General features: G+C 39.9%; 40 protein-coding genes and 1 pseudogene. 22 read left to right on the top strand and 19 right to left on the bottom strand.

The features are described 5' to 3' along the window. Nucleotides 1-128: 128 nt before the first annotated feature. From M595_RS08475 to M595_RS08485, 3 genes are all read right to left on the bottom strand, one after another. Nucleotides 129-1085 carry an ROK family protein gene (locus M595_RS08475; protein WP_023065819.1) on the bottom strand — a complete coding sequence of 319 codons (957 nt, stop codon included), beginning with the start codon at nucleotides 1083-1085 and terminating at the stop codon, nucleotides 129-131. Nucleotides 1086-1989: 904 nt separating this feature from the next. After that, nucleotides 1990-3462, bottom strand: coding sequence for a glycogen synthase GlgA (glgA, locus tag M595_RS08480; RefSeq protein WP_023065820.1), 1473 nt, complete (start codon nucleotides 3460-3462; stop codon nucleotides 1990-1992). Between the two features lie 252 nt (nucleotides 3463-3714). Beyond that, on the bottom strand, nucleotides 3715-3900 hold the full coding sequence (locus M595_RS08485) for a hypothetical protein (RefSeq protein WP_023065826.1): 186 nt from the start codon (nucleotides 3898-3900) through the stop codon (nucleotides 3715-3717). Nucleotides 3901-4183: 283 nt separating this feature from the next. Here M595_RS08485 and M595_RS08490 point away from each other — a divergent pair, with 283 nt between their 5' ends. Beyond that, complete coding sequence (locus tag M595_RS08490; protein ID WP_023065806.1) at nucleotides 4184-5317, top strand: XRE family transcriptional regulator; 1134 nt, start codon at nucleotides 4184-4186, stop codon at nucleotides 5315-5317. A 266-nt stretch (nucleotides 5318-5583) separates the two neighbouring features. Here the strand turns inward: M595_RS08490 and M595_RS08495 are convergent, their stop codons facing one another. After that, entirely contained in the window at nucleotides 5584-7071 is a 1488-nt protein-coding gene (locus tag M595_RS08495) for a thioredoxin-like domain-containing protein (protein ID WP_023065792.1), read from the bottom strand. Between the two features lie 249 nt (nucleotides 7072-7320). Here M595_RS08495 and M595_RS29155 point away from each other — a divergent pair. Continuing rightward, nucleotides 7321-8027, top strand: a pseudogene (locus tag M595_RS29155) (Uma2 family endonuclease). A gap of 42 nt (nucleotides 8028-8069) precedes the next feature. Here the strand turns inward: M595_RS29155 and M595_RS08505 are convergent. The 6 genes from M595_RS08505 to M595_RS08530 form a co-directional block, all read right to left on the bottom strand. After that, on the bottom strand, nucleotides 8070-8873 hold the full coding sequence (locus M595_RS08505; RefSeq protein ID WP_023065778.1) for a TspO-related membrane protein: 804 nt from the start codon (nucleotides 8871-8873) through the stop codon (nucleotides 8070-8072). A gap of 189 nt (nucleotides 8874-9062) precedes the next feature. After that, the gene (locus M595_RS08510; RefSeq protein WP_023065801.1) at nucleotides 9063-10481 is read right to left on the bottom strand and encodes a DEAD/DEAH box helicase; all 1419 of its coding nucleotides are present in this window, start codon (nucleotides 10479-10481) and stop codon (nucleotides 9063-9065) included. A 402-nt stretch (nucleotides 10482-10883) separates the two neighbouring features. Further along, a complete protein-coding gene (locus M595_RS08515; RefSeq protein WP_152983547.1) occupies nucleotides 10884-11609 on the bottom strand; it encodes a CYTH domain-containing protein in 726 nt (241 codons plus the stop codon). 259 nt (nucleotides 11610-11868) lie between these two features. Next, nucleotides 11869-13182, bottom strand: a complete 1314-nt coding sequence (gene rimO / locus M595_RS08520) for a 30S ribosomal protein S12 methylthiotransferase RimO (protein ID WP_023065788.1) — start codon at nucleotides 13180-13182, stop codon at nucleotides 11869-11871. A 53-nt stretch (nucleotides 13183-13235) separates the two neighbouring features. Continuing rightward, nucleotides 13236-13628 (bottom strand): ribosomal maturation YjgA family protein, encoded by a 393-nt coding sequence (locus M595_RS08525; RefSeq protein ID WP_023065765.1) that lies wholly within the window; start codon nucleotides 13626-13628, stop codon nucleotides 13236-13238. A 179-nt stretch (nucleotides 13629-13807) separates the two neighbouring features. Next, nucleotides 13808-15910: a mechanosensitive ion channel domain-containing protein gene (locus tag M595_RS08530; protein WP_023065805.1), complete on the bottom strand. Its 2103-nt coding sequence runs from the start codon at nucleotides 15908-15910 to the stop codon at nucleotides 13808-13810. 562 nt (nucleotides 15911-16472) lie between these two features. Here M595_RS08530 and M595_RS08535 point away from each other — a divergent pair. The 3 genes from M595_RS08535 (at nucleotide 16473) to M595_RS08545 (ending at nucleotide 21531) form a co-directional block, all read left to right on the top strand. Next, nucleotides 16473-17477 (top strand): BMP family protein, encoded by a 1005-nt coding sequence (locus tag M595_RS08535; RefSeq protein WP_023065751.1) that lies wholly within the window; start codon nucleotides 16473-16475, stop codon nucleotides 17475-17477. A gap of 98 nt (nucleotides 17478-17575) precedes the next feature. After that, nucleotides 17576-20191, top strand: coding sequence for a hybrid sensor histidine kinase/response regulator (locus M595_RS08540; protein WP_052001726.1), 2616 nt, complete (start codon nucleotides 17576-17578; stop codon nucleotides 20189-20191). After that, a complete protein-coding gene (locus M595_RS08545) occupies nucleotides 20188-21531 on the top strand; it encodes a hybrid sensor histidine kinase/response regulator (RefSeq protein ID WP_023065781.1) in 1344 nt (447 codons plus the stop codon). Before M595_RS08540 ends, M595_RS08545 begins: the two co-directional genes overlap by 4 nt. A 90-nt stretch (nucleotides 21532-21621) precedes the next feature. Here M595_RS08545 and M595_RS08550 read toward each other — a convergent pair whose 3' ends face one another. Next, complete coding sequence (locus M595_RS08550; RefSeq protein WP_023065764.1) at nucleotides 21622-22323, bottom strand: uracil-DNA glycosylase; 702 nt, start codon at nucleotides 22321-22323, stop codon at nucleotides 21622-21624. Between the two features lie 108 nt (nucleotides 22324-22431). Between M595_RS08550 and M595_RS08555 the strand changes: the two genes are divergently transcribed. After that, on the top strand, nucleotides 22432-23094 hold the full coding sequence (locus M595_RS08555) for a phosphoribosyltransferase (protein ID WP_023065823.1): 663 nt from the start codon (nucleotides 22432-22434) through the stop codon (nucleotides 23092-23094). A 167-nt stretch (nucleotides 23095-23261) separates the two neighbouring features. Beyond that, nucleotides 23262-23570: a hypothetical protein gene (locus tag M595_RS08560; protein WP_023065824.1), complete on the top strand. Its 309-nt coding sequence runs from the start codon at nucleotides 23262-23264 to the stop codon at nucleotides 23568-23570. Here the strand turns inward: M595_RS08560 and M595_RS08565 are convergent. Continuing rightward, a complete protein-coding gene (locus M595_RS08565; RefSeq protein ID WP_023065750.1) occupies nucleotides 23558-23941 on the bottom strand; it encodes a VOC family protein in 384 nt (127 codons plus the stop codon). The two genes, M595_RS08560 and M595_RS08565, sit on opposite strands and share 13 nt — an antisense overlap. A 39-nt stretch (nucleotides 23942-23980) precedes the next feature. Between M595_RS08565 and tftA the strand changes: the two genes are divergently transcribed. The 3 genes from tftA (at nucleotide 23981) to M595_RS08580 (ending at nucleotide 30891) form a co-directional block, all read left to right on the top strand. Continuing rightward, nucleotides 23981-25342 carry a hormogonium tapered terminus morphoprotein TftA gene (gene tftA, locus M595_RS08570; RefSeq protein ID WP_023065807.1) on the top strand — a complete coding sequence of 454 codons (1362 nt, stop codon included), beginning with the start codon at nucleotides 23981-23983 and terminating at the stop codon, nucleotides 25340-25342. Between the two features lie 382 nt (nucleotides 25343-25724). Next, on the top strand, nucleotides 25725-27377 hold the full coding sequence (locus M595_RS08575) for an AAA-like domain-containing protein (RefSeq protein WP_161809811.1): 1653 nt from the start codon (nucleotides 25725-25727) through the stop codon (nucleotides 27375-27377). Then, nucleotides 27370-30891 (top strand): AAA-like domain-containing protein, encoded by a 3522-nt coding sequence (locus tag M595_RS08580; RefSeq protein WP_023065811.1) that lies wholly within the window; start codon nucleotides 27370-27372, stop codon nucleotides 30889-30891. Before M595_RS08575 ends, M595_RS08580 begins: the two co-directional genes overlap by 8 nt. Nucleotides 30892-30947: 56 nt before the next feature. Here M595_RS08580 and M595_RS08585 read toward each other — a convergent pair whose 3' ends face one another. Continuing rightward, on the bottom strand, nucleotides 30948-31724 hold the full coding sequence (locus tag M595_RS08585) for a hypothetical protein (RefSeq protein WP_023065752.1): 777 nt from the start codon (nucleotides 31722-31724) through the stop codon (nucleotides 30948-30950). A 263-nt stretch (nucleotides 31725-31987) separates the two neighbouring features. On the opposite strand from M595_RS08585, the gene cobA reads away from it, so the two are divergent. From cobA to M595_RS08610, 5 genes are all read left to right on the top strand, one after another. Then, nucleotides 31988-33547, top strand: coding sequence for a uroporphyrinogen-III C-methyltransferase (gene cobA / locus M595_RS08590; protein WP_023065787.1), 1560 nt, complete (start codon nucleotides 31988-31990; stop codon nucleotides 33545-33547). Between the two features lie 37 nt (nucleotides 33548-33584). Then, the gene (locus tag M595_RS08595; RefSeq protein ID WP_023065815.1) at nucleotides 33585-34808 is read left to right on the top strand and encodes a tetratricopeptide repeat-containing S1 family peptidase; all 1224 of its coding nucleotides are present in this window, start codon (nucleotides 33585-33587) and stop codon (nucleotides 34806-34808) included. A gap of 285 nt (nucleotides 34809-35093) precedes the next feature. Continuing rightward, nucleotides 35094-36533, top strand: coding sequence for a hybrid sensor histidine kinase/response regulator (locus tag M595_RS08600; protein ID WP_023065761.1), 1440 nt, complete (start codon nucleotides 35094-35096; stop codon nucleotides 36531-36533). Between the two features lie 146 nt (nucleotides 36534-36679). Further along, nucleotides 36680-37117 (top strand): response regulator, encoded by a 438-nt coding sequence (locus tag M595_RS08605; RefSeq protein WP_023065808.1) that lies wholly within the window; start codon nucleotides 36680-36682, stop codon nucleotides 37115-37117. Then, nucleotides 37089-38129 carry a diguanylate cyclase domain-containing protein gene (locus tag M595_RS08610; RefSeq protein ID WP_040483802.1) on the top strand — a complete coding sequence of 347 codons (1041 nt, stop codon included), beginning with the start codon at nucleotides 37089-37091 and terminating at the stop codon, nucleotides 38127-38129. The genes M595_RS08605 and M595_RS08610 overlap by 29 nt, the downstream gene beginning before the upstream one ends. Nucleotides 38130-38147: 18 nt before the next feature. Here M595_RS08610 and M595_RS08615 read toward each other — a convergent pair whose 3' ends face one another. Together M595_RS08615 and M595_RS08620 are read right to left on the bottom strand one after the other, a co-directional pair. Then, nucleotides 38148-39254, bottom strand: a complete 1107-nt coding sequence (locus M595_RS08615) for a saccharopine dehydrogenase family protein (RefSeq protein ID WP_023065800.1) — start codon at nucleotides 39252-39254, stop codon at nucleotides 38148-38150. A gap of 46 nt (nucleotides 39255-39300) precedes the next feature. Further along, a complete protein-coding gene (locus M595_RS08620; RefSeq protein ID WP_023065810.1) occupies nucleotides 39301-40098 on the bottom strand; it encodes a cyclic nucleotide-binding domain protein in 798 nt (265 codons plus the stop codon). A 257-nt stretch (nucleotides 40099-40355) separates the two neighbouring features. Here M595_RS08620 and cobJ point away from each other — a divergent pair, with 257 nt between their 5' ends. From cobJ to M595_RS08635, 3 genes are all read left to right on the top strand, one after another. Continuing rightward, nucleotides 40356-42221: a precorrin-3B C(17)-methyltransferase gene (gene cobJ, locus M595_RS08625; protein WP_052001727.1), complete on the top strand. Its 1866-nt coding sequence runs from the start codon at nucleotides 40356-40358 to the stop codon at nucleotides 42219-42221. A 99-nt stretch (nucleotides 42222-42320) separates the two neighbouring features. Next, nucleotides 42321-45326 carry a GAF domain-containing protein gene (locus M595_RS08630; protein WP_023065793.1) on the top strand — a complete coding sequence of 1002 codons (3006 nt, stop codon included), beginning with the start codon at nucleotides 42321-42323 and terminating at the stop codon, nucleotides 45324-45326. Between the two features lie 149 nt (nucleotides 45327-45475). Then, nucleotides 45476-47224: an EAL domain-containing response regulator gene (locus M595_RS08635; protein WP_023065798.1), complete on the top strand. Its 1749-nt coding sequence runs from the start codon at nucleotides 45476-45478 to the stop codon at nucleotides 47222-47224. Nucleotides 47225-47314: 90 nt separating this feature from the next. Here the strand turns inward: M595_RS08635 and M595_RS08640 are convergent, their stop codons facing one another. Continuing rightward, complete coding sequence (locus M595_RS08640) at nucleotides 47315-47671, bottom strand: phage holin family protein (RefSeq protein ID WP_023065757.1); 357 nt, start codon at nucleotides 47669-47671, stop codon at nucleotides 47315-47317. Nucleotides 47672-47790: 119 nt separating this feature from the next. On the opposite strand from M595_RS08640, the gene M595_RS08645 reads away from it, so the two are divergent. Beyond that, nucleotides 47791-48279, top strand: coding sequence for a pentapeptide repeat-containing protein (locus tag M595_RS08645; RefSeq protein ID WP_023065790.1), 489 nt, complete (start codon nucleotides 47791-47793; stop codon nucleotides 48277-48279). A 130-nt stretch (nucleotides 48280-48409) separates the two neighbouring features. Here the strand turns inward: M595_RS08645 and M595_RS08650 are convergent, their stop codons facing one another. Together M595_RS08650 and M595_RS08655 are read right to left on the bottom strand one after the other, a co-directional pair. Next, entirely contained in the window at nucleotides 48410-49342 is a 933-nt protein-coding gene (locus tag M595_RS08650; protein WP_040483803.1) for a lysylphosphatidylglycerol synthase domain-containing protein, read from the bottom strand. A gap of 162 nt (nucleotides 49343-49504) precedes the next feature. Beyond that, nucleotides 49505-50257 (bottom strand): C40 family peptidase, encoded by a 753-nt coding sequence (locus tag M595_RS08655; protein WP_023065749.1) that lies wholly within the window; start codon nucleotides 50255-50257, stop codon nucleotides 49505-49507. Between the two features lie 159 nt (nucleotides 50258-50416). On the opposite strand from M595_RS08655, the gene M595_RS08660 reads away from it, so the two are divergent. The 3 genes from M595_RS08660 (at nucleotide 50417) to recJ (ending at nucleotide 56002) form a co-directional block, all read left to right on the top strand. Further along, nucleotides 50417-51367, top strand: coding sequence for a serine hydrolase (locus tag M595_RS08660; protein ID WP_023065748.1), 951 nt, complete (start codon nucleotides 50417-50419; stop codon nucleotides 51365-51367). A 312-nt stretch (nucleotides 51368-51679) separates the two neighbouring features. Beyond that, nucleotides 51680-53692 carry an FAD-dependent oxidoreductase gene (locus M595_RS08665; RefSeq protein ID WP_040483817.1) on the top strand — a complete coding sequence of 671 codons (2013 nt, stop codon included), beginning with the start codon at nucleotides 51680-51682 and terminating at the stop codon, nucleotides 53690-53692. 183 nt (nucleotides 53693-53875) lie between these two features. Beyond that, nucleotides 53876-56002, top strand: a complete 2127-nt coding sequence (gene recJ / locus M595_RS08670; protein ID WP_023065759.1) for a single-stranded-DNA-specific exonuclease RecJ — start codon at nucleotides 53876-53878, stop codon at nucleotides 56000-56002. 27 nt (nucleotides 56003-56029) lie between these two features. Here recJ and M595_RS08675 read toward each other — a convergent pair whose 3' ends face one another. Then, nucleotides 56030-57646, bottom strand: a complete 1617-nt coding sequence (locus M595_RS08675) for a hemolysin family protein (protein ID WP_071809894.1) — start codon at nucleotides 57644-57646, stop codon at nucleotides 56030-56032. Nucleotides 57647-57671 lie beyond the last annotated feature (25 nt).

Here is a 57671-nt window from a genome sequence, read left to right on the forward strand (position 1 = left end):
TCAAGTGGCTACAACCGTACAAATGCCGAATTCCTATTATTTTTCTAGATAAAATTATAATTTCTGGAATAATTTCATTAAATTTACAATTGCTTTAAATTATCACAATTAATCAAGTTTTGTATCGGTTAATTTTCTAAGGCTGTTTCTGCTAATGCAACGGCACCCCAAAGCGGGGCTTCATCTCCGAGTTGGGCGGGAACGATTTCAAAATCAACTTCAGGTAAGGCGGTTTGACGAGAAATTTGCCGAACTTGATGCCAAAATAAATCCCCCGCTTTTGTCACACCACCGCCCAAAATAAACCGTTGAGGATTGATTAAATTTGCCGTATTACCAATTCCCACCCCAATCGCCCATCCTGCTAATTTGATGGCGTTTTGACAGAGTTCATCACCCTCATTTGCCGCTTGACTAACGATTTGGGCCGTAATATTATCAAGTTGATGATTAACTAAATTGCGAATAATTTCCCCTTGTTGGGATTGTTCAGTTAAGCTTTGACGAACCTGTTGGGCAATATATGGCCCGGATGCCAATCTTTCCACACAACCCCGTTTTCCACACAGACACAATGGCCCATCGGGTTGGACGACGGTATGACCAATTTCTCCAGCCATTCCCTGTGTCCCTTGCCAAAGACGGTTATTGAGTATCCAACCGCCCCCAACCCCTGTACTAACAGTAATGTAAAATAAGCTTTCACATCCTTGTCCGGCACCAAATTTATATTCACCCAAAGCGGCAACATTAGCATCATTATCAACTCGAACGGGAACGTTAAACTCTGCTTCTAAAATTTCTCGCAGAGGCACATTTTCCCATCCTGAAACATGATGAGATAAACGAACGATTCCGGTTTTTGCATCAACTGGCCCGCCAAAACTGATGCCGATGGCTAGGGGTTTTTCGTTGCCTAATAACTCCCGAATGAGTGATCGCATAATTTCGAGATCGGTCGTTGCGTTGGGAGAGTTGCCGGAAAGTTGGCGTCGGGTATTTTGCCATTGGTGTTGACCGGAAATCAGAGTTGCTGCGGCTAATTTTGTCCCGCCAAAGTCGAGGGCGAGGATTTTTTTATTCATCTGTTTTCTGATACTATTTCTGCTTGATAATACAACGGATTCCTTGTATCCCAGGCTGCGAGACAATTACCTAAATATGGAGGGGGATGAATTTAAAGCAATTTTACAAAGAATCGGTATAACTTGAAAGTCACTTTTTACAGTTTAACTTTCCCCAATATTAGTTCAGATATTGAATCTTAGTTGTATTACCGATAGGATTTAAAATGTCTCTAAATCACAGTTTTGCTTTTTTGTCAAGCGCACTAACAAAACAGACGTAAAAATTGGTGCATCGTCAGTCGAGATCTGAGTGTTAATTTGAATTCAGCGATCAGGGTAAGGAACGAATACATTAGGGTTTGAAGCGTTATCAGTTGAGTAAATACCCTATTGGTCACACCAATCCTCAATTATTTTCAATATCTAGAATACCATAAGGGCTGAAAGAACGCAAGCTCGTTGCTTATTGAGAAGAATTCTTGAGTTAAGATTTGTAAAATCAAGGGATTGATAGAAAGTTTAGAACTGAAGTAAACTTGTAGATTATTCAAACTTATATATTTTTGCTGTTGAGGGAATAAACTCTGCTTTTTGAAAAAACCAATTTTTTAGCTGGGTTATCTTCGAGTTTTCATTAGGTTACGAAAGTTTTTCGCGATCAAATCAACAAGTAGAAGGCTCTATTGCCTAATACAAACTAGGTCAGATTAGAGAACGAGACTTACTAGATGAGTGATCGAATAGAGCGATCTAACGATGTTAAATTATTGTTTTTAAGTTTTGAGCAGACTTAAATTATGAGGAATTGATCGTCTGCTCTATTACTTAAATTCTTTTAAATTGTGCTGTTTACCCGATCTTAAATAAGAGATTGCTAGACTAAATATAGAGTCTTCTAAGCACTTTGATCTGGTTTTTGTTATTAATGGCGAATATGTTCATAGATACTCACATAATCTTTGCCGGGATGATTCCAAGAATAATCATACTCCATACCTTGTAAGGTGAGTTTGCGGAACTCTTTCGGGTAGTAATGCCATAGACCAATTGCCCGATCCATTGCTGATTCTAAAGCTTGATTATCAGTTTGATAGAAGACATAACCGTTGCGTTTTTCTGGGGGTTGATGGTTGTCATAATCTCGGTCAAATACCGTACTAACTAACCCACCAACGCCTCGAACAATGGGTACAGTTCCGTATCTCAACCCAATCATTTGAGTTAACCCACAAGGTTCATAATTACTGGGAACAACAATCATATCTGCCCCGGCATAGATCAGGTGGGAAAGTTCTTCATTAAAACCGATTTCTAAATGACAATCGGGGTTATGATCTAAGTAGTGCTTTTCATGCCAGAACCAATCATTAATTCCTCGTTCTGTTGCCGAACCCAAGAGAACAAATTGTGCCTGTCGGTGTAGGGCATAATAAAGGGCATGATGAACTAGATGAACACCTTTCTGCTGATCTAAGCGACCAATATAGGCGATAATCGGTTGATTGACATGACGCAGCCAGAGTTTTTCTCGTAATGCCTTTTTATTCTTGATTTTGTTGTCGATATCTTCCGGACTATAACTAAACGGAATATAGTGATCAATTTCAGGATTCCAGACATTATAATCAATGCCGTTGAGAAGACCACTAAACTTGTGTTGATGTTCATGTAAGGTATGACCCAAGCCATAACCACAGTCGCCTTGATGGGCTTCCCAAGCATGATGGGGTGAAACAGTGGTGACAAAATTGGAGTAAACAATTCCCCCTTTCATAAAATTCAGCGCGAAGGGATTAAAATTGTCTCGGAGACGACTGTAATCAAAATAATAGGATTCGTTATTCAGTCCAGTCGCCTGAAGAACATTTGCTCCGGCGATACCTTGATGCTTAAAGTTGTGGATGGTATAGCAAACTCGTTGATACTCCATGCCGTGATGTTTGTAGATCTCAAACAGCATCACGGGAATTAAACCTGTTTGCCAATCGTGGCAATGGATCACATCTGGACGTTTATTGGTGCGTAACAAAAATTCTAATGCAGCCTTACTAAAAAAAGCAAAACGCATATTGTCATCATCGCAACCATAATAACAGCCTCGGTTGAAGAAGTTATCACCTGAACGGGGTTCGATAAAGAAACATTGGCGTCCATGTACCCAACCACAATAGACATCACAAGGAATTGCGGCACCATACCACGGCACTTGTAAATCCCGGTAGGCTTCATGCAGTCCCCAGATGTGGTCGTACCGCATACAGTCATATTTCGGTAGAATAATTTCTACACCATGGCCCCGTATTTCTAACTCGCGACTCAGTCCGTAAACCACATCGCCCAAGCCTCCGGCTTTAATCACGGGAGCGCATTCAGAGGCAATTTGTACGATGTACATTCCTACTCCTCACTTACTGGCTTGATCGATTAACTGAATTGACAATTTTCCCAAAAGTATACATTATTATCTGACAAACAACGAATACAAGCATTTTTTAGCAATACTCACTCTAGAACCTTTGGGTTGATCCCCAACTCAAGTAATATTCAGATTCTTTGCTACTGATCACGATAGCGGATTTCCCGCATTAATCCCTCAGTCCGTTGAAAGAGATATAAACCAATCTTGAAGTTAACCTGTAATCTCATCTCATCTCTGCGGATCTCTGAGAATCTCAGGTAAACTTAGAGGAAGTGTTTTATGACTTCTATGAGTCGCAAACTGAATATTCAAAAAATACCACTCAAAATAACGACGAAAGATATAGAAATATCGTCCGAGCCATAACCGAATTTGACTCCGTTTGCGGAGAAAATAAGACTGATAATTTGGCATAGTTTCCTCTTGCTTTACTTCACATTTAATGTGATCATAGAAGTGAGATCAAAAATCTAGACGAAGCTCTAATGTGTAGGTTAAATACAAATCGATTCAGAGTGTTTTCGGATCAGACACAGATTGAAATTTATATTTTTTAACAAAAGACTGTTTTTTTTGAACAGTTTTTTAAATGTAAAGAAATTATATTTTGTATTGAGCAAACGAGTTTGCAAACCCGTAGACTAATAAGAGTGAAGAATCTAAATTTCAACCCGCCTCGGAATAAAAGGAAGCCGCGATGAAGCAGGACAACGAACTCCAAAATCGCCTCAAACAAATTCGCACCCGCTTGGGTTTGAGTCAGCAAGACTTAGCCAAAGTGGTGGGGGTTTCTCGCCAAACGATTAGCGGTGTTGAGTCTGGACAATATGCCCCTTCTGCTACGATTGCACTGCGGCTGGCCAAGGCTTTGGGGTGTCAGATGGAAGATTTGTTTTGGTTGGAAGAAGATTGTCTGCGAGTCGAAGCAACCTCCGCCCAGACTATTCCCGTCGAGCAGGATGTTCGGTTCACCTTAGCCCGAGTGGGGGGAAAGTTGATGGCCTATCCGTTGTTGGGTGAAGACGCCTTTCGCACCGAGATGATTCCCGCTGATGGTGAGGGTTGGGGACAAACTAAAAATAATGCGGTGCAGGTGAAATTGTGGGCGCAAACGGAAACGATTAATCAAACGGTGGCGGTGGCGGGTTGTACTCCAGTGTTGTCTTTGTGGGCGCGAGTGGCAGAATATTGGTATCCTAGCTTGCGGGTGTATTGGAGTTTTGCAAATAGTATGGATGCCCTAGAACGCTTGTGTCGAGGTGAAGTTCACATCGCCGGAATGCACTTATATAGTCCAGAAACTGATTCTTATAATGTTAGTTTTGTTCAAGAAGCGGTGATGAATAAAAGGGCGGTATTGATTAATTTGGGAGTTTGGGAAGAAGGGTTACTCGTTCAACTGAATAATCCTAAAAAATTGAGAACCGTTGCAGATTTAGCTAACTCTAATATTACCATCATTAATCGAGAAATGGGGTCAGGAAGTCGTCAATTATTAGAATATTTATTACAAAAAGCTGAAATTCCATTTAATGCGGTGCAAGGATTTAATTCTGTGGTAAATAGTCATGTTGCTGTGGCGAGAGCGGTTGCGAGTGGAAATGTTGATGCCGGAGTTAGTACCCAAGCCGTTGCTCAAGCGTTTGGACTCACTTTTATTCCTCTGCATAAATCTCGATATGATTTAGTGGTTCTTAAAGATTATTTAGCTGAAACTCCAGTTCAACAACTTCTAAATACGCTCGGACATCCTCGTTTACATTCTCAGTTAACTGCACTTGGGGGTTACGATACCTCGCAAACGGGAGAAGTTGTCGCCACCATTGAGTAATCATCAATTTCAACAAATCTAAAGTAAATTCTGCTATAAGATTTTCTCAATTTAGACGAGAAACGGTATGTCGATTTATCCGGTTGATGAAAGCCTGAAATAATCTTCATCATTTTATAAAATTCATTTATTTTCTAGATTTTACCATGATTATTTACACCTGTAAAGTTCGGGTTTAATATTTCATTCTTTGCTCTTTTTAAACCAAACAGTAGAGATCACTCTTTTTAAAATCCTCTCTCTTTTGAGAGAATTAAGCTATTAAATTAACCCGGTTTTGGAATACAAACATCCGGCGCACATAACCCCGGAAATGTTAAGGTTTTAACCGTTAGCGTTTCTAAATTCACTTGTCGAATTTGATGATGATTTGTATCGGCAACATACAACAAAGAACCCGCAGCACTTAACCCCGAAGGTTCGGAAAAACTCCCGTCATTTCCCAATACTGTTTCACAGTATCCTGTATTCACATAAACCCGCTTAATTTTGTGATTGTAAGTATCCGCAACCCAGAGATAATTTTGAGCAAATTCCACCCCCAAACAATGCTGTAACCGCACCTCAAACCCCTCTCCGTCTTCATCTCCAAACCCAAATAAATCCCCACTCCCGCAAATAGTTCTTACTGTTGTATTTTCCCCCAAACCCACGCCTCGAATTGAACTAATTTCGCTATCGGCGATCAACAATTCTACTCCATTAGTTGTAATACCACTCGGTTGAGAAAATGCCGCTTCTAATAACTCTCCATCCACACAAGATTCTGCACCTAAACCCGCATAGGTTTCAACTTGATGGGTTTCTAAATTCATCACCCAAATTTGATGACAACCCGCCATCGCAATATAGAGTTTATCCCCAACCTTTTCTAAATCCCAAGGCGAGTTTAATTGAGTTTCTAACGCCATTCCACCATGAGGATAAATCAAAGGACTTTGTTCTCCATTTCCCGCAATAGTTTCAACGGTTTTTTGCTGTAAATCTATCTTTCTTATAGCATGATTTTCAGTATCCGCCACATAGAGAACTTGTTGGTTTTTATCCAACGTCATTCCCTGCGGTGCAAACAATTGCGCCTGTTCAAATGAACCATCTGTTAATCCCGCTTTTCCGGTTCCAATTATTTCTAATACTTCTCCTTCTGTGGTACTAATAATAATTCTATGATGTCCAGAATCCGCAATAAATAAGCGATTTTCTGTAGCATCAGCCAAGACTTTACCCGGAAAAGCTAAAGGCGTGATTAAAGGTTGTTTTTCCTTTTCTAAAGTGAGAGTAACTTCCTCAAAATTAATCGTTCCTTGGGTTTTATGTTCCTCAATTAATTGATTCAAAATATTATCAATTATTTCTCGATTTCCTTCCCCTGCTACACTCCTAACATAATAACCTTTGGGGTCAATTAAGACTAAAGTCGGCCATGCGTTAACTGTATATTGTTGCCAAACTTGAAAACCATTATCGACTACAACCGGATGTTCAATGTCATATCGTAGAATAGCTTGACGGATATTTTCGACTTCTTTTTCATGATCAAATTTAGCCGAATGTACACCAATTACAGTTATACTATCCCGATATTTTTGTTCAAAATATTTCAAATCTGGTAAAATATGCAAACAATTAATACAGCAATACGTCCAAAAATCCAGCAACACTACTCGTCCTCGCAAAGACTTCAGTGATAACGGATGTTCTGTATTTAACCACGGAAAATTTTGCGGAAGTTCGGGTGCATGAATATTTGGCATAAGAATTTAAAAATAACAGTATTGAGGGAAAAGTCCCTCGCATAGAATTAAAGTCCTTTCCATACTAGACTCATACCTAATCTTTATAATAATCGATTTTACCGACTTCAGTGATTAGACAACAAATTTATTGAGAGTGTATTTGACAAAAAGTCTGCCCTACGACTGGGTTAACTAATGTTATCATAATGATAGTCTAAAAGTACAATTGTAAATAATTTTCTTAAGTCATAGATCGAGGTCAAACTAATGGTACAACAAATACCGGAAACTCAAACCGATATCATTTACCCGGATAGTGATGGTCAACCGATGGCAGATAATAGTCTACAATTTCAATGGATTGTTACGATTAAATCAAATCTATAAATCCTGTTTTCTCAAGATGAAAATGTCTTTTTAGCGGGTGATTTATTATGGTATCCTGTTGAAATAAATCCTAAAATTCGTCAAGCACCCGATGTTTTAGTTGCATTTGGAAGACCAAAAGGATATCGAGGTTCCTATCAACAATGGAAAGAAAATAATATTGCACCTCAAGTTTTGTTTAAAATTCTCTCTCCGGGAAATCGCCCTCAAGAGATGATCAGAAAACTGCTTTTTTATCAACAATATGGTGTAGAAGAATATTATATTTATGATCCTCAAGGGGTTGAATTGATTGGTTATTGGCGGATAGATGAACATTTAGAAGAAATTGAACAGATTAACGCTTGGGTAAGTCCCCGCTTACAAATTCGCTTTGAACTGACAGAAAACAACTTAGAAATTTATCGTTTCTCACTTCAGTCGAACTTGAACAGCGTGCTGAACAAAAATACCAACGCGCCGAACAAGAGCGTCAACGAGCAGAAGAAGCCTTGACTCAATTACAACAAGAACAACAACGCTATCAAACTTTAATTCAACAGTTGCAAGAACAAGGAATTAATCCAGAACAGTTAGAAAATAGTTAGAAAATGAAGTTTATCGTGAGGAAAGAAAATGATTTTAAACTCTCAATTATCTTCAGAACTGTTATAATCTGACACCTGAGAATGATGCGACACCGTTGAACCTAAACCGACTAAGGAAATGGTTAAACAAACGCCCAACGCCGTTAAAACAATTAAAGATTCGTTAAATTGTCGAACTGCAATTGCTAGAATTGCCCATAAAAAAACTAAAGGAAAAGCCGTTTCTTGATAGTTAATTCTCATTAAAACTGCAATAATTCCTGCTATAATTAATAAAATAGCAGTCCAAATTTGCGGCAAAATTCCCCAACCGTTCCAGTCTACACTTTCTAAGAAAATCGCCACATTGACAATAGTCGCTACACTAATCCAAGCTAAATAAATACTGAGGGGAGCATTAACAAACCATCTTTCCCTTTTAGGAACTCGTTCTTTTCCAATATTGAGTGACAAATAACCTGCAATTAAAGCTAATAAAATTCCGACCATTGCAATTAAAGAGGGAAGAAAAAACCGGGATAAAAAGACCCATACCCATATAATTTGAGCGACACAAGCCATGATTAAAAAATCTCTCATCTCTTGCAGGCGAGGATTATCTCGTTGGGAGGGAAGACATTGATAAATTCCTAAGCTAAATAATCCTAAATAAATCAATCCCCAAATCGCAAAAGCATAGTTAGCAGGAATAATTTTCACCTCACCAAAGAGTGAATTAGAGATTTCTCCAATCGTTAATCCATTGAGTGGAAAAAAATTAGATAAGACATTGACGGCAAACGCTACAATAATGGCAATTAAAGTTAGCCATTGTTTAAATTGATTGGGCTTAGAGTTAGAAGTCATCTGAATTCACAAACTTTGAATGTTTGACCACCTAAAAATGCCAAAATTTAGAAGAATTGTTCACAGCAAGAAGCTTGATTTTCCCCTAAAAATAATTTAGAGACACGAATCTCGCGCCTCCAAATTAGGTTCATCTTCTATTTATCTTACCAGTTCTTGAAACCGAGTCACTCACTTCTAGAGGGAAGCCTAGTTCCCACTTCTGACTGAGGACTTATTCTGCGGTTCGGAATCCCGAGAACGACGCTTTTTGGTTAACTTAGGCTTAGGAATAGGTTTAACTTCTTCCTCTTGGGGATAATCGGTTTCTTCCCAATTGGGACGATTCTGATCGTAAGCCATTTGTAGCGCCGCTGCCGCAATCGCATGAGGTTCGTACTCCTCACCCAACTGGGCAACTATCGGCAAGAAAGAGGCCATTCGTTCTCCCGTTAAGGCTTCTAACACCTTATCTTTCAAACGTTCGATATAACGGGCTTCAATTTGCGATCGCTTCGGAATCGTCAGTGTTGTAAAATTATGACGGAGATGACGCTCAATAATCCGTAGTTTACGGCGATCCATCGGTTGGAGTAAGGTAATCGCCTTTCCTTCCCGTCCTGCACGACCTGTACGACCAATCCGGTGAACATAGCTTTCGGCATTGTCCGGCAAATCGTAGTTAATCACATGGGTCAAGTGGTCTACATCTAAACCCCGTGCAGCAATATCAGTCGCCACAATCCATCGGACTTGACGCTTGCGGAACCGAACCAGAAGCCGTTCCCGTTGAGATTGATTCAAGTTACCGTGATATTCATCAACACTATGACCCGCCCCTTGTAGGTAGCTCGTCAACTCGGCTGCCGCTTGCTTGGTGCGGACAAAAACAATTGCAGATTCTGGGTCTTCCAGTTCGAGAATCGGTTGTAAAGCCCGAGCTTTTGTCCAACCCCGAGGCACTGTGTAAACCTCTTGAGCAATCCGTTTTGGTGTCGTTTTCGGCTGTTCAACCTTGACCGTAACGGGAGAATTGAGGTACTTCCGCACCAATTTCCAAATTGAAGGCTCTATTGTTGCCGAAAAGAATGCTGTTTGTCGGTCTTTAGAAGCCGCGTCTAGGATTTTTTCAACATCTTGAATGAATCCCATACTCAGCATCTCGTCTGCTTCGTCGAGAACCAACCACTTAATGCCATGAAGTTTAAGCTTACCCCGACTGAGCAAATCTAATACTCGTCCGGGTGTACCCACCACAATCTGGACACCTCGCTCTAACCGTTGGACTTGTCGTTCTATCGACTGACCTCCATACACGGTTAAGACATACAATGAGCGCTCGTTGCTCATTTTACGGATGGCATCTTTCACCTGCATCGCCAGCTCTCGGGTTGGAGTTAAAATCAGAGCCTGAACATCTTTGGCTTGATGATCGATTTGTTCGAGGATTGGCAATGAGAATGCAGCGGTTTTCCCGGTTCCAGTCTGAGCTTGTCCCACGATGTCTCGACCTGATAGGATTTGTGGGATAGATTGAACCTGGACGGGAGTCGGTTCTGTGAAACCGATTGATTCGAGATGTTGAGCGCGGGCTTCTGAAATACCTAGTTCTACAAAGGATTGACTCATTAATGCTCCTAAATCACAAGTTTTCGCTTGGTTCCTTCCATTGCCCTCCTCAGATTCAGGTCTTAGCTCTACTCCAGCACCGAAACCGCGAGCGTCGCTCTAGCGATACACCGTTACCAAGGGCATTGCGGAACCATATTTGATTGTTTGCAGGTCTTTCTTGACTTTCTACTCACTCAAAATTTCCCGATCAGGGCATCTAGCTTTTGAGAGCCAACTCAACCTTATTTAATAATAGGATAACGCTTAACAATCAGAAACAAAACCACAAACTGCTTAAAATTATATCCGAATTCCCGTACCAATGCTATCAAACCCTGTTGTAGATTCACTTTGGGGGATGCGAGAACTTTTTTCAGCCTGAGCGGTGCTGACTGGCTTTTCGGTAATCCTACACTATCACTACACGATTGCCTGATTCTGAGCGGTCAGACAAATTGCCGTTTTTGAGTATTGGGAGAGGTCGTAAACAATTCCTTCACGCTCCAGCCATTGATGTAATTGCCTTTGAGCGACTTCTGCCTTGCCTGGTTTCACCTTGATGGATAACTCGAGCAAAGCCTTCCGACCCGGAAGAAACCATTGTTCTAAGGTCAGACGGTAGGGAAAGGTTTTGTCATACCACTTCCAGATTCTCGCCTCCACCCTACTATACAAAGTCAGTCGATCTAATAGTTCAACCGAACCCATATATTGCCTAAACAGTTGCTTCTGAACAGGGTTGAGAGCTTGTTGGATCTTTTTTTTTCCCTTGACCACTTGCTTCAACCGACTGTTTGAGGGGCGCGTTTCAACTTTGGCAATCTGAGTTTGGTGCGCTCCGGTGCGATTGATTTTTAAGCGAAAGCGACTCTGGCTGTAAAATTCTGGATGAATCCAACGAGAGTCGAAGTTTCGCAGCTTCAGCGTTAGGGAATCCTTAGCATCCCGATGAAGACGAATTCGCAGGATTACTCCTGACTTAAACAAGTGTAACGCTTTTGTATCAAAAAAACAACTGGCCCGTTTGAGGTTGGGTTTTTCCTGAAGGTGAAACCTGTTCGCCAGCACCGGGAACTGACTCGGATCAAAAAAAACTTTGATTTCAACCTCATCAATAAACTTCTCTGCTGGGGTCTGAGAATTCACCTGAGTTTCTATTCCTTCAACCTCATCTTTGACCAGGAAAGCATGAGTTGATGTGCGAAGGTAACATTGGCTTAAAAACAATTGTTCTTAATCAACACCGAGACCTTGTTGCCAACGCAGAGGCGATCGCTAAATGAATTTACGCACACCCCAATCAAATTCCGGCTGAAAATTGCTCGGTTTTTTGACGCTTTTATCTCTATCGTAACATAGAAAATTGACAGCCGGAAGTCCTGGTTTTTAAGTTTTTTTACGGAAATTAGACGGTATAACCATACAAATCATAAACATCTGCATCCGTAATTTTGACCGGAACAATTGACCCTAAACGCGCCATTCCATCGACATAAACCACCCCATCCACATCCGGCGCAAACCGCCCAGAACGTCCAATCAATTTCCCTGTACTCGGTTGTTCTTGTTCGACTAAAACCTCTACAACTTCTCCCACACTCTTTTGATTTTGTTTTAAGGAAATCGGTTGTTGTACCTGCATTAACGCATCCCGTCGCGCATCCATTACCGCCTGCGGAACTTGAGAAGGTAAATTATAAGCAGGAGTTCCTTCTTCGGCTGAAAAGGTAAATACCCCCACATGATCAAAATGATGACGTTTGACAAATTGCAGCAAATGTTCAAAATGTTGATTGGTTTCCCCCGGAAAACCAACAATAAATGTGGTTCTTAAAACCGCCTCGGGAAGCGCCAGTTTAATCTTCTCAATAATCTCATCATTCACCCGACCTTGCCAGGGTCGATTCATCGCCCGTAAAATTTCCGGATGAGAATGTTGTAACGGTAAATCCAAATAGGGTAAAATATTCGGAGTGTCTTGAATCGCTTCTATCACTTTTGGCGTTAATCCTGTCGGGTAAGCGTAGTGCATTCTTACCCAGGGAATATCGACTTTTCCGAGCGCTCTTAACAATTCCGCTAATTTCGGTTCACCGTAAAGATCAGTCCCGTAATTTGTGGTAATCTGAGAGATTAGAACAATTTCCTTGACTCCTTGATCCGCGAGTTGTTGGGCTTCGGTGACAATCGACTCAATACTTCGCGATCGCTGATTTCCCCGCAAATGAGGGATAATACAAAACGCACACCGATAGTTGCACCCTTCAGCAACCCGCAAATAAGCAACACCTTCGGTTGTGGTGCGATAACGAGGCACCGTCTCATCAGCAATATAAGTCGGTTCAGCCGAAATTTCTCGAACTCGTTCCCCCTCTTGGGTGCGTTGAAGAACATCGACAATTTTATGATAATCTCCCGTTCCCACCAGCGCCACCGCTTCGGGAAGTTCATCCAAGAGGGCGTCTTGGAAATGTTGCGCCATGCAACCGGTAATTACAACCTTCTTCTTGGCTTCAGCAAGGTCTACAATAGTCTGAACAGACTCTTCCCGTGCTGCTTCAATAAAACTACAGGTATTAACAATCACATAATCGGCTAATTCTTCATTAGAATCAACCTGGTAGCCCGCCTGTACCAGCAAGCCAAGCATATGTTCAGTATCAATGCGATTTTTTTCGCACCCCAGATGGGAAATTGCGATCGTCGGCTGAGTTGCCATTAACAGTTTTTATAATAAAGTTTAACTACCAATCTAATATATTAACACATAATTTAGCTTTTTACACATTTAGCCTTTAACGTTCGCAGAATCAACCAACCGATCGCACATCCGAGAACATAATAGAGAAAATCTCCCCAAACAAAACTATTCCCCAGGAGTAACCGTCCGATTAAAGTTGCTCGAATCGCTTGTAAAAAAGGCGGTTTCCACAACTGCATAAACTCCAATGCAGAAGTGACAATAAATACCCAAAACGCTACCCGTCTCAGCGAGAGTCGCGGCAAAATTAACACGACCAAAAACATCCAAAACATTTCATAGAAAATACTGCTAAAAGAGTTATTTACCCAAAATTCTAACGCCCCTTGATAGAATTTACTCGCCAATCCAATCGGAATTAAAGAAATTAAAATCCCAAACACAATCCAACGATAAGTTTTCATAATTTAGACCCAGAAAAATCCGTAGGGTGCATCAAAAAATCAAGTTTTTTTCACTCAGCCAAGCGGGATATAATTTGATAAACCATACAACTAAAATAAAAAAGTAGGATGAGCATTACCCATCCTACTCGATTTTTGAGACTTATCAAACAGTTAAAACAAAGGGTTTAAGTTGTTGACTATGAGGTGTGAACCGTTGACGGATAATCCTGAAGTGATTTCTGGGATAAACCCACACTGGGTTGAGGAAATTCGCCGTTAGATGTCGATTGTACCCGAATTTCCTGTACTGGAACTGCGAGCGCAATTTTTTCTTGTTCAAAGCGTTCTTGAATACTGTGCATTAAATCCGACCAAACTGTCCAAAAGTCGGGAGTTTTGGTTTTGAAGGAAAAACAAAGGTACACATAATATTCGGCATATTCCCAGGGAAAAGTTCCCGCCTTGATGATCAAAGGATGGGATTCGCCAATTTCCTGAAGAATTCGTTCGACCTCAGTTATTTTTTGAGTAAAAGGAACGGGGACTTTGATCATACCTCCCCGAATGTCTTGAGAAGTTAAATTGATAATGGTGTTTCCCCAAACGGTATTATTAGGGATGTTAATCTCTTCTTTGCCCCAGCCTTGAATTTTGGTATTCGCCAGGGTAATAGAGTCTACATATCCCCAGATGTCTCCAATCTTCACTTCATCGCCGGTGTCAAAGGGTTTGTAAACCATTAGCATTAATCCGCTGGCGAGGTTGGCGAGATTACTCTGCAAAGCAAATGCTATGACAAAACTCGCTCCCCCAACCAAGGCTAAAATCGGTCCGAGACTCACTTCTAAAGCCGTCAAACCAATCATACAACCTACGACTACTCCACCTCGTTTAACTAACATCACCACAAATTGCCGGAAAATATCGGAGGTGTTGCTAAATTTTGATAGGATTTTATTGAGAATTAGACCGATAATTTGAGAAACAATAATTGAAGCAATCACTATACTGATAAACTTGCTCATATTTATTCCCCAACGCAGACCCCCTTCTTCTGACTTCAACCAACCCATCAACCGAACTCCTAGACCTTCGGTATCTTGGAGGTCAATTTCAATGGTACTGACGGCTTGAATATAGTTTTGATAGGAATCAACTGCTCCGCCTTTTTTCTCAAGTTCATCTAAGACAATTTCAAACCGATCAATAATTGCTGTTTGCTCGGCTTGCAGTTCGACAATGTTACTGACTAATTGATTTTTTAATTCCGACTCAGCTTCCGCATTTTCTTGTAACTGTTCTGTTGTTTTTTCAAGCTGATCTTGTTTTTCTTCGAGGTTTTCTATGCTTGGAGTTTCCTCAACCACACTTGCAACTTTTACTTCCAGATTTCCTTCAATCGTGGTATTACTGAGAGAATCTGCGGTTTGATCGAAGCTCTCGGAAGATTGCTCTGTAGGAGTAGGGGAATTGGTATCAACCCCAAGAATTGCTTCTGTTGCTTGTTTAAGAGAGTTTCGGGCGGCTTCTAGTTGTTGGGTTGCATCCTCATATTCCCAAGTCTCTGGCGGCGTATTAGCTTGAATTTCTTGAGCATATTCATAGGTTTCAATAGCAATTTCTAGATCCTCAATTTGTAGGGTAATTTCTTCGTATTCATAAGACCAGCTATCAACCTGTTCTCGGTCTTTTTTTGCCTGTTCGATAGCCTGTTTTGCTCGTTCGAGTTGGCTCGTCTCTTTAGCTTCTTCTATTACACTTTGTAGGGTTTCGTCTTCTTGGAGTTCAGCTTTTGTGGTTGCTGCTTCTTCAATAGCTTCTTGGGCTTTTTTAAGATTCTCTTGAGCTTCTTCTATCTTTCTGGTGGCTTCTTCATACTCTGGTGAACCCGCAGTAGCAACGGCTTTACTTTCTTCAGCCACTTTTAGGGCTTGAGTAGCTTCTTCTAAGGCTTTTACGGCTTCTTCTTGTTTGGCAATGGATCGGTTCTCGCGTTTAACGACAATTTCAGCATCGCTAATTTCTTGTACTTTTTGTCTTAATAATACCATCCATGCTGCGGCTTCATTTTCTAGTTCAGGTTGGGTTAATGGTTTGACTAAAAGTTTCAGTTCATCGATTGGAATTTCAGGATCTTGCGTAGTCACAACTTTCGATATTGTAGATATCGACTCAGCTTCGGCTTCTTCTGTTTGTGATTCTCCGATGATAAGTTCTTGAGCTTGGCTTGGAACACCCCAGGAGACAACAGTACAAGCAATCCCCGTGACGATCAATCTGCGAATCTGACGGCTCAACATTTTTTTGCCTCTCATTTCGGTTCTTTGTTTTTAATCTTAGCTTTAATTAATCAGGAAACACATCAGGGAAAATACGGAACTTTAAAAATTAATTTTCGGTACAGGCTAGGCTATTTCCCTTTTTACTTACGTGTTTTCACGGACAAGTAGATATTTTTTATAAAGTTCTATGTAGAGTAAGTGATTGCTCGTTAAATTATCAACAGATATAACAATTTTACAATAATTAAAAAAAGTAGGATAAGCATTACCTATCCTACTCTCTGTTCAAGAATTCTCAAAATTGAAGCCCAGCTTCTCCTCGAAACTGGGTCTTATACTCATGATACCAAAAGGATTCAACTTTTTGGCGATTGAGCGTGGAGAGGAGAGATAAAAATAAAGACTCTGTACAACAGACTAATTTTATTTTAAAATATTGAGTAGAGACTGACAAGAGTGAAAGTAAGAACTGGGGTGTCAGCTATATTGAGTTCGACTCTAACAATCAGTCTGAGGTTATTTATTCACCGAACCATTACTTTCCTTGTTAATGCAATCAATCTCAATCCCTCTCTTGAAAATGTTAAAACCTTTTAAAATATTAGGCTATTTGTTTTTAGCTTTAATGACATTTAGTTTAGTAAGCTGTTTAAATACAGAAATTAATACTTCTCCCCAAAGTGAAGTAAATAATCCTTCTGTCTTCAAAGTTGCTATCTTATTATCAGGTTCTAAAGCCGATGGAAATTGGAATCAAGGCTGTTATGAAGGACTGCTAAAAATCGAACAAAAATATAACGCTAAAGTCGCTTATTCTGAATATGTAACAGCGGCTCAAGGTGAAGAATTTCTTAGACAATATGCTGAAGAAAATTATGATTTTATCATTGCCGCAGGCGGTGGATATCTCGATGCCATTGAAAAAGTTTCTCTCGAATTCCCTCGATCTAAATTTGCCGTGATTGCGACGTATCCCGGTAATAATAAAAACTTAGGTGCGTTATCATTTCGGGCAGGAGAAGTGGGTTATTTATCGGGTGTGATTGCAGCGATGACAACTCAAACTAATAAAGTGGCTTATATCGCAGGTGCAGATTACCAAATTCCTGTAGAAGCTGCTAAACTTTATCAACGAGGTGCTAAAGAAATTAATCCCAATATTGAAGTTTTTATCGAATATCTACAAACCTGGACAGATGGTGAAAAAGCGATCAATGTTACTCAAGATTTAGTGAAAAAAGGTGTTGATATTTTTACTATTAATGCTGATGAAGCCGGAGTAGCTGCGATAGAAGTTCTCAAACAAAACCCTGAAGTTTATATGATTGGCTGGATTAAAGATTTGTATGAACTTGCTCCGGAGCGCATGATTACCAGTGTTCTGCATGATTTTCCAGCTTTATTACTCAATGCCAGTGCTTTAGTTCAAGAAGGACGTTGGCAAGGAACCCTTTATAAATTTGGACTAAAAGAGGGAATTTATGAATTTGCACCTTTTCGAGGGTTGCTCACAGAACAACAACAACAACAATTTAGCCAGATTCGAGAACAAGTCATCAATGGGGAGATTGATATCACACCTTAAAAACTTAGGATAAGCTAGAAATAATAATCACAAGTTTTTTACTTTTGTTGATTTTTAAATCTTCTAGTTCGCTCCCGAACGACTGACTGTAACGAGTTATGAACAAATTTGACTTCTTAAAAAGCCAGAAAATCAACCGTTCCCAAAAATCTTCTATTGCCAAGCAATTGTGCTTTAGCATTATTTTTCTAGTGATTTTTAGCCTACTAACAACTGGAAGTATTCTTATTTATTTGAGTTCACAAACTCAGTTGAAACAATCTCAGCTTCTACAAAAAGAACGATCACAAATTGCCGCTAATCGGATTGATACCTACATTCAAGATCTACAAGGAAAACTACTTTATCTTGCTAGGGTACAAGGTTTAACTGAACTCTCTTCCCAAGCTCAAAAAGCTTTACTTGAAGGCTTGAGTCGCAACAATGATGCCTATGAAACGATGGCAATTCTCAACTCCGAAGCTGATCCAGTTGCTGTTTATTCTCCTTATACTGAAGTGAATTTAGGTAATTTCAAAGAGACTCCCCTCTTTGTACGAGCGTTTAAACAGCAAGAAAATTATGTTGATCTCGTAGAAATTGATCCAGAAACCCAAGCATTAATTATGACTTTAGCTGTTCCCATTCGGAATCAATCAGATGAAGTTGATGGGGTATTACTCGCTACAATAAATTTGAAATTTTTAGATTTTGTTGTGTCTCAAACGGGAGTGGGCAAAACAGGTTATGCTTATGTTCTTGATCATCGAGATGTTTTGATTGCCAAAAATAGTCACATCACCCAAATTGATCGATTAGAAAGTGTTTCTGACTATGGGTTTATCAAGCAACTCAAAGCCACTCAAGATAAATCTTTAATTGCTTATCAAGGTTTAACTGGACAAGAAGTTTTAGGTGCGATCGCTCCGGTTCGGAATGTGTATTGGAACGTTGTTGTTGAACTCCCAACATACGAAGCTTATGCGCCTGTTCGTCGTTTAATTATTAGTATGATTGGATTGCTATTGATTGCGATTTTTAGTGCGGTAGGGGTTAGCTTTTTCCTGTCAAATTTATTAGTTTATCCTCTAAAAATTCTCACCCAAGTTGCTGCGAATATTCGAGCAGGAGATCTCAACGCCAGAGTGAATATTAATCTCGAAAATGAACTCGGAATTTTAGCAGAAGTATTTAATCAAATGACCCAACAATTAAAAGAATCTTTTGAGACTTTAGCTCAAACTAATCAAGAATTAGAAGCTCGAGTCGAACAGAGAACTGGAGAGTTAGCCCAAGCCAAAGAAAAAGCTGAAGTGGCGAACTTTGCTAAAAGTGAATTCCTCTCGAATATGAGCCATGAACTCAGAACACCGCTAAATGGAATTTTGGGTTATGCTCAAATTTTACAGCGAGATCGCACTATTAGTCCTCGTCAAGTTGAAGGTTTAGATATTATTCTGAAAAGTGGTAATCATCTCCTGACTTTAATTAATGATATTCTAGATTTTTCTAAAATAGAAGCGGGTAAATTAGAACTCTATCCGAGTAATATCAACCTCGCTAGCTTCATCGATAGCGTAGTAGCAATGATTCAAATGAGAGCTTTAGAAAAAGATATTTTATTTCAGTATAAAGGGGATTCAAATTTACCTCAAGGGATTCAAGCGGATGAAAAACGTCTCAGACAAATTTTGCTCAACTTGCTCGGAAATGCAGTAAAATTTACCGATAAAGGGTGTGTTACCTTAGAACTCAGTGCATTAGATTATTCACCTCTTTCCTCTACGGTTTCATTACGTTTTGAAGTGATAGATACTGGAGTGGGGATGAGTTCAGCTCAACTCGATAAAATCTTTCAAGCCTTTGAACAAGTTGGAGACGTTAAACGCAGAGCAGAAGGAACAGGTTTAGGGTTAGCAATTTCACGTCAATTAGTGGAAATGATGGGGAGTTCTCTACAAGTTAAAAGTCAACTGAATCAGGGTTCAACTTTCTGGTTTGATCTAACTTTTCCGATTGTGCAAGTTTATTATTCTTCTCCTCCAAAAAACAATCTTCACATCACTGGATATCAAGGAAAACGTCGTTATGCTTTAATTGTTGACGATAAAAAAGCCAATTTATTAGTTTTACAGAATATGCTAGAACCGCTAGGATTTGATATAATTTTGGCAGAAGATGGTCAGCAAGCCATAGACAAAGCAAAACAATATCAACCTGACCTCATTTTAACAGATTTAGTCATGCCCGTTAAAAGTGGTTTTGAAGCGGTTAAAGAGATTCGGGAATATCCAGAACTTAAAAATACTAAAATTATCGCAGTTTCTGCCAGTGTGATGCAACCCGATCTTCAGCGAAGTGTTATTGTAGGATGTGATGCCTTTATCCCCAAACCGATAGATGAAAAACAACTTCTATCAATGATTGCAGAACATTTGCAGCTAGAATGGATTTATGAGCCATCATCTAAACTCACGATGACTTCAGAAATCACGAGTAAAACGTCATCAAACACTGAGTTTATTGTTCCTGATCTCGAAGAAATCAGAGTGCTTCACGATTTGGCTTTGTTGGGTAGCATGAAAAAAATTCAGCAGCAAGCAACTTATATAGAAAAACTCGATCCTAAATATATTCCTTTTGCCCATAAAATCCACGAATTAGCTAAGGGATTTCAAGAAAAAGCTTTAACAAGTTTAATTGAAAAATATTTACCCGAAGGAGAGAATCAATGAAAACTTATATCGTTCCTCATGCTCATAAACTGAATTTAAAAGATTACACAGTCTTGATTGTAGATGATCATCCTACAAATTTAAAAATTGCGGTTGATTATTTAGAAGATTGTGGTTTAACAGTTCTCGTTTCTCAAGATGGTGAAAGTGCCTTAAGACGAGCCAAATTTGCGAATCCTAATCTGATTTTATTGGATGTATTGATGCCAGGAATTGATGGGTTTGAAACCTGTTGTCGTTTAAAAGCTGACCCAGAAACTGAAGATATTCCGGTGATCTTTATGACGGCTTTAGCTAGTACAGAAGATAAAGTTAAAGGCTTTGAAGTTGGGGCGGTTGACTATGTGACTAAACCCATTCAACATGAAGAAGTGTTAGCCAGAATTACGACTCATTTACAAATTCAAGCTTTATACCAAAAAGTAGAGGAACAAAATCAAAACCTACAGCAAAAAGTGATTGAACGTACTGCTGAATTATCCCAAGCTTTAGCCGATTTACAACAGTCTCAAATTCAGTTAGTTCAAAGTGAAAAAATGTCAGCTTTGGGTCAACTGGTGGCGGGAGTTGCTCACGAAATTAATAATCCTCTAAGTTGTTTGACGGGAAATCTACAACACGCAACAGAATATATTCAAGATTTATTAGAACACTTACACCTTTATCAACAGCAGTTAAATCCTCCTGGAGATAGCATCACAACTCATGCGAAAGACATAGAGTTAGACTATCTAACAGATGACCTTCCGAAAGTTATTTTGTCGCTACAAGAAGCAACCCAACGCATTCACGATATTAGCAAAAGTCTCTATCATTTTTCCCACTCAGATACCTCTAAAAAAGTTACTTTTGACCTTCATCAAGGTCTAGAAAGCACTCTGACAATTTTAAAACATCGCTTTAAAGCAAATCAATATCGTGCAGATATTGACATGATCAAAGATTATGGAAATTTACCTTTAGTTCATTGTTATCCCGGACAAATTAATCAAGTTTTTATGAATTTAATTGCAAATGCAATTGATGCTTTAGATGAAAAAAATATTAATAATTCTACATTTAGTCAACCGATTGAACAGCCTAGAATAACGATTAAAACTTGGGAAAATATAACTCAAAAAAGTGTGATAGTTTCAATTAAAGATAACGGCTTAGGAATGTCTGAGAACCTCCAAGAAAAAATCTTTAGCCATTTATTCACCACGAAACCCATTGGAAAAGGAACCGGACTAGGTTTATCAATTTCTCGTCAAATTATTGTGGACAAACATCAGGGTAGACTCAACTGTATTTCTGAACTGGGGAAAGGGTCAGAATTTATGATCGAACTTCCAGTCTAATATCAATCAAGTCATCGTCGGGAAAAAAACACTTAAAGATTTAGCCCTTTAGTCCCTGATTTTCCCAGGTATTAAGTTTTATTATTGATCTTATTTTTGCATCAATTCATCATACTTCTTGCGAACTTCTTGAATATCTTCCCACATTAACCATTTGGGTTTTCCCGGTTCCCGAGAAGGATTTCGCAGTAAATAAGCGGGATGAAAAATCGGCATACAGAAGCATCCTTCCCATTGTCGCCACTGACCCCGAATTTTAGTAATCCCTTGCTTTTCTGCTAACAACGACTTCACCGCAGTCGCTCCCGTCAACAAAATAATCTGCGGATCAACTAAGCGAATTTGTTCTAATAAATAAGGTTTACAAGCCTCGATTTCCGAAGCCGTAGGAGTCCGATTTCCTGGTGGACGACAACGAATTGCATTAGAAATATAAACCTCTCGTTCGGTACTCAACCCCGCAGATTCTAAAATTTTATCTAAAAGTTGACCCGATCTTCCCACAAACGGTAAACCCTGTTCATCTTCATTTTGACCCGGCGCTTCTCCAATAATCATAATAGCGGCTTGGGGATTTCCGCGACCAATCACCGCATGAGTTCGATTATTTCCCAAAACACACCGATGACATTGATTACAATGATCCGCAATTTCATCTAAATTTTGGTAAGTTCCAGGGGGAATTTGAACCTGAACATCTTGGGGAATTTGATCCCGATTAAAATTAGAAGGAGTTGGACTAGCACCCGACTCGGCAAAGTCAAATAAATTAAGTTGTTGATCGCCAGACATGAATTTAAACGCTGAAGTCACACGACAGAAACTTTATTTAGTCTAGACTGATTGAGTTGCAACTCTCAAGTTTGGCGGTCAAGATAGAGAAGATAATGCTTGTTCGTTATGTTCTCAACCCCTCCCTTTAACGATCGCACCCACGCAGGTCTAGAACTCGCTAAAGCCATTGAGCGACAAATTGCCCGACACCCCCAACCCGGCGATCGCATCATCGTCTACGCCCTTCCTAGAGGTGGTTTAGCCGTTGCTGAACCTGTAGCCCGTCGTCTCAACTGTCCGTTAGATGTGATCGTTGCCAAAAAAATCACCCATCCCGATAACCCTGAACTCGCTTTAGGTGCTGTCACCGCAGAGGGGTATGTACTCTGGTCTTCTAAAAGTCGTCCGACTAATTTTGAACTTCAGCAAACCCTCTTACATCAAGCGCACGGTAAAGCCCTCGATCAACTCGCCCAACTCGCGCCAAATGGCTCGAAAACCAACCCTCAGAACGCTTTAGCAATTATCATTGATGATGGAATTGCCACCGGGTTAACCATGGCTGTCGCGGTCAAATGTCTCAAATCCAAAAACCCCAGTGAAATTTGGATCGGTGTACCTGTTGCCCCCCGAGACTTACGAGAACCCCTAAAACAATGGTGCGATCGCTTAATTATTTTAAAATCACCGCGAATATTTTTCAGCGTTAGTCGGTTTTATCGGAATTTTCCTCAAGTTGAAACCCAAACGGCGATCGCTCATTTACAGCGTCAAAGCCAATGGCGTTAAATCAGTGACCAAGTACCGTGCAGTGACCAGTTTTTCATGTCACCCTGAATGAAATCAAGGGTCAAACAGATAGATGCTTCACGTTCGTTCAGCATGACCATTAAACTGTACTGTTCTCAGTTTTGTATGATATTTCAAGAGCAAACTTAGTAACAAACAAACTGGTCATGAGACTTTGGCAACTTTGGTGGCAAACCCTGGTACTCTCGACTCAATACAATCCGCCTCAATTTATCGAGGTGATTATGTTAATGTTAGCCATGATCTTACTCGGATTTTGGAGTTTAACTGGAGATTTACCCTATCTAGTGCTGTGTTTGAGTTATGTCTTGGGTTCTTCGATCTCTATGTTAGTCCGAGAAGCGATAATACCCTCACCTGATTTTCACATTACCCAAGTGCTTTCTGTTTTGTTACTGTATATTAGTCTGCTTACATTAATTGAATTGATGCTGACTGTTGCTCAAAGATTTTGACGGGAAGACTGATGTAAAATCAGGCGATTTCCCAAGGGGTCATAGGCATAAATTTCTCGACCGTGAGAAGCGGTTAAAATCTCTCCGGGGGGCCGATATCCGAGGCGAGATAACTCGGCAATTGCATCCTCTAAGTTCGCCACTTCCAAACACAGACTCATTCCGGCTTGGGTTGGATCTGCAAACTCCTCAACCTGAGTAGATTTGGGTTGAAAAATACCTAATTTCAAACCCGGAAGCTGAAACTCTGCATAAACCTCCGGGATGTACGAGTGCGGTTGAATTCCCAACAATTGACGATAAAACTCCACTAAAATCTGGAGATCTGTCGCCGCAAGCGTGACAAAGGCTTCAATGCAGTGTACAACCATAATGGCAAAATCGCTAAACCTAACGCTTAAATTGTACAGATGGGACGAATCTTTTTATCCGCAGGTCATGGTGGCTTTGAAAACGGAGTCCGAGATCCGGGAGTCATTGCAGGAGGAACAACCGAAGCCCAAGAAATGATTTGGATTCGTGATTTGGTCGCCGCAGAATTGCGATCGCAGAATTTTACGGTGTATTTGGTTCCTGATGATCTCTGTCAAGTTGAAACGGTTGATTGGATTAATTATTATTCTCGTCCGGGTGATGTTGCGTTAGAATTGCAAGCCGGAGGCTCATCAAATCCTAATGTACGGGGCGTAACGGTGTTTTATATTGCTCACAATGCCGAACGTCAACGGGATGCTCAACAGCTTTTAATGGCCTTGTTACGGCGAGTTCCTCAATTTCCCAGTCGGGGAACGAAAGCGGATACCGCCACTGGATTAGGTCGTTTAATCTTTTGTCGCTGGATTATTATTCCTTCTTTATATGTTGAAATTGGTTTTTTGACTAATCCTCAAGATCGCAGTTTAATTCAAACTCGACGAAAGGATATTGCGAAAGGAATTGCCGATGGAATTATCGGTTGGATTCAAGGAGAAAACGTCATTCCTGCGCCTCCCGTTCCACCGAATGTAATGGTTTATGGTTCGATTGGAATTAAAATTAATGGTCAATCCTATGGGGAAGGCGGGATTTTAATTCAAGGGAATTCTTACATTCCAATTGATTTAGTGGATCGTCTCGGAATTAATGTCGCTCAACTGGCTCGGGTGCGTCGAGTCCGATATCAAAATATTGTCTATGTTCGTGCTGTAGATTTGCGAGATTTTGGTATCTCTGTCTCTTGGGATAATCCCAGTCGGACTGTGGTGTTACGATCTTTTTCCCGAGTTTATGCTGAGAAAATTGACCGAGTTATGGGCAATGGAATTACCACAGAGTTACAACTGATTGCGTTTATTAAGTCGGAAAATAATACGGGTTTATATCAATTTCCGGAGTTGGCTCTAATCTACCAAGAAGAAGCTAATCTTGAAGGAGTAAATTATGATATTGCTTTTTGTCAAATGTGTTTAGAAACGGAGTTTTTACGATTTGGGGGCTTGGTCAAAGCTGCTCAAAATAATTTTGCTGGACTCGGAACGCTTGGCGGTGCATCAACAACGGCTTCTTTTGCAACCCCTCGATTGGGAGTTAGAGCGCATATTCAACATTTAAAAGCTTATGCGAGTACCGAACCTTTAGTTCAAGATATTATTGATCCTAGATTTCATTTTATTACCCGAGCAATTGCCCCTTCTGTATTGCAATTAAGTGGACGTTGGTCTGATGATTTGCAATATGGTAATCGAATTTTAGCCCTGATGCAACGGCTTTATGAAGTTTCTGGAGTTCTCTAATTGAGTTATAGACTTGAAAAATTAAGCGATTGAAAATGAAACTCTATCAATAGGCAAAAAAATTGCCGGAGAGAGGGGTTTTATTTGCACTTTTTTAGATCTTATGCTATATTTGTTATAATTTTTTATAAAATATTATCGATAGATACTTGAATGTGTAAGTTTAGCTAGTGCTATTGGGATAGAGAATTATCAGTCTAAAGATAGAAAATTCTCAGTTTAAAGTAATAGTATAATATTAAAGGAGAACTGAGAATATATACATCTTTCTCGACTTAACTGACTAGATTAAAATTTAACTTCTACTCTATCTTTTACCAGATTTATGTCATCAATTCAACATCAGTCACCTATAATGTGTTCTGTTCATCAAGAGTCTCAAATGACTGAACAACCCGGCGGCCCTATTCCTCCTTTCTCAACAACATATATTGAGCGTTCTCCTCTCGAAAAACAAGCCAAAGAAGCGATTGAACAACCGGGATGTTTACTGCGAATCAAAAGCCCTCGAAAAATGGGAAAAACTTCCCTAATTCTCCAGGTCAAAACTCACGCAATTGGCTTGGGTTACTCTACAGTTCATCTTGATTTTCGCCGGATAGAATCTAGAGTTTTAAGCGATTTTAACACCTTTTTACGGTGGTTTTGTAAAACTCTCAGTTATCAACTTAAACTCGAAGATGAACTCGAAGACTACTGGGATGAAGATATAGGCGGCAAAATTAGTTGTACTGCTTACCTCTACAACTGTATCTTAGAAAAACTAGAAACTCCCCTCTTACTTGTTCTCAGTGAAATTGACCATTTATTTGAACACCCCCAAATTTACCAAGATTTTTTACCTTTATTGCGTTCTTGGTATGAAGAAGCAAAACAAGAAGAAAGCATCCAAAAACTGAGGTTAATTTTAACCTATTCTACAGAAATTTATGTCCCTTTAAAAATCAATCAATCTCCCTTTAATGTTGGCTCAGTGCTTCAACTTACCCGGTTTAACTTAGAACAAACAGAAGCCTTAGTTTGTTGCTATGGATTCTTATCCACTCTGAGTAAAACGATAGCAGATCAACTCTACGAATGGGTAAACGGACATCCCTATTTAACTCAACTGGCTTTGTATCATCTGAACAAGCAAATAGAAGTAAATTCAGAGACTCCAGAAGTAAAACTCGCTCATATTATAGAAGAATCTGCCACACTATCAGGGATTTATAGCGATCATCTACGACGTTGTTTAATCCACTTAAAACAAAATCAAGAACTCGCCACCGCTTTTCAATACGTTGTTGAAATCGATGAGGCCATTACACTCGATCCCATTTTAGCCTATCAGTTAGAAAGTCTAGGGCTAGTGACACTCATCGGTAATCAAGTCATTTGTAGTTGTCAACTTTATCGACAATACTTTAGAACCTACAAACTAGACACCATTGATCAACATCCATTAATTCACCATATCAAACAACTCGAAAAACAAAATATAACCCTAAAAAGCCTCTCAGAAACAGATGAATTAACCGGACTTGCGAATCGTCGTTGGTTTAACAGCACCATTGAACAAGAATGGGAACGGTTAGGAAATCAAAATAATTCCTTATCCCTTCTTCTTGTCGATATCGATTATTTCAAAGTCTATAACGATCTCTACGGTCATCCGGCTGGAGATGTTTGTCTCCAAAAAATTGCTCAAGCCCTAACAGAATGTATTAACCGTTCAACAGATTTAGTTTCTCGTTATGGGGGAGAAGAATTTGCAATTTTGCTTCCGATGAGTAACACCCAGAGGGGAGTGCAAGTCGCCCAACGCATTCAACACCAAATAAAAGCCTTACAAATTACTGTTGAAAATCCTCGGGTGATTTGCTTTCCAGAGAACGTTGTAACAGTTAGTATTGGAGTCGCAAGTATTATTCCTTCATCCGATTTTAATTGGCGAGATTTGGTCGAAGCGGCTGATCGATCTCTCTATCAATCTAAGAGAAAAGGACGAAATCGGATTACTGTCAGTCAAGCTTTTAGCGAGTTCAATGAATAGCCGTTTCTATCAAGTTGGGGGAAGCTTAAAAGTTGGCATAGAAACCTATGTCGAACGACAGGCTGATACTGACGTTTATCAAGCTCTAAAGGCGGGAGAATTTTGCTATGTATTCAACGCCCGTCAAATGGGAAAATCTTCCCTTTTGTGTCAGACTCGTTACCGACTGCAACAGGAAAAGGTTCGCTCCTCGTTTCTAGATATTACCCGAATTGGTAGTAATGATGTTACACCCGTTCAATGGTATAGAGGAATGATTTATGAACTGTGGCGGGGATTTAATTTGCCCAAACCCGCTACTCTCAAAACCTGGTTGCAGAGTCAAGAGGATTTCTCTCCCCTACAGCAACTTAGTCATTTTATTGAAGATATTTTATTGACTCAACTGAGCGAAGAAAAGTTAGTTATTTTTATCGATGAAATTGATAGCATTCTGAGTCTAAATTTTCAGGTTGATGATTTGTTTGCTCTGATTCGTTTTTGCTACAATCAACGGGAGGTTAATCCTGACTATAATCGCCTCACCTTTGCTTTATTTGGAGTGGCTACACCTTCCGATCTAATTCGAGACAAAACTCGTACCCCGTTTAATATTGGACAAGCTATTGATTTAGAGAACTTGAGTTTAAATCAATCTATGAGTCTTGCTCAAGGATTTCCAGTTTCTCAAACCAAGAGTAAAGCGATTTTAACGGAAGTTTTTTGCTGGACAAATGGGCAGCCGTTTTTAACCCAAAAGTTGTGTTATCTTGTTCAAGGAAAATTAGAAGAAATCTCTATAAAAGATCCAGAATCAGCCCTAGAATATATTAGTCCAGAACGCTGTGTCTCAGAAATTGTGCGATCGCAGATTATTGAAAATTGGGAATTTCAAGACGAACCCGAACACCTGAGAACCATTCGCGATCGCCTTTTATACAATAAACAATTAGTCGGACGAATTTTAGGGATTTATCAACAAATCTTGCAAAGTAAAAATATTAACTCCGATAAAAGCAGCGAACAAATTGAGTTATTGTTATCGGGGTTAGTGATTAAACAAAATAGCAGTTTGCGAGTTAGAAATCCGATATATGCGGAAGTTTTTAACCTCGAATGGGTAAGCCAACAGCTTCAGGCTTTACGACCCTATTCGCAAGCATTTGATGCTTGGATCGCTTCCGAAAAAACCGACGAATCTCGTTTATTGAGCGGACAGGCTTTGCGAGATGCTCAAACTTGGATGCAGGGTAAAAGTCTGAGTAATTTAGATTATCAATTCTTGGCAGCTAGCGAGGAAAGCGAGCGTCAAAAAACTCAGCAAACCTATGAAGCTGAACGCGCTAAAACTATAGAAACCCAACTCAAACAAGAGCGTAAAAATGCCAAGTTACAACGCTATTTGCTCGGTTCAATTAGTATAGGCTTTTTGGTCGCCGTTGGTTCGGGATTGATCGCATTTAATCAACGCCAGCAAGCCCTCCAACAGGAACAGCAAGCCACAGTTCAAGAAATTCAAGCCTTAATTGACTCCTCAGAAGAACTGTTTACCTCTCACAATCGCTTAAAGAGTTTAGTGACGGTAATTAAAGCAAAACGGCGATTAAACAACCTCAAAACTATTCCATCCGATCTCAATAAAAATGTGACAGACACATTGCGCCAAGCCATTTTAGGAACGGCAGAATTTAATCGTTTGCCGGGTCATAAAGGCTGGATTCTTGCCGTTGATACGAGTCCGGATGGTGAAATAATCGCCACCGGAAGCAGCGATAGAACTATTAAACTTTGGAATCGTCACGGTCAGTTACTTAAGACTTTACAACATGATGGAACTGTTCATGCCTTAAGTTTTAGTCCTGATAGTAAAATCCTTGTTTCTGCGAGTTTAAACGGTACAATTTATATTTGGAATCATCAGGGTCAACTTTTAAAAAGTTTCATCGGTCATCAAGGGGCAATTTGGAATATTAGCTTCAGTCCGGATGGTAAAATTTTCGCCTCAGCCAGTGGAGATAAAACTGTTAAAGTGTGGAATTTAGAAGGTGAACTTCTCAACACTTTGATCGGACATCAATCACCTGTTTGGGGAGTTGCCTTTCATCCGGAGGGAAATATGATTGCCTCGGGAAGTGTGGATGGACAGGTAAAATTTTGGAATCTTAATGGTCAAATTAATTGGAGTATAAAAGCACATGAAGCACCGATTTGGGATGTGGAATTTGCTTGGTTCAAAGATGCAAACGGACGGAATAATCCGATTATTGTTTCAGCAGGTGGGGATAGTAGGATTAAACTTTGGACAACAGAGGGAAAATTAATCAAAACCCTAGAAGGTCATCAGGGTGAAGTCTTAGAAATTGATATCAGTTCAGATGGAAATCAAATTGCTTCTGCAAGTGCGGATAAAACCGTTCGACTCTGGACAATACAGGGTACTGCATTAAGAAAATTTAAAGGACACCAATCCTCAATTAGAGCGGTAGCATTTGCCAGAGATGATCGAACCGTGATTTCGGGTAGCGATGATAATACAATTCGATTATGGAAAACAAAAAATTATTTTTATCAAGCTTTTACTGGACACAATGGAACAATTTGGCAAGTTGAATTTAATCCTAATGATGAAACTATAGCATCGGCAAGCTCTGATTATACAGTTAAATTTTGGTCAATTGATGGGACAATTAAACAAAGCGTAGAGGGCAGAGAAATGGCTTTTGCATCTATTCAAAATTATACTTTGGGTTTAGAAGACATAAGGATAATTGCACAATCTGATGGTACAATAGAATTTTGGAATCCCGAGGAAAAAATTAATGCTTTCTCCACTCATTCAAATTTTATTTGGGATATTTCCTTGAGTTCAGACGGTGAAATATTGGCTTCTAGCAGCAATGATAAAACGGCTAAATTGTGGAATCTAGATGGTCGTTTAATTTCGACTTTAGTTGGACATAAAGCGAGGGTTTATCAAGTTCAGTTTACTCCAAATAATCAAACCGTTATAACCATCAGTGCAGATGGGACGGCTAAACTTTGGAAAACAGATGGTACTTTACTAAAAAGCTTAAACGCTCATAGCAATGGAATTTGGGGTCTGGATATCAGTCCAGATGGCGAAATTATTGCCACGGCGAGTTTAGATGATACTCTAAAACTCTGGAACATTGATGGTACACTTTTACAAACTTTTAAAGGAAAATGTCTGGGAATATCTTCGGTTGATTTTAGTCCCGATGGTCAAACTTTAGCAATAGGTTGTGGTGACGGTTCGGTGAAAGTGTTAAAAATAGATGGAACCGAGATAGTTAAACTGAAAATTCACGACAGTAATGTTTGGGATGTTGCTTTCAGTCCCGACGGTCGATTTATTGCTTCAGGTGGAGACGATCGGGATATTATTTTATGGGATTTAGAGGAAATTTTAAAGTTGGATGAACTCACTTACGCCTGCAATTTTGTTAAAGATTATCTGCAAAATAGTTCGGAAGTTGAAGAAAGCGATCGCTCCTTATGTGATGATATAAATTGAAACCTCTCCCCCAACCCCTCACCTACGAAGAATTTAGGGGGATAAATAAAACGCTATTAAGCTTCTTTAAAAAACCGCACAAGTTCTCGGGCATGGCTTAAGATTTCGCTATCTGTTGTCAGTTGAGAAATGGCATTTTCTGCCTCTCTAGCTAACTGTTGATGTTCGGCTTGATTATTTGATTTTAACTGTTTTAAATCGGCTGATAGATTCTCTAAATCTCTTGTTTGAACTTCCCAATTTCTAATCTGTTGAGAAATAAACGAATTGGGATTATTAGTATCTAATAAATTTGCTAATTGTTCTATCTTAAACTCAAGTGTTGTAACGCGACTGCGAAGTTCAATAACATCCTCTCGCGGATAAGAAAACTCTCGCCGAACCATTGACAAACGCGCGGCTAAATATTGATAAGCACGAATCGCTGGACGCAAAACAGTTAAGAGTAATGCCGCCCCCGAACCAATATAACCAACAACACTAATTCCAGCTAAAGCTAAAGCATAAAGTCCGACAGTAGAAACGAGATGTAATCCAATCGCAACCCACAACGAACGACTGGCAACAAGCCGAACATATTTAAGCTGTTTTTCGTCAATTCTGATTTCTTTTTTAACCGAATCTTCCGCCTCCGCGAGAACTTCCTTAGCATCAAAATGAATATTCCAGGGAACCGTCACAATTAACAATAACCACCAAAACGTCGCGCCGCCTATCACCCAGTCTAAAAAGTTACCCGTCGGAATATTTAACCATTGCAAGATTCCGAAGCAAAAGAGAACCAATAGAAAAAGTCCCACACTAAAACCTGCAAAATTAATTGAGTTTTTCATTGTTAAATGCTGGCAAATTCAGGTGATTTAATTATGTTGGGCGAATGGAGACTTCTATAAAATCATGTGACAGTTTCCTGACTTTCATACTTGTGCCAATTTCACAATTGGATGTTACTCTCAGAAAACAGTAGAATCGCCAGGCTGTCATCCAAAATAAATAGAAACGTCTTTGTGACAATTGAACAATTGGATGTTACTCTCAAAAAACAGGATAACCGCAAGGCTTACCGCCTCAAATTAATATAAATGTCAAAATAGAAATGAAAAATTCAAAACTCGGAAAAGTTTATTTAGTCGGTGCAGGATTAGGAAATGTTGATTATCTAACGGTGCGATCGCATCAACTTTTGACCCAAGCAGAAGTGATTATTTATGATGCTTTAGTCGATGATTCTATCTTACAACTGATTCCCTCAAATTGCCTAAAACTTGATGTGGGTAAACGAGGCGGAAAACCAAGTACACCCCAATCAGAAATCAATCAGCTATTAGTTGAATATTGTCAACAGGGAAAACAAGTTGTGCGACTCAAAGGCGGTGATCCGTTTATTTTCGGACGGACAAGCCGCGAAATTCAAGCCTTAATTGCAGCCAATTGTGTTTTTGAAGTTGTGCCGGGTATTTCCTCAGTATTAGCGGCGCCACTACTGGCTGGAATTCCGCTAACCGATGCTGTAATGAGTCGATGTTTTGCCGTATTAACCGCCCATGAACCCGAAGCAATTGACTGGAATAGTGTTTCCCAAATTGACACCTTAGTGATTTTAATGGGAAGTCGAAATTTAACAGAAATTATCCATCAATTACAGCGCCACGGGCGATCGCCTCAAACTCCAATTGCCATTATCCGCGAAGGAGGTCGCCCTCAACAACAAGTTTGGATAGGGACATTAAGCGATATCATTGAAAAAACAGCAAACTCCTCTCTTTCCCCCTGCGTTATCGTTGTCGGAGAGGTCGTCAACTTGCGGGATTTCCTGCAATCTCCTGTATATCCTATGTCTAAGCCTCAAAACCCTTTATCTGAAAAAACCATTTTAGTCACCAGGGCTGCGGGACAGTCGAGTAAATTTAGCGAATTGTTAACCGCAGAAGGCGCAACGGTGATCGAAATGCCTGCTTTAGTGATTGGCCCCCCTTCAAGTTGGATGGCTCTCGATCAAGCGATCGCCCATTTTGATGCCACTTCCCCTTATTTTAATTGGTTAATTCTCACCTCAGCTAATGGTGTCAATTTCTTTTTTGATCGACTGCAAGCTAAGGGTAAAGATCCTCACGCTTTGAGTCAGACTAAAATAGCAGTTGTGGGGAAAAAAACCGCCGCCAGTTTACAGAAATACGAACTCCAACCTGATTTTATCCCGCCTGATTTTGTAGCTGATTCTTTAGTGTCTCATTTTCCCGAATCGTTGGCTGGAAAACGAATTTTATTCCCGAGAGTCGAAACAGGGGGGCGAGATGTGTTAGTACAGGAATTGACCCAACAAGGCGCCGAAGTGGTGGAAGTTCCGGCTTATGAGTCTAGATGTCCGGATACAATCGCCCCTGATGTCTTAGAAGCTTTACAACAGCATAAAATTGATGTGATTACATTTGCAAGTTCTAAAACGGTTCAAAACTTCTCTCGTCTGACTCAATTTTTAGGAAAAGATTTATGGTCGGATGTTTGTATTGCTTCGATTGGCCCGCAGACCTCGGAAACTTGTCAGCAGTTATTGGGTCGGCTAGATATAGAAGCAAAAGAATATACTTTAGAAGGATTAACGGAGGTTATTGTTGACTGGGAGTTAGAACAGAAAAAAAATCAGGGTCATTTGTAAACGTAAAAAATTGATATTCTCCCTTGGGGGTGAAAATATGAGTTTAAACAGATTTCGACAAAGCAATTTCACGCCGGATTTCACACAAGTTTTACTCGGAACTGTGACTGTGGCGGCGATTGTTGTCACTCAACAGAATATTGTTGTGGCAAAATCAGCCCAAGAAGTTGCAGAAATAGCCGCCCCGATTACGGTTCAAATTAATAGTCTATTGGGTGATGGTTCGGGTGTGATTGTGGCAAAATTAGGTCAGAAATATACAGTTTTGACCGTCAATCATGTGGTTGAAGAAACCAGTACAAATTATAGTATTCGCACCCATGATGGGGAAAATCATTTAGCAACGGCAGTCACTCGTCTACAAACTGATAACACCGAACCCGATTTAGCTATTGTTGAATTTGAGAGTAATTTAGATTATCCAGTGGCAACGTTAGGAGATTCTGAACAGGCTGTCATTGGCGCTCAAATTTATGTTTATGGATATCCGGCAACAGGAGGGTTAACCGGGGCAGAACGCGAACCCGAACTCTCGCCAGGATTGGTCACCAGTCGCCCCAAAACTCGCCCAGAAGGATACACTTTGCGCTATCAAGCAGTTACATGGAGTGGGATGAGTGGTGGCCCGGTATTCGATGGGGCGGGGCGTGTAGTGGGTTTACACGGACAAGGAGAGTTTGGATTTGCTCAAACCAGTTCCGGTGATGTGGCACCGATCAAAACCGGGTTTAATGCTGCAATTCCGATTAATTTATTTATGGTACAACTCTCAGAAACACCCTTAAAGCGAGAGGATCTTCAGATTGATGAAACCTCAAAAACGGCAACAGAACCAACGTTATCTCTAGATAATCCTGGGGATGCTAAAACGTTCTTTTTTCGGGGTTTGAGCTTGTTGGATCAAGGATATGCTTGGGAGGCAATTGAGAGTTTAAATCAAGCCTTAAAACGTGATCCGAATTTGCCCGAAGCTTATTTTAATATGGGGTTGGCTCGGACGTTGTTAGCGGCGAATGTCACTCAAGAAATTGGCACAGTTCGCGGTTCAAATCCCATTGCTGATTATACTGAAGCGATTCGTTTAAATCCAGGTTATGCTGATGCTTATTATAATCGGGGGTTGGCATATTTAGAGCTAAAAAAGCTCGATTTGGCGATCGCTGATTTTCAGCAAGCCGCCCAACTTTATCGTCAATTGGGACGGGAAGCCTCCTATGCAGATGCAGTTCAACGGATTCAAGAACTTGAAACCTCAATGTAACTGAATTTAACGACTAAAGTTAGAATAATCTCTATTCTCCAGAAATTAAGGTTCTGGGGAATTTTGCCTTTTTAGGAGTTTTGGTTATAGTAGAATTAGAAAATGAGCAGGTGTAGTCTGTCCAAATTAAAACAGATTATATCCCATCAAATCACTGAGGGTAAATTTTCTAGATCAAAGTAGAAAAATATCTCATTAGACTCTCTCAGTTTTTGATTTGAAACCTTTGAATAAAACTACCTTTTTTGCTTTTTGTCAGGGAACAATCACACCGGGAAAATTCAGATGACTTCATTAACTACAGAAACACAAAAAATCGACAAAGGAAATATCGTTGTTGTTGATGATACGCCAGATAACTTGCGCCTGTTGGGTAATATTCTCAGAAAAGAAGGGTACAAAGTTCGATTAATTCCGAATGGAGAGTTAGCTTTATCGGGGATTGAGTTATTACGACCCGATCTGATTTTACTAGATATAATGATGCCGGATATGAACGGTTATGAAGTCTGTCAACACTTAAAAGCAAGAGAACACAGCCGGGATGTTCCGGTAATTTTTATTAGTGCGATTAATGAGGTTTCAGATAAAGTGAAAGCCTTTGAAGCCGGAGGAGTTGATTATATTACGAAGCCGTTTCAAGTTCAAGAGGTATTAGCCCGAGTCGAAACTCATTTAAAGATTCATTTTCTGCAAAAGAATTTACTCGAAAAAAATCAAGAGTTAAAAGTTACCCTCGAACAACTCACCGCCACTCAAAATCAACTGGTTCAATCGGAAAAAATGGCAGCACTGGGACAGTTGGTTGCCGGAATTGCCCATGAAATTAATACTCCTTTGGGGGCGATTCGTTCTTCTATCGAAAATATTACCGCTTTTTTTAATGAGAATTTAGAACATCTACCCGAAGTTCTCCAAACTCTAAGTCCAAAAGCACAGCAAGATTTATTTGCTCTCTGTCAGCAGTCTTTAAAACAAACAACAGGTTATTCTAATAAAGAAAAACGTCAAGCTAAACGTGCTTTGATCCGTCAGCTAGAAGCTGATAATTTTACTAATGCAGATACGATTGCTGATACATTAGTTGATATCGGAATTATGGAAGGTTCATCACCAATTTTATCATTTTTACACACTCAAGATGGTCATAAAGTTCTGGATTTGGCGTATCAAATTACCAGTGTCAAAAAAAGTGCTAACACGATTAAAACCGCGACAGACCGAGCAGCAAAGGTTGTATTTGCCTTAAAAACTTATGCTCGATATGATCATTTTGGAAATCTCGTTGAAGCAAATATTATTGAAGGAATTGAAACGGTGTTAACGCTGTATCAAAATCAGATTAAGCAAGGGATCGAAGTGATCCGAAACTATCCTGATTCTATGCCTTCGATTTTATGTTATCCTGATGAGCTAAATCAAGTGTGGACAAATCTAGTTCATAATGCCTTACAAGCGATGAATTATCAAGGGACGTTAACCATTGATGTTATCTATGAAAGCCAAAACCTAGTGATTCATATTACTGATAGTGGTGATGGAATTCCCCCGGAAATTCAATCCAAAATTTTTGATCCTTTCTTTACTACAAAACCCGCAGGTCAAGGAAGTGGTTTGGGTTTAGACATCGTTCAAAAAATCATTGCAAAACATCAAGGTAAAATAGAGGTAAAATCGGTTCCGAGTGAAACCACATTTACCGTCTGTTTGCCCATGCAGAGTTAATCACAATCTCTAGATTTAGAATTGAACGAATTGCATGGTATCCTATAAGCTGTAATGTGCTTTTCAGATGAACCCTTTGCTATTCCGAGTTTGAATTGAGTTTTGCTCCCTAAATTACAATCCCAATTTCACTGAGGTTAGCTATAATGTCTAAGCCCGTTATTTTATGTGTCGATGATGAATCTGTCGTTTTAGATAGTTTAAAAATTCAGCTTAAAAATGCTTTTCGAGATGCTTATAGCTATGAAATGGCGGAAAGTTCTGATGAAGCTTGGGAAATTTTAGAAGAACTTTGTGAGGATAATAGTCATGTTCTCGTCATTGTTTCTGATTGGTTAATGCCGGGAATGAAAGGGGATGAATTTTTAATCAAAGTACATCAAAGATTTCCCAAAATTTTAAAGATCATGCTGACCGGACAAGCAGATATGGAAGCTGTAGAAAAGGCGATAGAACAAGCCAGTTTGTATCGATGTTTATCGAAGCCTTGGAACAGTGAAGAACTGATTACCACGATTAAATCAGGGTTAACTAACTATCAATATTCTCAAAACTATGAGCAAACCAGTGGTGATTTGTGTTGATGATGAACCAACTATTTTAGATAGCTTAAAAGTTGAACTTAGAAAAGCCTTAGAAAATCAATGTATTATTGAAGTAGCTGAAGGGGGAGAAGAAGCGCTAGAACTTTTAGATGAACTTGAGGAAGAAAACTCAGAGATTGCTGTTGTGTTATCCGATTATTTAATGCCGGGAATGAAAGGTGATGAGCTACTCAAACTTATTCATCAAAGATTCCCGAAAACTTTAAATATATTGCTCACAGGACAAGCAGATTTACCCGCTCTGGGGAATGCAATCAAATATGCAAAACTCTATCGATATATTGCTAAACCTTGGCAACCGGAGGATTTAAGGCTAACTGTAGTTGAAGCGGTTAACAGCTATGTTCAAGAGAAAAAACTCCAAGAACAAACGCTAAGACTACAACAAATGAATCAGGAGTTACAGCGATTAGCCGGAGAATTACAACAAGCAAATCGAGAACTTCAACGTTTGGCTGTGACTGATAGTTTAACTCAATTGGCAAATCGTCGTCAATTTGATGAATATTTAATCCATGAATGGCTCAGAATGTTACGAGAACAGCAATTTTTATCAGTAATTTTATGTGATGTAGACTTTTTTAAAAATTACAACGATAAATATGGTCATCCCGCCGGAGATAATTGTTTAAGAAAGGTTGCTAAAGCCATTTGTCAACAAGTTCAGCGCCCTGGAGATTTAGCCGCTCGCTATGGTGGGGAAGAATTTGTGATTATCCTTCCTAATACTCAAGCCGAAGGTGCTGTTAAGATTGCCGAAGGAGTTCGTCAGGCTATAAAATCTCTAAAGATTCCCCATTCTCAATCTAAAATAGCAGATTGTATTACGGTAAGTTTGGGAGTGTCGAGTGTCGTTCCTCAGCCAAATGATTCACCCTCTAACTTGATTGCAACGGCGGATACTGCTCTCTACGAAGCTAAAAAAAAGGGTCGAGATTGTGTGATTTATAAACCCTTTTCTGACTCATCTGATCTTGATCATTTACTCTAAATGATTGAGTCTAATCCTTTAGACTGGTGTTAAGTATTCTAATTGAATGCTAACATGACGCTCCTCCAGCGTTTGTTTAAATAAATCCGTCGGTAAGGCTTGCTCAATCGGCCAAACTCCGGGCTGATTAAGTTGATTAGCCAGTAGAAGTTGAGCCACACTTCCGGTTCCTATTCCCGCCGCAACGGCTGTATTTTCATGGGTAAGAGTTGAACAACATTCAACCCTTTTTTGGTCTTTGTAGCCTTGAGTTGATGAGCGAACAGCCACTCCAATTCCACTAAAATAATCAGTGAATGTTGTCATCGCATAACTCACCTGAGAGAGAAATTCAATCACTGCGGTTTGTTGTAACCAACTTGGCGGCCATCGATGAGCAACCATTTGAGTTAAATAATTATAAAAATCGGGAAAAGTGCCGAACTTTGTGACGACTGTTTTCACATCAAAAGATTGAGCGAGGGTGTAACATTCCGGCATATCAAACCAATAGACCCCCAGTTTACCATAAGGTGCAGGAAATTCAATGTCTTCGCGATCGCTATAGGGTTTAACCTGTTGCCATTTTCCCTCTTTCCAGACCTCAAAGGGACGCTGTAACCCGAGAAAAGTCGTTCGCATCACGGTAATTCCCGCCCCACCGGAACCCCCGACCACATAACTCAAATGAATATTTTCAACTTGATCTAACTGTTCCACACAAAAACGAACTAAACTGTTAGAAATACCCGGAAAAATTCCCGTATTAATAACTGCCGTTATGCCTTTTTCTTGGGCTTGATGGTGATAACTTAAAGCCTGGATTGTAAAACTACGATTATCACTCACATCAATATAATTCACTCCCGCATCAATACACAGTTTCAAAACCGTGGCATCCCGATAGTGAAATGGCCCCGCACAATGAATCACTAAATCAACGGATGAAATTGCAGCTTTTAACGAATCGTGTTCGGCTAACTCTAACTCTAAAAACTGCATTCTCGGATCAAGAGGCGGCTGAGATTGTATCGTTTTCCGACCCGTTACAATTATCTCAACCTCTGGGATAAAATGAATAATATCTTGAGCAACACAACTCCCAACTCGTCCTCGTCCTCCTAAAATTAAAACTCGCTTTTTCATCATTCTATTGATTGTCTATTGTTGGCATTCAAATCAAAACTTGTGATTAAGTAAAAGCAGATAAAATTGCCCGTGCTGTTTGAATATTAGTCGCACAAATCACCTGATAGGTATCACACAATCTTAAGATAGCATCTATAGACGCTCGGTTCGGTCTACGAGCTAAGGGATCTCTCAGACAAACCAAAGCTTTAATGTTACCTAAGATAATTTGTGCGCCAATCGTATCTGCTCCCCCAACTAACACATTAGAATTAATCACCTGTTTCACATTCAGATTAATATTCTGTTGCAAACTTTGGGCAACCCATTCCGGTGCAAAAATAGGTATATTGTACAAAATATCTATTTCCTTTTGTACCCAGTCTAGCAAGTCTGACATTTTGGTTTCATCTACCATCAGAATCATATACTTGCGATGCGCTCGAATTCCACTGTTGCGAATGTTCTCAACGGCCGATTGGGTAATACAATGAACGAGTTTAACGGCTAAATAAGGATGTTTGAGTTTGAGATTTTCAATATCATCAAAAGTCATAATGGCAATTTGACCATCACTGGCTGCAATAAAATCAGCTTGGCGATCAATTGACTCTAGCAGCGCCATTTCTCCTAAAAAGTCTCCCGCAATTCGGCTTGGGTTGTCAACCTGATGATCATCGATAATACTAATTTCTCCACTGAGAAGCAATCCAAAAGAAGTATCACGTCCAGTTTTGGGCATGATCTCTTGTAAGTCAAAAAACTTATGAATGGAAAAATATTCACAGATCAGTTCAATTTCTTCCGAGTAAAAATCCTTGAAAGTCTCTAAATTTTGAAATAAGTCCGCTTTCTCAGACATAAAGTCAGAACCCCAAGAGTATATGAGGAGATCAATGATCGCAGTCTACTTTTGGTCAAATCAGGAAGGCTTGACAGGTCGGGAAATACAAAGACTCAAATGTTGAGAGCCAGATTCTTCAGAAACTCAACTGAAGATTTGAGAATTGAAAATTTCCCTCGGTGAATCTGACCTCAATCTGCGCGTCAAAAATCCCCAACTACAACTTATAATTAAATCAATATAATAACTGAATCGCACATCTATTCCCAAATTTGATGAGTCTATCACAATTGATTGCATTTGAACCGATTGCGGCGATCGCTACAACTCCCCACGCCTGCCAACGACTGCAACCCTTGTGTCAGACTGCCGAGGTGACGCTCTATGTCCCTCAATCTTTGGGCAATATTCCTAAAACCCAAGTTTACCCCGACTCTCTACGACAACTCCTCCCGCAACTGTGGTCAAGTCATCGCGCCATTGTCTTCTGTCTGGCGTTAGGTGCCGTTGTCCGTCTGATTGCCCCTCTATTACAGCACAAATCCACTGATCCGGCGATTATCGTAGTTGATGAAACAGGTCAATTTGTGATTAGTGTCTGTAGTGGTCATATTGGGGGTGGCGACAGGCTGGCCCAACTCGTCGCCCGGATATTGGGAGCAACTCCGATTTTAACCGGATCAGCCAACGCTTTGAACCTCCCCGGAATTGATATCTTAGGGGTGCCATTTGGCTGGAAACGCGGCAGCGGAGACTGGACAGGGGTAAGCGCTGCGATCGCCCAACAACAAACGGTACAAGTTCGGCAAGAAGCAGGTTCAACGCTTTGGCAACACCATCTCCCGGCGACTCATTCTTTTGATTTCACCTCAACCCAAACTCCCCAAGCCCAAATCTGGATTAGCCCTCAACACCGACAACTCTCAACTGAAGATTTACCCCAAGTTCAGTGGCATCCGCGAGTGTTGTGGGTGGGTGTCGGCTGTGAACGCAATACCCCCAAAGCCGTGATTGAAACGGCAATTTTAGACGTTTTACGCGCTCATCAACTTGCAGAAGAAGCCGTTGCCGGAATTGCGAGTCTTGATCTCAAAGCGGATGAAACCGGATTAGTGGAACTTTGTCAAGCGCGTCATTGGCCATTACAGACCTTCAGCGCTGAAATTTTGCGTCAGGTGACGGTGCCGACTCCTTCTGAGATTGTTCAGTCTGAGGTGGGGACTCCCAGTGTTGCTGAAGCTGCCGCCTTACAAGCCGCCCAAGTTCAAGCGTTACTTGTGTCTAAACAGATTTATCGTTCTCCTCAACCCCAACCGTCAGAAGCCGAAAGAATCGGTCAGGCGGTAACAGTAGCCATTGCGATCGCCCAACAGGAATATACCGGACGAGACGGACAATTATTGCTCGTCGGTACAGGCCCCGGTCAACTCAATCAAATGACTCCTGCCGCTCAAACTGCTGTGACTCAAGCCGATGTTGTGATTGGGTATTCGTTGTATTTGGATTTAATTACACCACTTTTGCGTCCGGGGCAAATTGTGGAATCGTATCCCATTACCCAGGAACGTCAACGGGCGGAACGGGCGATTGAGTTAGCCGAATGGGGTTTGACGGTGGCGGTGGTATCTTCGGGAGATTGTGGGATTTATGGGATGGCGGGGTTGGTGTTTGAACAGCTTCGCGCCCAAGGTTGGCGAGGGGAAACGCCTGGAGTGCAAGTGTTTCCGGGGATTAGTGCGTTGCAAGCGGCCGCTTCTCGGGTTGGGGCGCCGTTGATGCACGATTTTTGTGCAATTAGTTTGAGTGATTTGTTGACGCCTTGGGAGATGATTGAAAAGCGCTTAAAGGCGGCAGCTATGGCTGATTTTGTCTGTGCTTTATATAATCCGCGATCGCGTAGTCGTACAGAACAATTATCTCAGGCTCAGATGATCTTTTTACAGTTTCGTTCTCCCCAAACTCCCGTTGCTTTAGTGCGTTCGGCTTATCGAGACGATGAACAGATTACGTTGACTACGTTAGAGGAATTAACGGAAGTTTCTGTCGATATGTTAACAACGGTTTTGATTGGCAATCAAAGTACAACTTTTCACCAGAATTGGATGATTACACCCCGAGGATATTTAGGATTTACTCAATAAAAGTTAAACTTGAGTGAATGAAATGTAAGTTACAGTAGATATATTCATGATTTACTCTTGTTCAAACGATAGAAATTTTTAAGTTTACCTAAAATTCAGATGAGCGAAAATATTGGGTTTAATCAGGCTCCCGCTTTAGAAAAAATTCTGAATCAATCTCCACTCCTTGTTACTCCAGAAACTTGTATAACAGATGTTTTGACTTTAATCAATCAATCTCAGGAAACAGATTGTGTTTTAGTTGTGGAAGCCGAACAGCTTGTGGGAATCTTCACCGCTAAAGATGGAGTGAGACAAATCGTTGAGGGTTGTCTTCAAAAGATGCCGATTGAGAAAGTGATGACTCAGCCCGTGATCACACTCAAGCAGAGTGAATATCGAGATATTTTTCACGTTTTGTCTTTGTTTAAACAGCATCAAATTTGTCACCTTCCCATTCTCAATAGAGAAGGAAAACTACGAGGCTTGATTACACAAGACAGTTTACTTCAATCCTTTGCTGCTGTTGATTTGCATAGTCAGGTTGAATCCCTACAGCAAGAAGTCTCTCAGAATAAGTTAGAAAACCAGGAAATATTACAACAGCAAGTTCAGGAACAAACAGCAGCTTTAAATCAACAAATTGACTTGGATCGCATCTTGAGCAATATTGCTGATAACATTCGGCGTTCTCTTAATATCGGTCAAATTTTGAATACGACTGTCACCGAAATTCAACAGTTACTCCAGGTTGATCGAGTTGTAATTTATCGCTTTAATCCCGACTGGAGTGGGGTAATTATTGCTGAATCTGTAGGGGCTGGATGGCTGTCAATTTTAGGAAACTTTATTGACGATTCTTGCTTTTCTCCCAACTGGATTCAATCCTATCACAACGGTAAAATTCGAGTCATTTCTGATATTTATGCAGGCGAAATGTCATCCTGCCATCGCGAGTTACTCGAAACATTACAAGTTCGGGCTAAAGTTCTGGTTCCGATTTTATTAAATTCTCCTGAGCGTTCATCCAGTGAATGTTTGTTATGGGGATTACTGATCGTTCATAACTGCGGTGAATCTCGCCACTGGCTACCCCATGAAGTTCAGTTATTAGAAAAATTGGCCATACAAATTTCAGTCGCCATCCAACAATCCGAATTTTATCACCAATTAGAAGTTTTGGTCACCAAACGAACACTTAAATTGATTGAAACTAACGGTCAGTTATACCAAGAAATTCAAGAGCGTCATCGAGTTAAAAATGCTCTCAAAAAGAGCAATGATCTTTTGCAAGCGATCAGCGAAATACAATCTCAATTTATTGCTAATGCCGAGTCAATAATTTTATTTGATGTTCTCCTGGAAAATATTTTGAATTTGACTGAAAGTGAATACAGTTTTATTGGGGAGATTTTTTATACCCCACAAGGAGAGCCTTATATCAATGAAAGCTATATCAAAATAAAAGGACAACCCCCTGTAAAAAAATCCCAAATTACCCATAAGGATTGGGGTCAAGAAACTGATCATTCATCTCAAAAAAACACTCAGAAAGATCTGGAATTTGAGACTCTAAAAACTCTATTTAGATCGGTGATGATCAGGGGTGAACCCGTGATTGCTAATGATCTCAAAAATGACTCCATCAGAGAAGGAAAACCTCTTGATTATCCACCCTTAAATGCTTTTTTAGGAATTCCATTTTATAGCCCTTCTCAAAAGTTAGTGGGAATCGTTGGAATCGCCAACTGTCCAAAGGGTTATGACGAAGCATTAATTCAATATTTACAGCCCTTTTTAGCCACCTGTGCCAATATTATAGAGGCTCATCGTAACAATCGTCGTCGTCAAGAAGTGGAAAAAGAGTTGCGAGAACGTGAAGCGAGATCTCGCCTTTTTACTGATACCATGCTCAAGATTCGGGAATCTTTACAACTCAATAAAATTTTACAAGCGACGGTAACAGAAATTCAGAAAATTTTAGAGGTTGAACGAATCTTAATTTATCAAGTCTTTGCCAATGGTACGGGTCGTGTTGTCTTCGAGGAAGTTCAACCGGGATGGACTTCCATTCTTAATATTGACTTTCCAGAAGATGTTTTTCCCCTAGAGCATCAACAGACCTATTACAACGGACAAGCAAAAGCAATTTCTGATGTCAATCAGGCTTATGGTGAAATCACACCTTGTCTGCTGGATTTTGCAGAAACGTGGCAGATCAAAGCTAAGTTAATTGTACCTATATTACAAGACAATCATCTTTGGGGATTTATGATTGCTCATCAATGTTCAGCACCTAGAGATTGGAAAGAATTTGAGATCGAACTCCTGCAACAAATTACAATTCAACTAGGGGTTGCTCTGGCTCATGCGGAACTCCTCGAACGTGAAAAAGAACTCAATGAACTCAAGTCACGTTTTATCTCAATGGCTTCTCACGAATTTCGGACTCCTTTGACTTGGATTGCTTCTTCTGCTGGAATTATAGAAGATTATGGCGATCGTCTTCAGTCTGAAAAGAAACAAAAACATTTCTCTCGGATTCAATCTTCGGTTCAGTATATGACTCAACTCCTGAATGATGTGCTAACCATTAGTCGTTCAGAAGTTTATCAGCTAGAATGTAACCCCACCTCTTTTGAACTGGTTGAGTTTTGTTCAGATTTAGTAGAAGAATTACAAACTTCAACTCACCAACATCAGATTAATTTTAGTGTTTATTATGCAGATTTTCCTCAAGATGAAGTTAAAGTAATTCCAGTTTTTTTAGATGATAAACTATTACGGCAAATTCTCACAAACTTATTAATAAATGCGATTAAATATTCACCCGAAGCTCAATCAATTAACTTTGAGATTATTCGTCAAGAGCAAGAAGTTATCTTCAATATTCAAGATTATGGGATTGGCATTCCGCTTGCAGATCAATCTAGAATCTTTCAGTCTTTTCATCGAGCCAACAATATTGGTACGATTGCAGGTACAGGTTTAGGGCTGGCGATTGTCAAGAACTGTGTTGAGGTTCAAGGCGGTGAAGTTACCTTTGATAGTCGGCTGGGAGAAGGTACAATATTTCAAGTTAAACTTCCTCGAATTCTTCCTCGCATTCTAGAAGAATCATCGTGATTTTCTAGAGTTAAATGTGATTAAAGTAGATGATAATATCTGTTATAATAAATCAATTTATACTGATTATTAAAGTTTGTAAAACAAAATAGATTAGTTACCCTGAAATATGATATTCTATTAAAAACTAGATATTAATTTACCTCCTCATGATTAAGATTTTAGTAATTGAAGATGATGCGCAAGTCCGAGACAATATTCAAGTCATTTTAGAACTCGAAGATTTTGATGTAATTTTAGCTAAAGATGGTCAATCCGGTCTTGAAAAAGCGATCGCAAGCTCACCCGATTTGATTGTTTGTGATGTCATGATGCCACAGATGGATGGATTTGAAGTTTTGTCTGCTTTACAATCTATAGAAGCAACGAGTAATATTCCTTTCATTTTTTTAACGGCTAAAGCGGATCGAAATGACTTACGTCAAGGAATGGAATCGGGAGCAGATGATTATTTAACAAAACCGTTTACACCAAAAGAATTGATCAAGGCAATTCAAATTCGTCTGGATAAAAAAGAAAAATATAAGCAAAAATACACTCAGAAAATTCAAGATATTTCAGAACAACTTGAACATCAACTCTATTTTGATCACGTCACCAATTTACCCAATCGCCTCTCACTACGAGAACAATTTAACCAGAGGTTAGCTAAAACTCAATTTATAGCAGCTAAAACTCAAATGTTGCCTATATTTTGTTTGAGTTTAGATCGCTTCAATCAAATCCAAAAAAACTTGGGATACGACTCCAGTGAACAATTACTTAAAGCATTTGTTGAACGATTGAAAAAAAGTTTAGATGCAAAAATTTTTCTAGCTTATCTGGGTGCTAATGAATTTGGAATGATTTTACCTGTTGTTGAGTATAAAACATTTATTGTTGATCTCGCTAATCAAATCAAGAGTCAACTCAATCAGCCCTTTATAGTCAACAATCAAGAGGTTTTTCTCTCGGCGAGTATTGGGATTGCTCTTTATGAAAAAGATGCTCAAGACATTGAAAAAATTCTTCAAAAAGCGAAGAAAGCGATGTATAAAGTTCAGGAAAATGGAGGAAATGACTGTGAGTTTTACAGTTGGGTTCTTGATGTGCATACTTCTCGAAGACAGAGACTAGAAAATGATCTTCACTATGCGATTGAGCGAGGAGAACTATCCGTTCACTATCAACCTCAAGTTAGCCTAAAAACGGGAAAGATCATGGGTTGTGAAGCTTTGGCTCGTTGGTCACATCCGACTTATAATATGATTTCACCAGATACTTTTATTCCAATTGCTGAAGAAATTGGTTTAATTGATAAAATTGGAGAATGGGTTTTAGTTCAAGCCTGTAAAGACCTAAAAAAATGGCAAGCTTTTGGATTTATGAGTTTAAAAATGGCTGTTAATATTTCTGTTTTTCAATTAAACAAAGCTGATTTTCGCCAAAAATCAATTAATACTTTATTAGCCAATAATATTCTACCTAAATATATAGAGTTTGAGTTAACCGAAAGTTGTCTGGTACAAGATTTGGTGATGGCAAAACAAAAAATAGAAGCTTTAAATTCTTTAGATATTAGAGTTTCTATAGATGATTTTGGGACGGGTTATTCATCGCTAAAATCTTTACAAAAATTACCTTTCAATACCTTAAAAATAGATCGGTCTTTTATTCAAAATGTTGAGACTAATCCGAGTAATTCTGCAATTACCAGTAATTTAATTAAAATTGCACGTAGTTTAGGTTTAAAAGTCGTTGCAGAAGGAGTAGAAACAGTCGGAGAACTGAATTTTTTAAAACAGCATCAATGTGATGGGATTCAAGGCTTTATCTTCAGTTATCCTCTCCCGGCTTCTGAAATGACGAACTTACTCAGAGAAGGAAAATGCTTAAAAATTCAGGAATCGTTGCTATAAATTCCTGAAAAAAGTTAGATGAAAATATTGAGTTTAAAAACAATAAAATCTAAGGTGAGAAGATTTTTGAGTTGATTAATCAGAAAAGCGTTAAATTTCCTGACTATTGGGATCAAAGACTTTACCAATCAAACTGGAAACTAAGGATAAAACAATCGAACCAAACAACGCTGGGAAAAAACCTGCCACTGTAAATCCGGGTGTAAAATACCCAACTAATCCCAGGGAAATAGCATTAATTACCAGTAAAAAGAAACCCAAAGTGAGTAAAGTTAAGGGAAGTGTAAACAAAATCAAAATCGGTTTAACAATCGCATTCACTAACCCCATAATCACGACACCAATGGCTGCGGCTTGCCAACTGGCAATGGTTAACCCCGGTACGATAAAAGCAGTAATCCAAAGGGAAATGGCTGATAATAGCCACGTTAGAAAGAAATTCAGCATAGGAAGCTTAATCCTATCAGTACCTTATAATTTTAGCAAATTAACCGATTTTTTAGACTTCTGTATCCGCAACTCGGTATGCTGGAATGAGAAATTCTATTTGAGTAGGAGATTTAAAAATGATTCGAGGATTGATCACTTTTATGGCGACGCTGTTGTTGTTCTGTTGGCCTTTAACGGCACTCGCGCAGGACAATCCATCCGGTTTATTTTTTAATCATAGCCTCTTGCAAGGACGAGATTTTTCCGATCAATCTCTCCCGGCGGCTGAGTTTGCCAATTCTAATTTAGAGTCGGCTAACTTTGATCATTCTCAATTAGTGGGGTCAGTTTTTAGTAAGGCGATTATGAAAAATGCCAATATGCGAGGTGCAGATTTGACTTATGCGATGTTGGATCAAGTCGATTTTAGTAATGCGGATTTGAGTAATTCTATCTTTACAGAAGTATTATTTTTTGGTTCAACTTTTAAGGATACTAAAATTACAGGTGCAGATTTTACGGATGCTCTTTTGGATGGAGAACAGCTTCGACAATTGTGTATAACTGCTAGCGGAGTGAACCCAAAAACTGGAGTTTCAACGCGATATTCTTTAGGGTGTCGTTAATTTTTTTCGGGATTGGAGTTGATAGCCTTGATCCTGTTTTAAACCATAAATTTAGCTTCAACTCCAATCTTTATTAAAAATTTTAGAGTCATCCTCAATCCGAGCAAAAAAGAGAAAATAAATTTAAAATTTAGAGACTGGGTTTATGATTCTCGACCAAATGTTGATCAATCCCCGCAAATAAAGCCCCAAACGTTTCAGCTAATACACTGATCACTCGATAACAAGCAATCGCACTGAGTAAAAGTCCGGATGGAAAATGGGATTCTAAAAGGGCAAGAGTAGTCGCTTCAAATACACCCAAACCTCCAGGCGCACCGGGAATGACTAAACCCAGTAACCAACCTAAACTATAAGCACTAATTAACAAGGGAATTTGCTGAGGAGTAAACGGCATCAATGCTAAAGCAGTTAATAAAAACCCAATTCCTCTCAAGCTGACAAATCCCATTTCCCCTAAAAAGGGTCGCAAAGGATAACGTTCTAACTGATAGAAAAATGCTGAGGGACTCTCAGAAGAAGTGACTTTCCATTTGATTTTTCTCAAGTGATTAACAACAGGATTTAAAATCCGAGGATGAACACCTGTTAATACCACAACTAAGCAAAGAATCTGCAAACCCCAGTATTTTTGTTGAGCAGTAATTAAAGCAATCGCTAATGCCGCAGATGCCATTAAAAGCGGTTCAAGTAAAACGCTAAGTGTAGCTGGCCCCAGAGAAACACCTGCCTTATTCACTGCGGTAATGCGACCATAAAAATGCCAGATATTTCCCGGTAAATACTTAGCAATATTCGTTTTAAGATAAATATGTAATCCGCAGCGTTGTTTGATAGTTTGATTAAACTCTCGCAAAATCCATAACCACACCCATGCTGCCCAAATATGAGCCGTTGTCGTTACGACAAAAGCAAGTGCGAGACAAAGCCATCCCGTACTCGTAATCTGGATTTCTGCGATTTCTTGCCAGTTTGTTTTTAAGGTATGAATTAGGAAAAAGGCTGTTAATCCCAGAATTAACCACCGGAGATAAGGCTTGAGGATGGATATAAATTTTTTCATGTGGTTTTTACAAAAATCAACAGAGGGGCTAGTTTTCAAGGCTTTTAAAATCACTAAAATTACATCAACATTTAGACAGTAGATTGAAACAGTTTAGATAGTGGGAACATCAATAAAAGTTGTGATGTGGCGGGTTTAGTCCAATTTTTCTTTATAAGTTTCCTAAATAGAATCTTCCGATGAGAAGCTGGGTAAAACCACCGACTGATAACTGCTAACCACTCTGCCTGCACCCCGTAACTGCTGATAGTATCCCTGAGCGACTCTATCTCCCTGATCTGATATAACGTCAATTCCAATACCATTTCGACCTTTTTCAGGCCCAGAACTGTGAATGTAACGTCCTTCTCCTAGATATAATCCGACGTGAGTGGCTTTAGTGGGAGTTCCAAAAAATATCAGATCTCCAATGTGTAAACAAGATAGCACGAGCTGAGTTTTGTCAAGATCTATCTTTTGGGTAAAAGTCTCCTGCTGGTAAGCATCGCGAGGCAACCATATTCCCTGGGACGCAAAAGCCGCTTGCATCAAGCCAGAACAGTCATAATTTGGCCCTACTGTTCCTCCCCATAAATAATAATTGGGCGTGTTCATTTTTTCATAAGTAAAGTCAATCACAGCCGATAATTTAGATTGGATCTCAGCTAAACTGATCGGTTGAGGTTGATAGGGAGTTGTAGCGCATTCAATTTGATCAAAATCAGCACGCGCCAACCAACCCAGATAGTCATCTTCACACAGTTGAACCTGAATGGCTTTGTCGTCAAGACCATGATCTAAATCTCGGCGACTCACTCGCAAGTGTCGTCGGGCGGCGGCTTGAGTCGCTAACGCTTGGCAGTCTGCCGAATCATACAGATTCAGATTCGCGGTGCAACGATACTCTACAATGTCCGATAATGGGTCAATAATCATGGGTTGGTTGTAATGGTTTGGCCTGGAGACATCCGGGGTGAATTGTGTACAATCGCCAATCATACGTTAAAAAAACAGACATCTTTAGGTCAGAACATATAACAAACTTTAGCCACTACCCAATTTTTGATTCTGATTCCTTATTTTTTATCCTCTGCTATGACATTTTTTAATTTAGACGAACAACTCGAAAACTTAGGCAAAGGCATTATAGAGGCAACTTGTACTCAATTTCCAGCATTAGCACCGGATCAAATTGCCATGACTTGGGTTGTCTATGATCCTCCCATTCCCGTTAACACAGGAGGGGCATTAACTCCGGAAGAATTTTGGAAGTATACAGTTCGGGGATTTGCCTATCGCGGGATTGAACGCATCTATCCGGCGAGTGTCGTCAAGTTGTTTTACTTGGTGGCTTTGTATGAATGGATGGAAAAAGGCATGATCGCGATTTCTGCCGAGTTAGAGCGGGCAACACGAGATATGATCGTAGACTCGAGTAATGATGCCACTAGCCTTGTAGTCGATATGTTAACTGGAACAACCAGCGGCCCTGAGTTGGCACCTGGCCCCGATGAGACTTGGAAAGCCCAACGAAATCTGATCAATCGTTATTTTCAATCTCTCCATTGGCCGGAACTTAAGTCGATTAATGTCAATCAAAAAACTTGGTGTGACGGGGCCTATGGTCGAGAACGAGAATTCTTGGGAGAATTGATGGAAAATCGCAATATGTTGACCACCAACGCAACAGCCCGGTTATTACATAGTATTGTCGGTGGAATTGCGGCTTCTCCTCAAGCTTCTCAAGCGATGATGAAGTTGATGAAACGGAGTCTTGATCCGGCTGAGTTAGCAGAAGATCCAGAAAACCAAGTTAGTGAATTTTTAGGGAGTGGTTTACCTTTAAATACTAAACTCTGGTCAAAAGCTGGACATACCAGTCAAGTTCGTCACGATGCAGCTTACATCGAAATTCCCGGTTTATATCCTTATTTACTTGTAGTCTTTACAGAAGGCAAAAGCCAAAGTCGCAATACTGAACTCTTACCTTTTGTTTCTAAACAAGTGTTAGAAGCGATGCAAACTGTTTGTTCAACAAAAAAGTAAAACCACTCCACTCGGGTTTTAAAAGTTAGTCGGATTACTCATAAAAGCCTCACTGAGAAAATAACAAAATGACAATATTCTAATCTGTCTAGACTCTAACAACTCCAACCTCAATTGCTCAGTCCCTTTTTTGAGTGACAACGTTTAAGTATAAACTCATAAATTCTTAATTTATTCTTAAATCTTTAATGTTGTATGCAATCTCTAAAATCTTTGACTGATTATTCTAAGTCTTACGAAAAATCTCATGGTCATTCTGAATGTAATGAAGAATCTCTACAAACCCTTCGTTTAACTCCCGGTGACAGTTTAATGCGATATTTAAAACGTTCTTTTTTGAGTCTAATTTCGAGTCTCATCTCAGTCACTGCGATCGCCACAACGGCTACCTCGATCCAACCTCCGACACCCGATCAAGAAGTCGCTTGTGATATTTTAGTCGTTGGGGGAGGGTTAGCTGGATCAGCCACCGCCTATGAAGCCCTACTCGCTGGACGAACCGTCTGTATGACCGAAATTACCGACTGGGTAGGGGGTCAAATTTCTTCTCAAGGAACCTCAGCCCTCGATGAACGGGCGACACAGCGATCGCTACTTTATTTCCCTCGGGGTTATCTAGAATTACGAAAAAGAATTGAGGAAAAATATGGTCGGTTAAATCCCGGCGCTTGTTGGGTCAGTCAATCCTGTTTTATGCCTTATGACGGTCATCAAATCCTATTTGATATATTACAAGATGCCGCCAAAAAAGGCAAGGGAAATTTTAAATGGTTTCCGTCTACTGTTGTTAAAGATATCGAAATTTCAGACGGTTTAATTACCACTGTTACCGCCATTCAACACGAACCCGCACCCGGAACACCGCCCCTCAATACAGAACCTTTATCCCAAATTATAGAAGATGCTTACAGTTACGAAGATTCTCCCCGTTTAGATAAAACAATTATTCGTTTTAATCCCCCCAGTCCCCCCTCAGAAAAGGGCGTGAGATGGTATGTTGTGGAAGCCACAGAAACGGGAGAAATATTAGGTTTAACAGACGTTCCTTATCGTTTAGGGGTTGATGAAAGAACACCCTTTGAACCCACATCTTCAAGCGTATCCGGGGCGCCCTACTGTACTCAGGGATTTACCTATACCTTTGCAATGGAAGCCACCGCCGAACCCCAAACCCACAAACTCCCCCCATTCTATCAACAATATTCGCCCTATTACAGTTATGAATTAGAACGATTAGCTAACTTTAATCTGGTTTATACTTATCGGCGAATTCACAGCATGAACCCCGACGAACAACTTCCCGGAAATGTCCGAGAATGGCCGATTTATCCCGGTGATATTTCCATGCAAAACTGGACATGGGGAAATGATTATCGCCCCGGAAATCGCGAAGATAATTTTATTTTCACTCGCAACCAACTGCAAGCCATGGGTCAGTTAGAACCGGGAGAATGGATGGGAGGATTGAGAACAGAAACCCTAGAAAGGGGTGAAGAAAATGCCATCGGTTATTTTTATTGGTTAGTCGTCGGAACCACTGATTCTCAACTGGGAGAAGGGGTTAAAAAACCGAATCCCAATCATCGTTTTGTTACTGGGTTAGACTCGCCGATGGGAACGGTTCACGGACTGTCAAAATATCCCTATATTCGCGAAGGTAGACGGGTGATAGGGCGTCCGAGTTGGGGGTTTCCAGAAGGGTTTGAAATCACCGAAATTGATATTTCTCGCAACGATTTCGGCAAAGAATTTTATCAGGATAATTTATCCTCAGAAGATTATCGGGCGCTGTGGGCGGGGTTAGCAGGATTAGAACTTCCGGCGTTATTAAGTGGAATGCAAACGGTTGAAGAAACAAATCCAAAATCACGGGCGACAATTTATCCCGATACTGTGGGAATTGGTCACTATGCGATTGATTTTCATCCCTGCATGACCAACACTCCCCCAGAAGCGCCGGGAAACACGGAAAGAGAGGGCGAAAGACTCGGACAGGGGGCGGCTTATCCCTTTCAAATTCCGTTACGGGCGATGATTCCTCAAGAGATTGATAACTTATTAGTTGTCGGGAAAAGTATCGCCACCAGTCACGTTGCAGCAGCCGCTTATCGGGTTCATTCATTTGAATGGTCTTCGGGAGTTGCGGCGGGAATTACCGCAGATTTTGCCTTAGAAACGGGGGTTAAACCTTATGAATTGGTGGATGATTTACCCTTGCAAGAACCCCAGTTAGAGGTGTTGAAAGACCGCATCCAAAAAACGGGTAATCCGATTTCTTTTCCAGAAACTTCTATTTTTAACAATTCTTGGGAAGATTGGAAATAATCATCAATACAAACTCATTTTAAAAAAGATAGAGAGTGGTTTATTTCAGTGACAATTTTTTCCTAAAATAAAACAACAAAAGTTGCTTTGTTTATCTTTTTTGAGATAAACTATAAACAATCAAGATATTTTCGGCAATTGATGGTGTAAAATAGACAAAGTTTGTCAAAGTTGAACGCTACCGTGTCAGAGTCCCCCTCTTTTCAGTCTGCATCTTCATCGAACTTACCGAAGCAACGATGGCATCTCGTTCCACCTCAACCCGAAAAAGCACAACAACTGGCGGAAGCGACCCAACTTTCACCGCTTTTAGCACAAGTTTTGATTAACCGAGGGTTTGACACGCTTGAAGAAGCAGTTATTTTTTTAGATCCTGAAACTCAAGCTTTACCCGCGCCGATTAATGAACTTCCCGACTTAGCAAAAAGTGTAGAATTTTTACATGATGCGATTATTCAACACCAAAAAATCGCCATTTGTGGAGATTATGACGCCGATGGAATGACGAGTACCGCTTTATTAATGCGGGCGCTTTCAAGCTTAGGGGCGGATGTCAGTTATGCGATTCCGAGTCGGATGAAAGAAGGTTATGGGATTAATAATCGCATTATTGAAGATTTTCATCAAGAGGGGATTGGCTTAGTTTTAACGGTTGATAACGGCATTTCTGCCTATGAACCGATTGCCAAAGCGCGAGAATTAGGCTTAACCGTAATCATTACCGATCATCATGATCTTCCTCCTAAACTACCGCCTGCCCATGCTATTTTGAATCCTAAACTTATTCCTGAAACCTCTCCCTACAGAGGATTAGCGGGTGTGGGAGTGGCTTATGTATTGGCAATTTCCCTCGCTCAGAAAATGGGAAAAGTTCAAGGTTTAGTTAATCCTTTATTAGAACTTTTTACATTAGGAACTATTGCTGATTTAGCTGCTTTAACGGGAGTGAATCGTCGTTGGGTCAAACGAGGATTACAGCGATTAATGAGTTCTCAAATAGAAGGAGTTCAGGCGTTAATAGAAGTTGCAGGGTTGAGTGGTTCTCAGGGTTCTGCATCCTCAAAAACAGAGGAGATTGAAGGGAATAGAAAAAACTTTAAAAAAATCAAACCCGAAGATATTGGCTTTCGGTTAGGACCTAGAATTAACGCCGTTGGACGCATTGCTGATCCGCAAATTGTGATTGAATTACTGACCACAGAAAACATGGGAATTGCTTTAGAAAGAGCGATGCAATGTGAACAAATCAATCAACAGCGTCAACAACTTTGTGAACAAATCGAACAAGAAGCGATTGCTTGGTGTGAAAATAGTAATATTGATCTTACAAAAGAACGAGTTTTAGTGATTGTGCAACCGGAATGGCATCATGGAGTAATTGGAATTGTTGCTTCTCGGTTAGTCGAACGTTATGGAGTCCCGGTGTTTATTGGCACCTATGAAACGGAAACAGAAGACGAAGACAATTCATCAGAAAAAACCCCTCAAACAATTCGCGGTTCAGCCCGAGGAATTCCTGAATTTAATGTCTTTGAAGCCTTACAATACTGTACAGATTTACTGGGTAAATTTGGCGGACATAAAGCCGCAGGGGGGTTTTCCTTTCCGGCAGAAAATCTAGAACAAATTCGTCAACGGTTGAGTCAGTTTGCTCATCAATGTTTGGAAATTGAACATTTAAAACCCGTCGTCAAAGTCGATGTTCAAGCAAATCTGAAGCAGATTAATTTTGAGTTATACCATCAAATTGATCAACTTCATCCCTGTGGAATTGAAAATGATCCTCCGATTTTTTGGACTCCTAATGTCAGAATTGTTAAACAAAAAACGGTTGGAAAAGGTCATATTAAACTCACGCTTTCTCAAGATTCTCCATCAGACCATAAAATTGCAGCATTACCCACTCTAGAAGCAATTGCATGGCGTTGGGAAGATTATTTTCCCTTACCGACTCAGTTAGATATCGCCTACAAACTCAGAACCAATGATTGGCAAGGTCAAACCTCTCTTGAACTCGAAATTGTGGGAGTAAGACTTCCGAAAATCTCTCCTGTTGTTACGCCAAAGCAACAAAATTTAGCTGAATTTTATTATCAAGATCGCAAGTATACTTGTACACTTTGCGATAGTGATGCACTAACAGAACTTAGAATCCGTAATAGTGAGGGAAAAGTTCTGGCTGTTGAGCAAGGAAAGCCAACAGGTTTATTGGGTAAAAATAGACAGTCAGCTAAAATTGTTGATATTTCTCAACCCTTCTATTATCACCTGATTCGATCCGCTTGTCAGGCTTTAGGAATGGGAGAATAATCAGCCAACAAACAACGAAAGAGATGATCAACTTTCTTTTTCTTCATCTACTCTCCAACCTTCTTCTCTATTTGTTTCCTGCTTAAATTCTTGATTAATTTCTTGACTTTCGGCTTCCATTCTTCTCTGTTCCTCTCGACCCATCTCTTGATTGATTTCTCGGCGTTCTGCTTCTATTTCTGCTTGATTTTCCTCGGGAATAGTTGTTTCTGAAGGTGGATTTTCCGCAGTCGTTAGTGAATATTCATTCATCGACAACTCAGCCGCTTCTATTTGTTCATTCATCAGATCAAGATCTTCAGTTTGGGATTCAGATTCTAACTGATGAATTTGAATTTGATCAATTCGTGGCCCTTCTGCTAAAATCACCGTAAATTCAAGATTTTGATAACGCAGTGTTTCCCCAACTATTGGGATTTTTTGGAGTTGATAAATCAGAAAACCGCCCAAAGTTTGGTATTCTTCAGTAATAGGAAGATCTAAATCAACCAACTCATTGACTTCTTCAATATCGAGTTGAGCTTGAACTAAAAACGTTTGTTCATCAATATATTGCAATTTAATTTCTTCTGTTTCTGTTGATTCTGAACTATCTCCAATAATTTCAGCAATCAAATCATTAATCGTGACTAATCCAGCCGTTCCGCCAAATTCATCGACAATAATCACCATTTCTAAATGCGATCGCTGCATCAGGGGTAATAATTCACTCAATAGCATTTGTTCAGACACAAATCGAGCCGGACGAATCCAAGATTCTAGGGAAGTCTCTGGAGAAAGTAGTCTTTCAGCTAGGGGTTTTGCCAAATCTCTAAAGTCAATAATTCCTAAAATATCATCTAAAGATTCTCGCATAACTGGATAACGAGAATGACCCGAAACTGTCATTTCATTCAGTAAGTTTTGAAAATTTGCGGTGCTAGAAATAGCGATAACATTAGTTCGGGGAATCATCACTTCTTCAGCTAACACATCCCCAAATTCAAACACATTATTGAGGATTTCTCGTTCTTCGGCTTCCAACCCCATCGACTCACTAGATGTGGTGATAATCAGTTGTAATTCTTCTGGAGTCACTCGTGTATAAGGTTGTCCAGTATATTCAATTCCACCCAGTTTTAATAGCCAGCGAGTCGATTGATTTAATCCCCAAACAAACGGACTAAAAAAACGAGCGATTGCTAAACTAGGAGGGGCTAATAAACGGGAAAGTTGCTCGGGATAAAGAAGGGCTAACGACTTTGGACAGAGTTCACCTAAGACAATTTGTAGATAAGCAATTAATACAAACGTAAAAATCGGAATCGCTAAAGAATGAGCAATAAAATCTTGAAGTTCAAGAGGGATAGGAAGCGAAACGATTAACGCTCGAATCGCAACTGCTAAGGTTCCCTCACCAATCCAACCTAATGCTAAACTCGATAGCGTAATCCCAAACTGAGTCGTCGAAAGTAATAGATCAATCCGTCGCTGAAGTCGTTGAACTGCTTGAGCGGGTTGATCTCCCTCATCAACAAGCTGACTAATTCGCGAGCGTCGGACGGAAACCATTGAGAACTCAGCAGTGACGAAAAAAGCGTTGATTGCAATCAGCAGAAACACTGACAACAAGCGCAATAGCAAATCCTGCGAAGTCAGTGTCATTGTAGAAAAGTCACCCACATGAGTT

This window comes from Lyngbya aestuarii BL J (assembly GCF_000478195.2).
GTDB lineage: Bacteria > Cyanobacteriota > Cyanobacteriia > Cyanobacteriales > Microcoleaceae > Capilliphycus > Capilliphycus aestuarii.

Excerpts from the sequence above, each read along its gene's own strand:
- M595_RS08540 (WP_052001726.1), top strand. The coding sequence starts at position 17,576 with ATGAACAAATTTGACTTCTTAAAAAGCCAGAAAATCAACCGTTCCCAA.
- rimO (WP_023065788.1), bottom strand. The coding sequence starts at position 13,182 with ATGGCAACTCAGCCGACGATCGCAATTTCCCATCTGGGGTGCGAAAAA.
- M595_RS08650 (WP_040483803.1), bottom strand. The coding sequence starts at position 49,342 with ATGAAAAAATTTATATCCATCCTCAAGCCTTATCTCCGGTGGTTAATT.
- M595_RS08615 (WP_023065800.1), bottom strand. The coding sequence starts at position 39,254 with ATGAAAAAGCGAGTTTTAATTTTAGGAGGACGAGGACGAGTTGGGAGT.
- M595_RS08495 (WP_023065792.1), bottom strand. The coding sequence starts at position 7,071 with ATGCCAAATATTCATGCACCCGAACTTCCGCAAAATTTTCCGTGGTTA.
- M595_RS08640 (WP_023065757.1), bottom strand. The coding sequence starts at position 47,671 with ATGCTGAATTTCTTTCTAACGTGGCTATTATCAGCCATTTCCCTTTGG.
- M595_RS08550 (WP_023065764.1), bottom strand. The coding sequence starts at position 22,323 with ATGTCTGGCGATCAACAACTTAATTTATTTGACTTTGCCGAGTCGGGT.
- M595_RS08475 (WP_023065819.1), bottom strand. The coding sequence starts at position 1,085 with ATGAATAAAAAAATCCTCGCCCTCGACTTTGGCGGGACAAAATTAGCC.
- M595_RS08580 (WP_023065811.1), top strand. The coding sequence starts at position 27,370 with ATGAATAGCCGTTTCTATCAAGTTGGGGGAAGCTTAAAAGTTGGCATA.
- M595_RS08585 (WP_023065752.1), bottom strand. The coding sequence starts at position 31,724 with ATGAAAAACTCAATTAATTTTGCAGGTTTTAGTGTGGGACTTTTTCTA.
- M595_RS08610 (WP_040483802.1), top strand. The coding sequence starts at position 37,089 with ATGAGCAAACCAGTGGTGATTTGTGTTGATGATGAACCAACTATTTTA.
- M595_RS08565 (WP_023065750.1), bottom strand. The coding sequence starts at position 23,941 with ATGGTTGTACACTGCATTGAAGCCTTTGTCACGCTTGCGGCGACAGAT.
- M595_RS08505 (WP_023065778.1), bottom strand. The coding sequence starts at position 8,873 with ATGACTTCTAACTCTAAGCCCAATCAATTTAAACAATGGCTAACTTTA.
- cobJ (WP_052001727.1), top strand. The coding sequence starts at position 40,356 with ATGAGTCTATCACAATTGATTGCATTTGAACCGATTGCGGCGATCGCT.
- M595_RS08600 (WP_023065761.1), top strand. The coding sequence starts at position 35,094 with ATGACTTCATTAACTACAGAAACACAAAAAATCGACAAAGGAAATATC.
- M595_RS08485 (WP_023065826.1), bottom strand. The coding sequence starts at position 3,900 with ATGCCAAATTATCAGTCTTATTTTCTCCGCAAACGGAGTCAAATTCGG.
- M595_RS08630 (WP_023065793.1), top strand. The coding sequence starts at position 42,321 with ATGAGCGAAAATATTGGGTTTAATCAGGCTCCCGCTTTAGAAAAAATT.
- M595_RS08595 (WP_023065815.1), top strand. The coding sequence starts at position 33,585 with ATGAGTTTAAACAGATTTCGACAAAGCAATTTCACGCCGGATTTCACA.
- M595_RS08555 (WP_023065823.1), top strand. The coding sequence starts at position 22,432 with ATGTTCTCAACCCCTCCCTTTAACGATCGCACCCACGCAGGTCTAGAA.
- M595_RS08605 (WP_023065808.1), top strand. The coding sequence starts at position 36,680 with ATGTCTAAGCCCGTTATTTTATGTGTCGATGATGAATCTGTCGTTTTA.
- M595_RS08575 (WP_161809811.1), top strand. The coding sequence starts at position 25,725 with ATGACTGAACAACCCGGCGGCCCTATTCCTCCTTTCTCAACAACATAT.
- M595_RS08655 (WP_023065749.1), bottom strand. The coding sequence starts at position 50,257 with ATGATTATTGACCCATTATCGGACATTGTAGAGTATCGTTGCACCGCG.
- M595_RS08490 (WP_023065806.1), top strand. The coding sequence starts at position 4,184 with ATGAAGCAGGACAACGAACTCCAAAATCGCCTCAAACAAATTCGCACC.
- glgA (WP_023065820.1), bottom strand. The coding sequence starts at position 3,462 with ATGTACATCGTACAAATTGCCTCTGAATGCGCTCCCGTGATTAAAGCC.
- M595_RS08545 (WP_023065781.1), top strand. The coding sequence starts at position 20,188 with ATGAAAACTTATATCGTTCCTCATGCTCATAAACTGAATTTAAAAGAT.
- M595_RS08535 (WP_023065751.1), top strand. The coding sequence starts at position 16,473 with ATGTTAAAACCTTTTAAAATATTAGGCTATTTGTTTTTAGCTTTAATG.
- tftA (WP_023065807.1), top strand. The coding sequence starts at position 23,981 with ATGGGACGAATCTTTTTATCCGCAGGTCATGGTGGCTTTGAAAACGGA.
- M595_RS08635 (WP_023065798.1), top strand. The coding sequence starts at position 45,476 with ATGATTAAGATTTTAGTAATTGAAGATGATGCGCAAGTCCGAGACAAT.
- M595_RS08665 (WP_040483817.1), top strand. The coding sequence starts at position 51,680 with ATGCGATATTTAAAACGTTCTTTTTTGAGTCTAATTTCGAGTCTCATC.
- M595_RS08660 (WP_023065748.1), top strand. The coding sequence starts at position 50,417 with ATGACATTTTTTAATTTAGACGAACAACTCGAAAACTTAGGCAAAGGC.
- M595_RS08530 (WP_023065805.1), bottom strand. The coding sequence starts at position 15,910 with ATGTTGAGCCGTCAGATTCGCAGATTGATCGTCACGGGGATTGCTTGT.
- M595_RS08560 (WP_023065824.1), top strand. The coding sequence starts at position 23,262 with ATGAGACTTTGGCAACTTTGGTGGCAAACCCTGGTACTCTCGACTCAA.
- M595_RS08675 (WP_071809894.1), bottom strand. The coding sequence starts at position 57,646 with ATGACACTGACTTCGCAGGATTTGCTATTGCGCTTGTTGTCAGTGTTT.
- M595_RS08620 (WP_023065810.1), bottom strand. The coding sequence starts at position 40,098 with ATGTCTGAGAAAGCGGACTTATTTCAAAATTTAGAGACTTTCAAGGAT.
- M595_RS08525 (WP_023065765.1), bottom strand. The coding sequence starts at position 13,628 with ATGAAAACTTATCGTTGGATTGTGTTTGGGATTTTAATTTCTTTAATT.
- M595_RS08510 (WP_023065801.1), bottom strand. The coding sequence starts at position 10,481 with ATGAGTCAATCCTTTGTAGAACTAGGTATTTCAGAAGCCCGCGCTCAA.
- M595_RS08645 (WP_023065790.1), top strand. The coding sequence starts at position 47,791 with ATGATTCGAGGATTGATCACTTTTATGGCGACGCTGTTGTTGTTCTGT.
- cobA (WP_023065787.1), top strand. The coding sequence starts at position 31,988 with ATGAAAAATTCAAAACTCGGAAAAGTTTATTTAGTCGGTGCAGGATTA.